The organism is Rhizobium sp. 862_C5_N1_2, from assembly GCF_051811205.1.
Taxonomy (GTDB): Bacteria; Pseudomonadota; Alphaproteobacteria; order Rhizobiales; family Rhizobiaceae; genus Rhizobium; species Rhizobium leguminosarum.
This window is the reverse complement of the sequence record NZ_JBPWPT010000001.1, coordinates 624938-682608: the sequence shown is the minus strand read 5'-3', so window position 1 is coordinate 682608 and position 57671 is coordinate 624938. Positions and strand designations below refer to the sequence as shown.

Sequence of the window (57671 nt, the reverse complement as noted above, 5' to 3'; positions counted from 1 at the left end):
CGTTGTTGCGGCCCTGCTTCTTCGGTGTACCGGCGTTTTCGCTCATCCAGCCATTCCCCCGCCGATCTTCACGATGGTGATCGCGTAGAAGAGAATAACGAGGCCGGCGAGCACCAGCCCGAGGGCGACGTTGCGGTTGCGGCGCGACTTGCGCTGCGCTTCCGTGAGCTTGATCAATTCCATCAGAACCAACCTCCCGCATGCGAGACCAGCAGCGAGGCCAGCCGGTCGATCATCAAGGCGGAGAACACGGCGAAGAGATAGAAGATCGAGAAGCCGAAGAGCTTCTTCGCCGGGATCATCTTCAGATCGCCGTCGGGCATGCGCCAGACGGCGATGGAACAGTATATGAAGATCGCGCCGAGAGCGGCGGCGACGAGGCCATAACCGAGGCTCGCGAAACCGAGGAAGGACGGCAACACCGCGCAGACGGCGGTCAGCACCGCATAGGCAACGATCTGATGCTTGGTCACCCGCTCGCCGGCGACGTTCGGAAGCATCGGCACGCCGACGGCCTCGTAGTCGCGCATCTTGAACAGGGCAAGCGCCCAGAAATGCGCCGGCGTCCACAGGAAGATGATGAGGAAGAGAACCGTGCTCTCGACCGTCACGCTGTTGGTCACGCAAGCCCAACCGATCATCGGCGGGAAGGCGCCGGCAGCGCCGCCGATGACGATGTTCTGAGGCGTCGAGCGCTTCAGCCACATGGTGTAGACGACGGCATAGAAGAAGATGGTGAAAGCGAGGATGCCGGCCGAGAGCCAGTTGACGGCCAGGCCGAGAATCACCACCGAGAAGCCTGACAGCACCAGGCCGAAGGCGAGCGCCTCCGACGGCGCGATGCGGCCGGCCGGGATCGGACGGTTGGCCGTGCGGCTCATGATCGCATCGATATCGGCGTCATACCACATGTTCAGCGCGCCGGAGGCGCCGGCGCCAACGGCGATACAGAGGATGGCGATCAGGCCGAGAACGGGATGGATGTGGCCCGGCGCCAGCACGAGACCGGCAAAGGCAGTGAAGACCACGAGCGACATGACCCGTGGCTTCAACAATTCGAAATAATCGCGCGCACTCGCTTCCGACAATTCGCCGTCCTTTGCAAGCACCTCGTGATTGTCGATGACCGTCATCATTCCGTCCTGAATGTCTTACCATCAGGACGCCGTATCGAAGGCGGCGTCCTGATGTCCGCGCAAATTACTTGATGCGCGGAAGCTGTTCCCACTGGTGATAGGGCGGCGGCGAAGGCAGCTGCCATTCGAGCGTCGTTGCACCCTCACCCCACGGATTGTCGCCGGCGACACGCTTCTTGGCGAAGGCTTCGAAGACGCCATAGAGGAAGATCAGCACACCGAAGGCCGAGATGTAGGAGCCGATCGAGGAAACATAGTTCCAGCCGGCAAAGGCATCCGGATAATCGATGTAGCGGCGCGGCATGCCGGCGAGACCGAGGAAGTGCTGCGGGAAGAACACCAGGTTGACGCCGATGAACATGATCCAGAAATGCAGCTTGCCGACCAGCTCGTTGTACATGTAGCCGGTCATCTTCGGGAACCAGTAGTACCAGCCGGCGAAGATCGCGAAGACGGCGCCGAGCGACAGAACGTAGTGGAAGTGGGCCACGACGTAATAGGTGTCATGCAGCGAACGGTCGAGACCGGCATTGGCAAGCTGGACGCCGGTGACGCCGCCGACCGTGAACAGGAAGATGAAGCCGATCGCCCAGAGCATCGGCGTGCGGAACGAGATCGAGCCGCCCCACATCGTCGCAATCCAGGAGAAGATCTTCACGCCCGTCGGAACGGCGATGACCATCGTCGCGAAGACGAAGTAGCGCTGCGCGTCGAGCGACAGGCCGACCGTGTACATGTGGTGGGCCCAGACGACGAAGCCGACAGCGCCGATCGCGACCATGGCGTAGGCCATGCCGAGATAGCCGAAGATCGGCTTCTTCGAGAAGGTCGAAATGATGTGGCTGACCATGCCGAAGCCTGGCAGGATGAGGATGTAGACCTCGGGGTGACCGAAGAACCAGAACAGGTGCTGGTAAAGGATCGGGTCGCCGCCGCCTTCCGGAGAGAAGAAGGAGGTGCCGAAGTTGCGGTCGGTGAGCAGCATGGTGATGCCGCCTGCCAGAACCGGCAGCGACAGCAGCAGCAGGAAGGCGGTGATCAGCACGGACCAGGCAAACAGCGGCATCTTGTGCAGCGTCATGCCGGGAGCGCGCATGTTGAGGATCGTGGTGATGAAGTTGATCGCACCAAGGATCGACGAGGCGCCGGCAATGTGGAGCGCGAAGATCGCAAGATCGACCGCCGGTCCCGGCGTGCCGCTCGTTGCCAGCGGCGGATACATCGTCCAGCCGCCGCCCGTGCCATAGGCGCCTGCCGGGCCTTCGACGAACATCGACAGCAGCAGCAGCGCGAAGGCCGGAACGATCAGCCAGAAGGAGATGTTGTTCAGGCGCGGGAAAGCCATATCCGGCGCGCCGATCATGATCGGCACCATCCAGTTGGCGAAACCGCCGATCATCGCCGGCATGACCATGAAGAAGATCATGATCAGCGCGTGCGCTGTCGTGAACATGTTGAACATCTGCTTGGCGCCGTCGATTGCGGCATCGCCCTCATAGCCGTAGACCATCGAGGCCAGGCCGTGGAAGATCTGGATGCCCGGCTCCTGCAGCTCCATGCGCATGGCAACCGACAGCGCGCCGCCGATGATGCCGGCAATGATCGCGAAGATCAGGTAGAGCGTGCCGATGTCCTTGTGGTTGGTCGAGAACAGCCAGCGATTGGCAAAGCTCGGCTTGTGCCCGTGATCGTGGTGATCGTGATCATCATGCGCGTGGTCATGATGGGCGTGATCATGAGAATGATCGTCGTGAGCGGAAGGTCCAGCCATTGTCCCGATCCCCTTTATTACTGTGCTTCGGCGACGTTGACGGTCTTTGCGGGACCATCGGTTGCAGCCATGAGTGTCTTGTAGGCGCCGGGCAGGTCGCTGGCGGCTGCGGTCAGCCACTGCTTATACTTGTCCTCGGAGACGACGCGGATGGCGATCGGCATGAACGCATGGTCCTTGCCGCAGAGCTCGGAACACTGGCCGTAGAACAGGCCTTCGCGCTCGGCCCTGAACCAGGTCTCGTTCAGGCGGCCCGGCACGGCATCGATCTTGACGCCGAAGGAAGGCATGGCGAAGGCGTGGATGACGTCGGTCGGCGCAGAGGTCACGAGAACGCGGACCGTCTTGTTGACCGGCAGGACCAGCTCGTTATCGACGGCGAGAAGTCTGGGATAGATCGACTTGTCTTCCTTGCCGGCGGCTGCGCGGTCCTGATCCTTCAGGAGGTAGGAATCGAAAGCCAGCGGGCTTTCGCCCGAACCTTCATATTCGTAGTTCCACTGCCACTGGGTGGCGGTCGCCTTGATCGTGACGTCGGGGTTTTCAGGCAGCGTCAGCTGCGCCGTCAGCAGGTTGAACGAAGGAATGGCGAGAAGAAGAAGCACCAGGACCGGCCCCACGGTCCAGGCAATCTCGATCAGCGTGTTGTGGCTCGTCTTCGAGGGAACCGGGTTCGCGCTGGCGCGGAACTTGAAACAGACGACGATGAGCAGGACCAGAACGAAAAGCGTGATCGGAACGATAAACCACAGGGTATATTGTTCGAACCAATGGATTTCCCGCATGATCGGCGTTGCCGCCGGCTGCAGCGTTGCCTGCCACGGCATGGGCTGGTCGGCATATGTGCCGGAAGCAAAAAGCAGACAGACCAGCGTGGTCAGGGCTGCATAAGCCTTCTTCATCACCTTATTATCTCCCTCGAGCGCTTGACCTGCAAAATAGAACGCAGAATCCTTGCCATCTTCAGCGCTTCAAACCACAGTTTGGCATTTGCCGCAACAGGTCAGAGCAATTGTCTATGCGGCATTTTTGCTCAAAGCATAGGCAGGTCAGAACGGCAAAACATCCCAAGTTTTTCATCAGCATATGAAAAATCGGCTTTCCGGCCAATCCGAGCGCGACACATTATTTCGCAAAGGTCCAATTTCCGCCGCAGTCCCCCGGTTTTCACGGGGTGGGGCTTTTCATTTTTGGTGGGCAGCTTCAACAATAGCCGCAATGATTCGATATCCAGAGGTTTCCATGGGTTTCCGTTCCCTCGCGCAGTCGCTTCTCCTGACTGCCAGCATCGCGGCCGCAGCGACGACGCCCGTTTTCGCACAGCAGCAACCCACGCCGTCACAGGCCAAGCCCCCCGCTGCCGCGCCGGCGCCGACCCCTGCTCCGGCGCCGCAGCAGCCGAGCGCCGCCAAACCGAATGTCGAACAGGTGACGCCCGGCCAGACGCAGCCGCCGGCGCCCGGCACGGTAAAGTCCAATCATGGCGCATGGTCTGTCGTCTGCGACAAGCCGGCCGGGGCTGCGACCGAACAATGCGCGCTGATGCAGAACGTCATCGCCGAGGATCGGCCGGAAGTCGGGCTTTCCGTCGTCGTGCTGAAAACGGCCGACCGCAAGTCGAAGATCCTGCGCGTGCTGGCGCCGCTCGGCGTGCTGCTGCCGAACGGCCTCGGGCTCAATGTCGACGGCAAGGATATCGGCCGCGCCTATTTCGTCCGCTGCTTTGCCGATGGCTGCTACGCCGAGGTCGTGCTCGAGGACGAGCTACTCAAGACCTTCCGCAGCGGCGCCCAGGCAACCTTCATCGTCTTCCAGACGCCGGAAGAAGGCATCGGCATCCCCGTCGACCTCAAGGGCTTCGCCGAAGGCTTCGACGCCCTGCCGTGATGGCGGTCTGCCGTGGGTCCGCCCCTCATCCGGCTGCCGCCACCTTCTCCCCGTAAACGGGGCGAAGGGGATTTGCCCCAACCTCTCCGTCCCCCGCCCACCTCTTGCAGGGCACGTCCCCTCGCCCCGTTTTTACGGGGAGAGGGTTAGGGTGAGGGGCAATTGTTTGCTCGCCATCTCAATCAAATCGGCTCCCAAGCTGACTATGTAAAAGAGCTGCGTCGCCACGCAGCGCAAAGGGATGGAAACGCTCCCATCCCTTTAAAAAAGAATAATTCGACGGCGGGGCTTCACTCCTTATTATGTGGAGCCCTATCTAGGGAGTCAGTGCACTCCTGAACGCATGCTTGGAGCCATACCATGACCACCGATCTCCTGACGCTTTTCGATGCCGATGAAGCCACGATGCGCAAGCACGTGGCCGAGGCTCTGTCCGGCGCCGATGATGGCGAACTGTTCATCGAGCATGCGCAGGCGGAAGCGCTGACCTTCGACAATGGCCGGCTGAAGGGCGGCAGCTTCAACACCGAACAGGGTTTCGGCCTGCGCGCCGTTGCCGGCGAAGCGGTCGGCTATGCCCATGCCGGCGATCTCTCGGTGGCGGCGTTGAAGCGGGCGGCCGATGCCGTCGGCGCGGTGACGCGCGGCTATTCCGGCTCCTATGCGGCAGCGCCGCAAGGCACCAACAAGAAATTCTACAGCGACGAGAACCCGATCGGGCAGCCGAGCTTCGAGGAGAAGGTCAAGGTCCTGCAGGACATCGACGCCTATCTCCGGGGCAAGGATGACAAGGTGCGGCAGGTGACGGCCTCGGTCGCCGCAAGCTGGCAGGTCGTCGATATCCTGCGCGCCGACGGACACCGTGTTCGCGACATCAGGCCGATGACGCGCATCAACATCTCGGTCATGGTCGGCGAAGGCGATCGGCAGGAGAGCGGCTCCTATGGCAGCGGTGGGCGCATCGGCTTCGGCGATTTCATTGCCGAAGGCAGCTGGCAATACGGCGCCGACGAGGCGCTGCGCCAGGCGCTCGTCAATCTCGAGGCGATCGATGCGCCGGCGGGCACGATGGACGTGGTGCTCGGCTCCGGCTGGCCGGGCGTGATGCTGCACGAGGCTGTTGGTCACGGGCTGGAAGGCGATTTCAACCGCAAGAAGACGTCGGCCTTTGCCGGCCTTCTCGGCCAGATGGTCGCCGCTCCCGGCGTCACCGTCGTCGATGACGGCACGATCGACAATCGCCGCGGCTCGATCACCATCGACGACGAGGGCACGCCGTCCGCCTATAACGTGCTGATCGAAAACGGCAAGCTCGTCGGCTATATGCAGGATCGGCAGAATGCCCGGCTGATGGGCATGGCGCCCACCGGCAACGGCCGCCGCCAGGGCTATTCCCATGTGCCGATGCCGCGCATGACCAACACCTATATGCTCGGCGGCGATAAGACACCTGAAGAAATCATCGCCTCGGTGAAGAAGGGCATCTATGCCGTCTCCTTCGGCGGCGGCCAGGTGGATATCACCTCCGGCAAGTTCGTCTTCGGCTGCACCGAGGCCTATCTGATCGAGAACGGCAAGGTCGGCGCGCCGATCAAGGGCGCGATGCTGATCGGCAACGGTCCGGATGCGATGAAGCGGGTGTCGATGATCGGCAATGACATGAAGCTCGATACCGGCATCGGCAATTGCGGCAAGGCCGGCCAATGGGTTCCCGTCGGTGTCGGCCAGCCGCATCTGCGCATGGATCAGGTGACGGTCGGCGGCACGCAGACCTGAGGCGAAAGGACCCGTCATGGCGGACGTCGAAATCAGAACCTTCACCGCCGATGACGCCGATGCCGTGCTTTCGGTGATCCTGCCGATCCAGCGCGAAGAATTCGGCATCGATATCACCGTGGATGCACAGCCGGATCTCAGGGTCATCCCGGATTTCTATCAGTCCGGCAAGGGGCAGTTCTGGGTCGCCGTCAAGGATGGGGCCATCGTCGGCACGGTCGGGCTCAAGGATATCGGCAACAACCAGGCGGCGCTGCGCAAGATGTTCGTCGCCGCCACGGTTCGCGGCCGCGAGCATGGCGTGGCGGCGCGGCTCCTCGATCGGCTGTTTGCCCATGCCAGAGATGCCGGCCTCACCGATATCTTCCTCGGCACGACCGACAAGTTCGTCGCCGCGCATCGCTTCTACGAGAAGAACGGCTTTACCGAGATTGCCAAGAGCGCTCTGCCCCGCTCCTTCCCGCTGATGGCGGTGGACAGCAAATTCTACCGCTATAAGGTCGGGTGAAGGCTTAAGTCACAGGTTCTATTGACAAATTGGCGACTGCGGGAACGAGTTACTGGAGCAGGATACCGTTCACGTTGTGTCAAAATCGATGCCGGAAGCATGCCCATAAATCGTGAAAAGGCCGTCACTTTCAACAAAAGGGATGCGCAGCCGTCTGAGCAATGAGCGCAGTTGATCCGAGCAATCTTCGATAATCGGCGGGAGCAAACGTGCTACATGGCGCTTATATCTTGGAGTGACCCTGATCCACTCAACGTGAACTCCCAATGCGGCCTCAGGCGTTGAAGCCCAATCACCCCAGTATGGGGGAGCACGTTCGATGGTGGAAGGACTCGGTTCGTTCTCGTCGAGCACCTTGACTTGATATGCAGGCGGAAACGGAAGTTCCCTTATTCCTGCACAGAGTTCCCGCCATTTCGTGTCGTTCATATGCGAAGCGAGTCCTCGCTCGGTGAGGAGCTTACGTCTTTTCTGATCCAAAGTAGCTCCTCGCATTTGCTGCCAAGCTCAACGGGCTCGATCCCGAAGCCTACTTTAGTTGCAGCGATCTCAGTCGGACAATTTACGGTTTGATCGATATCTGTGTTCCCACAACCGCGTCGGCTCGAAATGACTCGACGTCCAAGTAGTAATAATCCTTCTCTGAGCGCGGAAAGCCGAAGCTCATCGTGTGACTAGGAAACTCCACATCGGGTTCGTGTACGTCGGTAGAATACCAAAGCAGCAGCGGCTTCGTAACTCCCCGTTCTAGAAGATACCTAGCGAAATAGTCGCAAACGGCGAAATATACGAGAATGCAATCGTCCGGTTGAGATTCGGCGTTTAGCTCATCTTCCAGATGAATCTTATTTAAGGTCATCTCAACGGAGAAGTCGTCCAATCTATCTGCCGCTTCGACGATTTGCTCCATTAGCGAATCCCTTGGATCCCGTGGACCGAGAAAGTAGCCATTGTAGAAATCGGCTTGAGTTATCCAATCGCTCAGGCCTTTCGGAACGGGCGAACCAATACGCCTAGCGCTATCTTGTATCAGGCGGCCTGCCTTCTCGTTGAAGAAATGCTCGATCTTTGAATGCAAGGGATGCACCTCAACGTTTGGGGTCCGCCTCCAGATGTACGCCTATGACCTGTCCGGAGCTGATTGGTGGTGAGATTTCGGACCCATCAGCTCTTCGACGTCAGCGCCGGCTGGAACCGCCACTTCCGCTCGATGGCGGCGGCAAGATCGATGTCGTTGCGGCGGGCAAAGAGCAGGATGTGGCCGAGCAAGTCGGCGGTTTCGTCGGCGAGATCGCGGTCGAGTTCTTCCGGCGTCCGGTCCCTGCGGCGCCCACGGCCGGTCAGGCGGTTCCAGGCCTGGGTGAGCTCACCCACCTCCTCCTGCAGCTTCAAGAGAAACCAGTCGGGGTCACGCTCGATGCCATTGGCTGCGGCATAGGCCGCGGATGAGGTTTCGAATTGATCGGCGAGACGGCGTAGCATGGACGTTCTCCTTTTGTTTATGGAGGAGACGCTGATTCCCAACAATTGTCCAGAACGGGATTGCCCAGTGCTGGGCGGCGATCAGCCGCGATCCGGCAGCAGCATGCAGTCATAGGAGCGCTGCTTCAGCGCATCGCAGGCCGAGACGGCGGCATCCTTGCTGGCGAAGCCGACGAAGCGGGCGCGATAGATCTTGTTGGCCCCCTGCCCGACCGCCTCGGTATAGGGCGAGGCAGAAACGAGCGGCGCGCCGGCTTCCGACTTCGCCTGGGCGAGAAGCGCGCGCGCCGCATCGGCGCTAGGGGCGGCCGAGATCTGGATCTGCCAGTCGCCATTGGCCTTCTCTGCTGTTGTCTTTGGCGTCTTGCCGGCGTTCAGGATCTCGTCCATCGCGACGGGACGATCCAGGGGCACGACGGCGTCATCGGCATAGGCCAGGCTCTTCGCCGCGAGATCGTCGGCCGGGCGCGGTGCATTGAGCGGCACCGGAACATCGGACGCGTCAGCGGCGGACGCGACTTCGACAGTTTCTTTCGCGCCGACGCTCGCCACCAGCTTTGCGCCGCCGGAAGACAAGGCACGGCCGAGATAGCGGTCGAGCAAACCAGCCATCTTGTCGTCGCGGCTGCGGGCAGTGCGGCCGCCGAGCACGACGCCGACCACGCGGCGGTTGCCGTCCCTGACGGCGCTGACGAGGTTGAAGCCGGACGCGTTGGTATAACCGGTCTTGATGCCGTCCATGCCCTGATAGCGGTACATGAGATTGTTGTGGCCACGCACGGTCCGGCCGCGGAAATTGAAGCTTGCCGTCGAAAACAGCCGGTATTCGTTCGGATAATTCTTCATCAATGCGACAGCGAGTGTCGACATGTCACGCGCCGTCGTGACCTGGCGGCCGTCCGGCAGGCCGGATGCGTTGACGAAGACGGTGCGGCTCATGCCGAGCTGGCGGGCTTTGGCCGTCATCACCCGGGCAAAACCGCTTTCCGAGCCGGCGAGCTTTTCGCCCATGGCGGAGGCGGCATCATTGGCCGACTTGACGATCATGCCATAGACCGCCTCGCGCACGGTGATCGTGCCGCCCGCCTTGACACCAAGCTTGGTCGGCGGCCGTGCGGCGGCGTATTTCGAAATCCTGATCGGAGTGTCCCAGGTGATCTTGCCGCGCTTCAACGCCTCGAAGGTGAGATAGAGCGTCATCATCTTCGTCAGCGAGGCCGGATGGTTCAGCGTATCGGCGTTTTCGGCGGCGAGAACCTTGCCTGTGCGGGCATCGAGGATCAGCGAAGCATTGCCGGCAAGGGCCGCAAGAGGCGCCGAAACGGCAAGCGTTACGGTCAAAACAGCCGCCAAAAGCTTTCTCATGCACTTTCCCCTCATACGCTGGCCCCTCATACGCTGGCCGCTGATGCGCAGCCCTTGATGCGGGCTCTCGGTCAGACCGGCATTTGTGCCGTAATGTGACAGAAGCCGCAAGTTTGGCGCGACTTTGAGGCAACGCCTATCATTTTTCTAGTCTTTTCATTGCCTTGGTTAACAGGAAATCAAAGACCTGTTCCGAACAGGGATTCAGCAAGGCTTAAGTCGCACTTGCTAGTTTCCAGCAAAGGCAAGGGACGGGCGCCGCATGACGGGACAATTCAAGCGACTGGCAAAACGCGCAGCGATCGGCGCCGGGCTCGAGGTTTCCTGGCTGCTCGCCTCGGCCGGGCTGATGCGCGAAGCGCGCGGGCGCGGCGTCGTCTTCACGCTGCATCATGTCCGCCCGCACGTGCCAGAGGCCTTCGAGCCGAATGCGCATCTCGAAATCACCCCGCGCTTTCTCGACGCGGCGCTGCGGCGGTTGAGGCGGGAGGGTTATCGTTTCGTGCCGCTCGGCGAGGTGCCGGTGCTGCTGGCGGAGCCCGAGGGCGGAGCGCCGTTTGCTGCCTTCACGCTCGACGACGGATACAGCAATAATCTGGAACATGCGCTGCCGGTATTCGAGCGACATCAAGCGCCGTTCACGGTATTCGTCGCCAAGGGTTTTGCCGAGGGCTCCCACAGCATCTGGTGGGAGACGCTGGCGATCCTCTTACGCCAGGTGCCGGAAATCCGCTTCGATTTCGGCCGCGGCATGGAGCGCTTGGTGCTCGACAGCCCGCAGCAGCAATGGCATGCCTTCGACCGCTTCGCCGCCTATATCCATCGCTCCGACGAGGCGCGCGCCGTCGCCGCCATCGATCTGCTGGCGCGGGAAAACGGCATCGAGCCGACGGATATCGTCCGCGAACTGGTGATGGGACCCGGCGAATTGCAATGGCTGGCGGCACATCCGCTCGCAACGCTCGGCGCCCATACGATCAGCCATCGCGCGCTGTCCCGGCTGCCGGAAGCCGAAGCACGAATAGAAATGCAGGCTTCGGCCGATTACGTCGAAGCGGTGACCGGTATCCGTCCCGAGACGATCGCCTATCCCTATGGCACGCCGGACGCTGCGACGGCCCGCGAGGCGCGCATCGCTCGCAATCTCGGGTTTACCCTCGCGGTCACCACGCAACCCGGGCTGCCGGCAGCGAAGCTGACCGGTTATCTCCCACGCATTTCGCTCAACGGCTTCTACCAGAAGCGACGCTATGTCTCGGCGCTTGCCTCCGGCATACCGCTGAAGCTGATGGGCCGATAAGCCCGTTACGGATACATCCGCACCTTGTCCCATTCGCCTTCCGGTGATGGCCGGCGGAATTCGACCCGGTCGTGCAGGCGGAATTTCTGGTCCTTCCAGAATTCGATCGAGGTCGGCCGGATGCGGAACCCCGACCAGTGGGCGGGGCGCGGAATCTCGCCGATAGCATAGCGGGCGGTATATTCGGCCACCGCCTTTTCCAGCGCGAATCGGCTTTCGAGCGGACGGGATTGTTTGGAGGCCCAGGCGCCGATGCGGCTGCCGCGCGCACGCGTCTTGAAATAGTCGTCCGCTTCGGCATCGGTGACGATCTCGACGGGGCCGCGCAGCCTCACCTGGCGGCGCAGGCTTTTCCAGTGAAAGCACATGGCAGCCTTTTTCTGTCCAAGAATTTCGCGGCCTTTCTGGCTCTCGAAATTGGTGTAGAAGACGAAACCGTTGTCGTCGAATCCCTTCAGGAGAACCATGCGGACATTGGGAAGACCATCCTCATCGACCGTTGCCAGCGCCACCGCATTCGGGTCGTTGGGCTCGGACGCCTCGGCTTCTTTCAGCCATTCGGCAAAGAGCTTGAAGGGTTCGCCACTTTCGGTAAAGTCACCGCTTGTTAACTCGTTTGCCGACATATTGGTTCAAATGCCCCGGATTATTCAAAACTCGCCCAGCTTTTGATAACTGGACAGGATGCAGGGTGGAAGTCATAACAAAGTCATCTCGCCATACAAAGGGCCTGCGGCGACGCAGCCGCGCGTTCTTCGTCATCAGCACCGCGATGTTATCGCTTTCCGGCTGCGTCGGCGGCGGTATGGATTTCCTGAGTGACGCCAAGGTCGACCGGTCGGTGGCAACCGGCACCGTGCCGCAGACGCCGCCGAGCACCGACACGCTTTCCGACGAAATGACCGTGCGCAATGCCGTGACCTCGGCCGATGTGCAAAGGCTCGAGGGCCAGCCGCTTCCCTGGGCAAATGCATCGACCGGCAGCGCCGGTGTCATCGATACGATCGTCGAGAACAATGAGTCCGGCCAGGTCTGCCGCCAGTTCCGCACGACCCGGCATTCCTATGTCGGCATCGCCAAATTCTACGGCAAGACCTGCCTCGTCGGCGGCGGCAACTGGCAGCTTCTGAGTTTCCAGCCGGAGAGCTGATCTTCCCAAGGTAGTTCAAAATGTTACAGCGTCCCTTTGCGCGTTCGAAAAGACGCGGGGCGCCGTCGCCAACAGGTTAACGCGCGGCCGCTTTCTGCCCAATGCTTAGCAAAGAGCTAACCATTCGCCGCGAAACACCCCACATGTCTCCACAGAAATAACAAGTGATTAGCAACTCCGCCGCAGGATCGGCGTTGAGAGTGGTTCTTCCTGCCTTTGTGGCGGGTGGCGCCACACACGTTTTATTGGACGGGGATGCCGGGCAAGGACGAGGCTTGCCGCATCGCAACACCGGCGGTTTTGACATGCGCGATCCTTATAAAATTCTGGGCGTCAAGCGCGACGCGGCAGTAGACGAGATCAAGGCGGCTTGGCGCAACATGGCCAAATCAGCCCATCCCGATCACAATCAGGACGATCCGACAGCGACGGCCCGGTTCGCCGAGATCGGCCGCGCCTATGAAACGCTGAAGGATCCGCGCAAGCGCAGCCTGTTCGACAATGCCCTGCGGATGGCCGAAGCCAAGAAACACGAACAGACGATCATGCAGCAGCGCCAGGCCGCCCGCGAGGCGGCCGTGCGCGCCAAGGCGGCGCAGGCCAATGCCGAACGCGTGATGGAAGAATTGGCGCGCGCCGCCCAGAAGGCTGCCGCCGAAGGCTCCAGGCAACAGGCAGGTTCCGCCGAGGCCGCCGACGAGATGGTGGATCGCATTTTCGGCGCCCAGGCCCGCGCAGCCGCCGGTAGCCAAGCGCAGGGTCGCGCCCAGCAGACGCAATACCAGCAGGCCCAAAATCAGCAGACACAAAACGCCCAGGGCGACGCCGGCAAGCGTATGGACGGCGATGCCGCCGAGGCCGACAGCAAGGGCGACGAGGAAGCCGGCGAAGCTGCGGCAAATGCCGCCGCCAACCTGTCGCTGCCGCTCAGCATCCTGACAAATCTGGTGCGCCGTTTCACCGGCGCCAAGGATACGGGCCTCGAAAAGGCACCGGATGAGGTGACGACGGCGACGGTGACGATCGACGACGTGTTGAAGAGCGGCTGGATCACTGCATCGTTGCCGGAGGGCCGCGAAATCGGCTTCGCATTGCCGGCCGGCACGACCGACGGTCACGAGATCAGGCTCAAGGGACAGGGCTTCAAACTGCCGGGCCTGCAGCGCGGCGACGCCGTCATCAACATTCGCATTGCGCCAGATCCGCGCTTCACGGTCGACGGTTTCGATCTGCACGCCGTGCTGCCGCTCAGCATCGAAAATGCCGTGCTCGGCACCGAAGCCCGCATCGAGGGACCGAGCGGGCCGCTGAACGTGACGATCCCGGCATGGTCCGGCTCGGACAAGGCGATTAGAATTCCCGGTCAGGGATTGCCCCGCGAAGAGGGCGGCAGAGGCGATCTCGTCGTCGAATTGCGCATTATCTTGTGGGAAAAACCCGACGATAAAATCACCGATCTCATGCGGAGCATGCGCGAAGGCCTGTTCCTATGAAATTTTTATGACATTCGCACCCTTTATTACGATCCCTAACAGTTGATGATCCCGGCCAAGCTTGAACCGATTAACGGCCTATGCCATAGGCAGGATCGATCAGAATCCTAGGGAGCGAAATATGGCTCAAGCATCCGGCCTCATGGCAGGCAAACGCGGCGTCATCATGGGTGTCGCCAACAATCGTTCGATTGCGTGGGGTATTGCCAAGGCCATTCATGCGCAGGGTGGGGAAGTCGCGTTCACCTATCAGGGCGATGCGCTGAAGAAGCGTGTCGAGCCGCTCGCTGCCGAAATCGGCGCGACGCTGGTCGGCCACTGTGACGTCGCCGACGAAGCCACCATCGATGAGGTTTTCGGGAACGTCGAAAAGCTGTGGGGCAAGATCGATTTCCTCGTGCATGCGATCGGCTTTTCCGACAAGGACGAGCTGACCGGCCGCTACGTCGACACCTCGGCCGACAACTTCGCCAAGACGATGCAGATCTCCGTCTATTCCTTCACTTCGGTCGCACGCCGCGCCGAGAAGCTGATGACGGATGGCGGCGCCATGCTGACGCTGACCTATTACGGCGCCGAAAAGGTGATGCCGAACTATAACGTCATGGGTGTGGCCAAGGCCGCGCTCGAAGCGAGCGTCAAGTATCTCGCCGTTGACCTCGGGCCGCAAAACATCCGCGTCAACGCCGTCTCGGCCGGACCGATCAAGACGCTTGCCGCCTCAGGCATCGGCGATTTCCGCTATATTCTGAAGTGGAACGAATATAACGCACCGCTGCGCCGCACCGTCACCATCGAGGAAGTCGGCGATGTCGGCCTCTATCTCCTGTCGGACCTGTCGCGCTCCGTCACCGGCGAAGTGCACCATGCCGACAGCGGCTATCATGTCATCGGCATGAAGGCGGTCGACGCGCCCGACATTTCCGTCATCAAGGACTAGAGCATTTCGAGCGGAGCTGAGACCGTGCTTATCTACGTGATCAGACACGGCCAGACCGCCTGGAATGCCGAGCGCCGCCTGCAGGGTCAGAAGGATATCCCGATGAATGCCACGGGCCTGGAACAGGCCCGGCAGAACGGCATCGCGCTTGCCGGGATTCTCGGCGACACGATCGACCAATTCGATTTCGTCGCCAGCCCGCTCGGGCGCACACGCGCGACCATGGAGATCATGCGCACCGCCATGGGCCTGCCACCGCTGGCCTATCGTACCGATCCGAGGCTGGTGGAAATTTCCTTCGGCGACTGGGAGGGCTCGACGATCAAGGAGCTGAAGGCGACGCAGCGTGAGCGGGTGGCGGAACGCAATGCCTCGAAATGGGATTTCATCCCGCCCGGCGATGATGCGGAAAGCTATGAAATTCTCTCCTGGCGGACCGGCTCATGGCTGAACTCCGTCGACCGTCCGACGGTTTGCGTAACACATGGCGGCGTCATCCGCACGCTTTTCCAGACAATCGCCGACCTGCCGAAAAGCACTGCTGCGGAAGGCGCGATCCCGCAGGACCGGATCATCAGGATCGAAACCTCGGAGCGAACGATCGTCTGGCTGTAGGCATTGCCAGCCAGCGATGCGCTCAACAGGTCGGATTGGGATGCGAACGAGCTGTTTGGCCTGTGCGGTCCAGGGAGGTTGCAGCGATCGGCGCTTACCTCACCCGATCAGTCTCCAGAGAACTGCCTATTTGACGATGTCGAGATCGTTGATGACGCGTTTGCCGTCGACCTCGGTATAGAAGACGATCACCTTCACGCCGGCTTCGAGGCCGTCGAAATTGAATTCCTCAGGCGCCTGATAAGTCTTGCCGTCATCGAGCGTCAGCACGAGGTTTGTTGTGTCGACCTTCTTGATCGTCGCCTCGACATCGGCGCTCTCGGCAAAACCGCTCATCGGTGACAGGAAGCTTGCTGTTGCCAAAAGCGTGGCGACGACGAAACGCATGGCGACAATCCTTTTAAGACGCTGCACGAGAACATGACTGGCCACAGATAAGCTCCTGAATATGGCGAAAATTGCCCGTAAGAATGGCTTTTCCCGCCCAATTGATGAATAGGATTTTAAATATAATCAAGATGCCGCGTTAACCCGCGGTTTTTCCCTTCACACGATTTTTCGGCATCGCCGGCGGGCAATCGTAAATTAACCCGCGCGTCCTACAGTTGCTCGCCAACAGGGGAGTTTCATTTTGCTATCCAGGCTCAGCGACAGCAAGCAGTTGCGGCGCGTGTTGAAGAATACTCGCGTTTCGTTTCTGGTTTCGTCGCTTGTCGCCCTCGTCGTCATCATGGTCGGCTTCGGCCTCGACCGGGCCAATACTGCGTCTTATGTGCGCGAACTTCATATCCGCACCGAAAACGAGACGAATCTGATCCGCGCCCGGGTGATGGCCGAGATCAATTTGGACCTCAGCGTCGTCCGCGACCTTACGAACCTGATCTCCCTCAGCGCGGCCAACGGAGAGGAGATGGAGCGCCAGATCAACTGGCTGCTGATCCAGAACCCGTCCTTCATTCATATCGCCGTCGCCCCTGATTTCATCGTCCGCGACATCCACCCGCCGCAATCCGGCAATGAGCGGATCGGCCGCGACGTGCGCGAAACTCTCTTCTTCCGCCAGGTGATGACCAGCGCGGCCGGCGACCAGTCGGCGCGCTTCTACGGCCCGATCAGCATTGATAGCCGCGACGCCTTTGCCATCTTCTTCCCGGTTTTCGTCAGGGAGAACGGCGAGCGGCGGCTCTGGGGGGCAGTCGAGGTCGCGATCGACCAGACGATGTTCTACCAGGCGACCGGGCTGATGCCGGCACGCGACCGCGAGAACCGGGAACGCTATCCGCATCTCGACCATCTTTCGATCGCCATCCGCGATATCGGCGCGGCGGCCGCGACCAATGCGGCTCTGCCGCCGCCGTTCTTCGGTTCGTCCGATATCGATGACAAGCATCCGATGCGCCAGAAGATCGGCTTTGCCGGCGGCAAGTGGGAGCTTTCCGCGGTCCCGAACAGCGGCTGGAACGCGATACCCGAAAACCGCACCGAGTTGCGTCTGATCATCCTTGTCGCCGGCTTCATCATCATCGTGCCGATCTTCTTCGCGACCCTTCTGCTCGGCGAGCGCAATCGCAATATTACCGCGCTGGAGAGGCGCGAGGCAAAATTGCTGGAACTGTCGCAGCGGCTCAATCTGGCGCTGGAATCCTCCAATATCGGCATCTGGGAGCTGGAGGATCATTCGAGCAGCCTGCTCTGGGACGCCCGCGCAGCGGCTCTGCACGGCAAAGCGGCGGCAGAAGGAAGCCGGCCGCTCGACGAATGGCTGGCGGCGATCCTGCCCGAGGATCGTGAAACCGCCGAAGTGCATTTCTTCAGCTGCAGCATTGCCGGCGCTGCCTGCACGGCGCAGTACCGCATCCTGCTTGGCGACGGTGGCATCCGCCACCTGCGCTCGGTCGGCGCCTTCTATACGGATGCCGGCGGCGTCAGCAAGACGATCGGCATCGTCTGGGACGTGACCGCCGATGCGGTGACCACCGACACGCTGCGCAAGGCCAAGGATATGAGCGAGGTCAAGAATGCCGAGCTGGAGCTGGCGCTTGAAGAGCTCTCAAGCCGCGAGGGGCAGCTCGCCGAGCTTTCCAGCCGGCTCGACCTGGCGCTCAACTCCTATCAGTGCGGCATATGGGAGGCGCGGCCCGGCCTCGGCGGCTCGATCTGGAACGAGCGGATGCACGAGCTCTACGGGCTTGCGCCGCGCAACGGCTTCATGACCGAGGAGATCTGGCTTAGCCGCATCCACCCCGAGGACCGGAGCCTGGCGCTCGAAAGCGCGCGTCACTTCAAGCGCAACGGCGATACGCACACCCTCGTCTGCCGGGTGATCGTCGACGACGGCTCGGTGCGCTATGTGCGCTCGGTCGGCAAGGTCCACCAGACGGGGACCGGCGAGATGAAGATCATGGGCATCGCCTTCGATGCCACCGAAGACGTGCTGATGACGATCCGGCTGAAGGCCGCCAAGGACGAGGCGGTCGCCAAGAATATCGAGCTCGAACTTGTCAAGAACAGGATCGAGCACAATTCGCTGCACGACCCGCTGACCGCACTCGCCAACCGCCGCAAGCTCGACATCGCACTCGAAAATCTCACCCATGACGGCCGGCAGCAGCGGCAGAAATTCTCGATCCTGCACATCGATCTCGACCGCTTCAAGGACATCAACGACACGCTTGGCCATGCCGCCGGCGATGCGATGCTGGTGCACGCCTCGAAGGTGCTCGCCAAGAATGTCCGCGGCAGCGATATCGTCGCGCGCATCGGCGGCGACGAGTTCGTCATCCTCGCCCTCGACGTCGGCGACAAGGAGATGGCGCAGCTTTCGACGCGGATCATCGAGGAGATGCGCCAGCCGATCGATTTCCAGGGCTTTTCCTGCCGCTGCGGCGTGTCGATCGGCATTGCACTCGCCAACGGCATCCATGTCGATGCGCGCAAGGTGCTGATCAATGCCGACATCGCGCTCTACCGCGCCAAGAGCATGGGCCGCAACCGCTTCGAATTCTTCAATCACAATCTCCAGGCCGATATCATCAACACCAAGCGCACCGCCGACGAGATCCTCGCCGGCATCGACAATTGCGAATTCACCGCCTGGTATCAGCCGCAATTCTGCGCCCGGACGATGGAACTGACCGGCGTCGAGGCGCTGGTGCGCTGGCAGCACCCGTCCAAGGGACTGCTGACGCCCGACAAGTTCCTGCGCATCGCCGACGAGATCAATGTCGTGCAGATGCTCGACCGGATCGTGCTCGAAACGGCGCTGCGCGACAAGATGCGCTGGACGGCGCGCGGCATTGCCGTGCCCAAGGTCTCGGTCAATGTTTCGGCCCGGCGGCTGCACGACGGCAGCCTGTTGGAATCGCTCGCCGACCTGCATATCCGTCCAGGCGAAATCTCCTTCGAACTGGTGGAATCGATCTTCCTCGACGAGAGCGAGGACGTCGTCTCGCAGAATCTCGAGCGCATCAAGGCGCTCGGCATCGATATCGAGATCGACGATTTCGGCACCGGTCATACCTCGATCGTCAGCCTGTTGAAGCTGAAGCCCAAACGGCTGAAGATCGACCGGCAGCTGGTGCAGCCGATCGTCAATGCCTCGCAGGAGCGCGCACTCGTCAGCTCGATCATCGAGATCGCCCGCTCGCTCGGCGTCGAGACGGTGGCCGAAGGAGTGGAGACGGCAGCACATGCCGCACTGCTGCGCGATCTCGGCTGCGACATCCTGCAGGGCTATGCCTTTTCGCGGCCGCTCTCCTTCGACGATTTCACCAACGAAGCCACAGGAACGGGGTGGCGGCTGGCCTCGTGATCGCCGCCTGCCGATCGGCCTCGTCCTGACCCCTCCCCGCCCGCGCAGAGAGAGTGGCGGCAGGATGCGCCGTCCATCCCCGACAACGAACGGAAACAGCATTTCCTGAGCTGGCGGTTTGGCGCAAAGAAAGGCTTTTGCCTCGGCGGGTTTTTGGCCTATGAGTGTCGCGCCTTTTCAAGCAATGGCGCGGCCGGCAGCGACCGGCTTTGGCGCGCCACCGTGGGAACACATGTCGCACAATACATTCGGTCACCTTTTCCGCGTAACCACCTGGGGCGAAAGCCATGGTCCGGCGCTCGGCTGCGTCGTCGACGGCTGCCCTCCGGGGCTGCGCTTCAAGCTCGAAGACCTGCAGGTCTGGCTCGACAAGCGCAAGCCCGGACAATCCCGCTTCGTGACGCAGCGGCGCGAGGACGATCTGGTGAAGGTTCTGTCCGGCGTCATGCTGGACGCCGATGGCGAGACGATGACGACCACCGGCACGCCGATCTCCATGCTGATCGAAAACACCGACCAGCGCTCCAAGGATTACGGCGAGATCGCCAAGCAATATCGCCCCGGCCATGCCGATTATACCTATGACCTCAAATATGGCATTCGCGACTATCGCGGCGGCGGCCGCTCCTCGGCGCGCGAAACCGCTGCGCGGGTTGCCGCCGGCGGCATCGCCCGCCTTGTCGTGCCAGGCGTTACCGTGCGCGGCGCGCTGGTGCAGATCGGCAAACACAAGATCAATCGCCGCAACTGGGATTGGGACCAGGTCGATCAGAACCCGTTCTTCTCGCCCGATGCCGCGATCGTGCCGGTCTGGGAGGAATATCTCGACGGCATCCGCAAGAACGGCTCCTCGATCGGCGCAGTCATCGAGGTGATCGCCGAAGGTGTGCCGGCCGGCCTCGGCGCGCCGATCTATGCCAAGCTCGACCAGGATATCGCCTCGCTGCTGATGTCGATCAACGCCGTCAAGGGCGTCGAAATCGGCAATGGTTTTGCCGCCGCCGAAACGTCAGGCGAAGACAATGCCGACGAGATGCGCATGGGCAATGACGGCACGCCGATCTTCCTTTCCAACAATGCCGGCGGTATTCTCGGCGGCATCTCCACCGGGCAGCCGGTGGTGGCGCGTTTCGCCGTCAAGCCGACCTCCTCGATCCTGACCGAACGCCAGTCGATCGATGCGGAGGGCAAGAATGTCGATATCCGCACCAAGGGCCGACACGACCCTTGCGTCGGCATCCGCGCCGTGCCGATCGGCGAGGCGATGGTCGCCTGCGCCGTCGCCGATCATTATCTTCGCGACCGCGGCCAGACCGGCCGTCTGAAATAGGAGCGCTCGTCCCATGTCTTATGACCAGAAGCGTGTCGTCGACGCCATCCGGGCCTTCGAGGCCGGCGAGATCGTCGTCGTCATGGACGACAATGACCGCGAGAACGAAGGCGACCTGATCGTCGCTGCCGTGCATTGCACACCTGAGAAGATGGCCTTCATCGTGCGCCACACCTCCGGCATCGTCTGCGCGCCGATGCCGAAGGAAGAGGCCAAACGCCTCAACCTCAACGCCATGGTGGCGGAAAACGATTCGGCCCATACGACGGCCTTCACCGTCTCGGTCGATTTCAAGCACGGCACGACGACCGGCATCTCCGCCGACGACCGGACGCTGACGGTGCGCAACCTCGCCAATCCGAATGTCGGCGCTTCCGATTTCGTCCGTCCCGGCCACATCTTCCCGCTGGTTTCCCGCGAAGGCGGCGTGCTGATGCGCTCCGGCCATACGGAAGCTGCCGTCGACCTCTGCAAGCTCGCCGGCCTGCCGCTGATCGGCGTTATCTCAGAACTCGTCAACGACGACGGCACCGTCACCCGCGGCCCTGAGGTGGTGGACTTTGCCGAACAGCACGGGCTGAAGCTTGTTTCCGTCGCCGATCTGATCGCCTATCGCCAGCGCAAGGAAACGCTGATCGAGCTCGGCACCAGCTTCGACATCGAGACGCCGTTCGGCAAAGCCAAGGCCCATACCTATTCCCTGCCCTGGGACCCGATGCAGCATCTCGCCGTCGTCTTCGGCGACATCCGCGACGGTGTCGACATCCCGGTGCGCCTGCATCCGGAGAATGTCGCCGATGATCTCTTCGGCAAGAACAGCCCGGTCGATTTCTACATGCAGAAGATTGCCGAGCAAGGCCGCGGCGTCATCGTCTATCTGCGCGAAGGCTCGGTCGGCGTCGGCCACCACGACAACGGCCGCAAGGCCCGCAACCAGGGCCGCGAAGCCCATGCCGAAGCCCAGACGCGCGACAGCGAGTGGCTGGAAATCGGCCTCGGCGCCCAGATCCTCAGGGATCTCGGCGTCAGCTCGATCAAACTGCTCACCAGCCGCGAGCGCCACTATGTCGGCCTCGAAGGTTTCGGCATCAAGATCAGCACGACGGAGATCTGCTGACTACGCTCATGCTGCCGCCGCTCCGTTTCTAGATGTTTAGTCCCGGAACCAACCATAATTTAAATATCTTCCGTCTATTGATCCGATGTGGGATTGGAGCGGAATCATGCAGGTCGATCTGTCAATCAATGCGTCGCAGACACAGGAAAATTGCGCCAAGAATAAACCTCTGGCGACATGGCGGATTTTCTCGGTCATATACTTCGCTGCTTTGTCTATCGCCCTTCTCGATTTTGCCGATGCGCGCAGCTTTCTCGGCGATATCGATGACCGCATGCGTGAATTGCAGATTCGCCAATTTTTCTCGGCAAATGGGCGTTGGTATGATCTGACGCTGCCGATGATCGCGATGCCGGAGACCTATGCGTCGCCATGGTCGCGGTTGATCGATCTTCCATATATGACCATAGCGGCCATATTGGCGCCGTTGCTCGGTCTCGAAAAATCAATCCCAATTTCTTTCGACATCTGGCCGCCGGTGATGCTCTCGATATTCTGTCTTTTGGTCGCGGCGATTTTTCGCCCGCAACTGAGAGTATCACGCGCATTGAATTACACAATCGTGGTTACCAGCGTTTTCCTGATGGCCCTTGCCGTGTGGGAATTCGTTCCGGGTCGCATCGACCACCACAATATGCAGATCATCGGGCTCTTGATTATGATGGCGGGCCTTCAAAGATGGGACAGGGCGGGCGGAATCCTTGTCGGAGCCGGTACGCTCATCTGCTTCGTCGTCAGTCTCGAGGGGCTGCCGTTTGTAACGCTCGGTTTTCTCGGCCTTGTTCTTTGCTTTGTCTTCGATGTCCGCGGCACGCGCCAGGTGCTTTTTGCCGCGGCAGTAACAATTCTGGTTCTGACGTTGCCTGCCGCATTCGCTTTCATTGGGCCATCGGGAATTCTCTCGATGCAGTGCGACGCCGTTTCTGCTCCCTATATTCTGCTCGCGATCGGCTGCTCCCTTTCTCTGGCTACAGGAACAGCCTTGCTGGCAAAGCAAACCTTTAATGTGAAGCTGATTGGGCTTGCCCTTCCGACAGCATTCGTCGCAGCAGCAACTGCCATCTTGTTCCCCCGTTGCTTGTCCGGTCCCTATTGGATGATCGACCCTCTCTCCAAGGCGGATTGGCTGGACAGGGTCGGGCAGGAGCACAGCTTCGTCTATTTTCTCCAGCAAGGCCAGTTCTTCGTCGTCTTCATGCTCGCGGTCCTTGCCTGCATCGCAATCATGGCGCTGCCGGCCGTGATTGGTGGGGCGCGCAAGCAGCATGCGGGTATTGCGATCATGTTTGCCATCGCCGTCGCAAGCCTCGTGCTGACGCTGCTTCAGACGCGAAACATACGCTTCGCGTTCGCATTTATTCCACTGTTCTTGCCGCTTGCGCTTGAACTCGTCACAATGTCGGCCGCAGACGCGTCCGGCAGGCTCAAACAGGTTCGCACCCTTGTTGCGGCAGCCGTCGTTCTTGTCCTTGGAACGACTGCCGCATTGCGATTCATAATACCGCAGCAGGAATCCCATTACGATGCCATCGACTATATGGCTTACAGTGACTGCGCTGATCAGGACTTTTCCGTTCTTTCGAGCCAGCAACCCGGGCGCATAGCGGTGCCGCAGGGGTTGGCGTTGCCGGTTGTATTTGCGGCGCCCGACGGATTTTCTGTCGCTGCCGTTCCATTCCACCGCGCCTCGCCAGGAATGAAACGGATGTTTGAGGCCTTTACGTCGCACGCCAGCGAGGTTCGCCGCTCGGCACTCGCGCCTTTCGACTATGTCGCCGTCTGCAGATTTCCGTTGTCCGTTGATCCACGTGAGGCGCCACTTTACGCGGAGCTGGCGAGAGGCGGCTCTTGGCCGGGACTTCAGCGTATTCCATCTCCGTCAAAGACAGATTTTCAACTCTTTCGCATTGACCATTCATCGCTTCGCTGATGTTGCTGGACGATGGAAGCCACAACTCGGGGATTAGTGCGTGGACACATTGCGACCTAATTCAGACGCTGTTGACTGCGATTTGACGATCGCGCGAGGACTTGTCGCGGCGAGTGGCGATGCCTCATGTTGCTTGAGTTTGCCGCAGAACCTGCGATGAGATTGCGCCACCGCTAGACCCAATAGGGTCAAGAGCTTCCTTGTGATTGCTTTGCAAGGATCTATGCACAGGAGGTGTCTTGTTGATGCGCAGTAGTGGCAATGTGTCGACGGGAACAAGCTTGGTTTGCGCGATCGCGTGACTAATGTAGCCTCGCAAGGCTTTGCACCGGTCTAGCGGAATCATGCCCTCCAGCCGTCCAAAAACACGACCTTCTCCACACCCGCAAACCGCGCAACCCGATCAAGCTCCGCCTCCAGCCGCTCCAGCCGCCCAGCCGACGGCTTGACGCCGGGCTCCAGCCACAGCCGCTTGACGTCGAGCGTCGACTTTTTCCGATCCGCCTTCATGTCGATGCGGCCGATCAGCCTGTCGCCTTCGAGCAGCGGGAAGACGTAATAGCCATATTCGCGCTTCGGCTCGGGCACGAAGATCTCGATGCGGTAGAAGAAGCCGAACAGGCGTTCGGTGCGGTTGCGGTCGCGGATCATCGGGTCGAAGGGGCTGAGCACGCGGACGCGCGGCGGAGCGCCGGGGTAAGTGTCGAGTGTCGACAGGAAATCGGTAAAAGCCCAGGATGGGCGCGCCTTGCCGCCAAGCGCCGGTTCGATCAGCACTTCGATCAGTTCGTCGCGATGGGCTGATACCCAGGCCTTGGCCTCATCGGGCGAGACCAGGTTCCAGAAGGCTGATATCTCGCCATGGGTGGCGAAGCCGAGCCGGGTAAGCGCACTGCGGCAGGCCCAGTCGACGAACTCCTCGCGACTCACCTCCGGCTCGCGGAACTCGGCCGGGATGACGCGTTCCGCCAGGTCATAGATCTTCTGGAAATTCGAGCGGCCGGCGATGGCGAACTTGCCGGTGTGCCAGAAATATTCGAGCGCCGTCTTGTTCGGATGCCAGTTCCACCAGCCGCCGGAAACGTGGCCGTCGGCCTTGATGTCGCGCGCCAGGATCGCGCCGTCGCGCTCAACGCGCTCATAGGTCTCCGCGAACGCCGCCTCGAAGCCCTCGCCGCGCCATTTGCGCCAGCGCTCGACGATCACCTTTTCCTGATGGCGGAACTTGTGCTTCCAATAGACGAAGAAGGCGCTCGGCAGGATGGAGGCGTCATGTGTCCAGTGCTCGAACAGCGCGCCGTCCTTTTCGAGCAGCGCGGTCAGATGCTCGCGCCTGTAGGTCTGGTTGCGGGAAAACAGGATCTGATGATGCGCCCGCTCCACCGTCTGGATGCTGTCGACCTGGACGAAACCCAGTTCATGGATGAGCTGCAACAGGCCGGCCTTGGTCAAGGCGCGGTTCGGCGGGGCGCTGAGGCCCTGCTTGGCAAGAAAGACACGGCGGGCGTCGGAATTGGAAAGCAGATTCGTCATGACTGCATCATAATCCGGAAAATCTTCCTAGCCACCCGATATCGACAAGGAGATTTACTCTTTCATCACCGGAGATTCCCCGTATAGAAGCGGGATCGCGAGGATGCGAGGGATGGGTTTGGATATTCGTTTCGAAGGCGCCGGGGTCAGTTTCGGGGCACGGGTGGCGCTGCAGCCGCTGACGCTTGGCATCAGTGGAAAACGCATCGGCGTCATCGGGCTGAACGGTTCGGGCAAGACCACTTTCGCGCGGCTGATCAACGGATTGACCAAGCCATCGGTCGGCCGCGTCACCGTCAACGGCCGCGACACGAGCGATGAGAAGGCTGCTGTGGCCGATGTCGGTTTCATCTTCCAGTCGCCGCAGAACCAGATCATCCTGCCGATCGTCAAAGACGACATCGCCTTCGGGCTGAAGCGGCGCGGCTTCACCAAGGCGGAAATCGAGGCGAAGGTCGAGGGCGTGCTGGCCCGCTTCGGCGCTGAGGCGCTGGCCGATCGCCGCGCGCATGAGCTTTCCGGCGGCGAGCTGCAGGTGGCGGCCCTCTGCTCGGTGCTGGCGACGGGACCTGGCATTCTCATCCTCGATGAACCGACCAACCAGCTCGACCTCAAGAACCGGGCGTTGGTCGAAGGGATTATCGCCGGGCTCCCGGAAAGCGCCATCATCATCACGCATGATCTGGAGCTGATCGCCGGTTTCGAGCGGGTGCTGCTGTTTCATGAAGGGCGGCTTGCCGCCGATGCGCCGGCTGCCGAGGCGATCGCCCGCTACAAGGAGATCGCCGCCTGATGCAATCGCTCTATGTCGAAGGCAACAGCGTGATGCACCGGCTTTCGCCGCGGGTAAAGCTGTTGTCGCTGACGGTCTTCGGCGTCGTGCTGTTCATCAGCGGCAACATCCTGCTGCTTTCGATCGCCGTGCTGCTGACGGCGGTTCTCTACCGGATGATCGGCCTGCCGTTTGCCGATGGGCTCAGGCGGCTGCGGCCGGTCTTCCTGACGATCGTGGTCGTGGCGCTTTTCAACCTCATCTTCAATCCCTGGCAGCAGGCGCTCGTGCCGCTGCTGCGGCTGACGGCATTGATGCTGCTTGCCGCCACCGTGACGGCGACGACGTCGATCACCGAGTTCATCGACGAGGTGACGGCGCTTGCCCGCCCGCTCGAACGCACCGGCTGGGTGCAGGCCGACGATATCGGCCTGGCGCTGGGGCTGGTGCTGCGTTTCGTGCCGGAGATCGTCGGCCGTTATCAGGCGATCCGCGAGGCGCATAAGGCACGCGGGCTGAAGGTCCGGCCGACGACGCTGCTTGCGCCGCTGATCATCCTGACCCTTAAGGATGCGGATAATATCGCCGCGGCGATTGACGCGCGCGGAATTCGGCGGCATGTGAGTTAACGATTGATAAACACGGAATTCATGATGAGCACTCGCGACCTCGTTCTTACCGCCCTCTTTGCCGCGATCATCGTGGCGCTTGGCCTGCTGCCGCCGATCTCGCTCGGCTTCATTCCGGTGCCGATCACCGCCCAATCCCTCGGCGTCATGATGGCCGGTGTCGTGCTCGGCGCCCGGCGCGGCGCGATTGCCGTGCTGATCGTGCTGGTTCTGGTCGCGATCGGCCTGCCGGTGCTTTCCGGTGGCCGCGGCGGGCTTGCGATCTTCGCGTCGCCAACGGCCGGCTTCCTGATCGGCTGGATCTTTGCCGCCTTCGTCACCGGCTATCTCAGCGAACGGCTGGTCAACGAACAGCAATCCGGCCTGGTGCAGACGGTGAGCTTCTTCCTCACCGCCATGGCCGGCGGCATCGTCGTGCTCTACGCTTTCGGCATCACCTATCTCGCCACCGTCGCCGGCTTCGGCTTCACGAAAGCCTTCGTCGGCTCGATGGCCTTCATTCCCGGCGACGTGATCAAGGCCTTCGTCGCAGCCCTGCTTGGCCGCGCCGTCATGGTCGGCTATCCCCTGCTGCCGTCGCGCGCCTGACGCATAGACCGGTCTTGTCTGGTGAATACCCCAACGGCCCCTTCGGGGGCCGTTGCGCTTAAAGACATGGAGCCTTTCACCAGAAGTCGCTTCCGGTCCGGATGAATGCGGGAACTTCCAAACCTTCTTTTCATTTGTCGCAACGAACATCCGTGAAGGAGAAATCATGCGAGGCGACCAGCAGGAGGAGATGGCTGCCTGGTTCCGGTCGCTGGATCCTGTCCCGCCGAAGGACATGGTCGGCCTCTGGAGCGGCGTCGGCATTCCGTCGGATCATCCACTGGACGGCGTGCTCGAGAATCTCAACTGGTTTGGCAAGCGCTTCCATTCCGACATGAGGGCGGACGCCCTGCTCTTCACGTGGAGACCGGGCCGACTGGTGGCGCTCGAGCCAAGCTTCTTACCCATCAGGCTGGCGATCAAGATAGCGCCCTTTGGCCGGACATTCGTCGCGCGCAGCTGGTTCTCATACCTGCAGAAGATGCTTCGAGCGAGAGGCACGACCGCTTCGTTACGGCTTCAGGCCTTCGACGGCATCGAAACGGCTGCGATGATCTACGACAAACAGCCGATCGTGGACTACTTCCGGAGGATTGACGATGACGAGATTGCCGGAATGATGTGCGTTCGCGACGACCCTCGGCGGTTCTTCTTCAAGCTCCGGAAAGTGATGGACTGAGGTATGCAGCAAACGGCTGGCGCCTGGATAATCTTTCCTCAATCCAAAACAGGCTGAACATGCTATGAAAGCAGGGAAGAGGACGAGATGACCGTCATCGATCGAAATCATGTTCAAGTCCGGGGCGATGGCCAGCGTGCGATGATCTTTTCGCATGGATTCGGGTGCGACCAGAATATGTGGCGCTTCGTGGCTCCGGCTTTTGAAGGCGACTTCAAGACAGTGCTGTTCGATCATGTTGGCGCGGGTCGATCCGATCTCACGGCCTATGATGCCGGAAAGTATTCTTCATTGTCTGGTTATGCCGATGACCTCGTGGAAATTTGCCGCGCGCTTGGCCTGACGCAAACAGTCTTCGTCGGGCACTCCGTCAGCGCGATGATTGGCGTCATCGCGTCGCTTAAGGCACCGGACCTGTTTGAAAGCCTGATCCTTGTCGGGCCGTCGCCGCGCTATACCAACGACGATGACTATATCGGCGGCTTCAGCGCGACCGAGATAGACGAACTCCTGACATCGTTGGACGACAATCACTTGGGGTGGTCTGCCGCCATGGCGCCCGCCATCATGGGCAATCCGGATCGACCGGAACTTAGCGAAGAGCTGACAAACAGTTTCTGCCGCACCGATCCTGAGATCGCCAAGGCATTCGCACGGGTGACCTTCACGTCAGACAATCGCCGCGACCTTCCGCGCGTCACCGCCAGAACGCTGATCCTTCAATGCCGCGATGATATTATCGCCTCCGAAGAGGTCGGCGAATACGTCCATCAGCAGGTCCCGAATAGCCAATTGGTCGTGCTGAACGCAAGTGGCCACTGCCCTAACCTCAGCGCTCCCGACGAGGTCATCTCTGCAATCCGGCGGTTCGTCTGATGAGCGGTCCCGACACGCAGATCTCCATGCCGGCGGAAGACCTTGAGGACTTATACGAAAACGCGCCATGCGGCTATCTTTCGCTGCAGCCGGACGGGCGCATCGCCAAGGTGAACAAAACGCTGTCGACCTGGATCGGCATCCCTGCCGAGCAACTCCTCGGCAAACGACTTCACGATCTGCTCAACACCTCGGGCCGTATATTCTACGAAACCCATTTTGCGCCTTTGCTGCGCATGCAAGGGTTTTTCAACGAGGTTGCCCTCGATCTTATGGCGGCGGACGGTAGAAAACTGCCTGTGCTCGCCAATGCCATGGAAAGACGTGCAGAAGACGGTGCCCTGCTTTTCACCCGTGTGACGATGTTCCAGGCTGCCGAGCGTCGCCGTTATGAACGGGAGTTGGTCGAAGCGCGCGCGGCGGCGGACACGGCCGGTGCCATCGTCAAATCCCAGCTCGACTTCGAACAGCAAACCGCCGAGTTGCGGGAGCAGTTCATCGCCATCCTTGGCCACGACCTGCGCAACCCGCTTGCCTCGATTGCTGCTGCGGGGCGTATGTTGCGAAAGGAAGAGCAGACCGATCGCTCGACTAAAGTTCTCGATTTGATGCAGGGCAGCGTCGTTCGCATGTCTGGCCTGATCGACAACGTCCTCGACTTCGCGCGTGCACGATTGGGTGGCGGCATCGTGCTCGACAGGCGAGCGGAGGAGGTCGAGCCGATCCTGCGGCAGGTCATCGAAGAACTCCGCTATAGTCACCTCGACCGCAGGATTGAAGTGAGCATCGAATTAGACGGCCCTATAAGTTGCGACAGCAGCCGGATTGGCCAGCTGGTGTCCAATCTCTTGGGAAATGCCCTGACCCATGGGACGCCGGACGAACCGGTGCGGCTATCTGCGGCAACTCTCGACGGAAGACTGGAGCTTTGGATCGCCAACGGCGGCGCTCCTATTTCCAGCGATGCGATGACACGGCTTTTCCAGCCTTTCTTCAAAGGCGAAGCCGGCACAAGTCAAAGAGGATTGGGGCTGGGTTTGTATATCGCTTCGGAAATCGCCCGCGCCCATGGCGGGGCGATCACGGTCAGTTCCGGTGACAACGAGACACGCTTCACCTTTGTGATGCCCTTGGATTGAACCGGACCGCACAGCTGCGCCGACGTGGGCGGAAAGACACATTCACATCGCAGACGCTATGAAGGGCTCGGGCACCTAGACCCGAGACTCTTTCGTCTGAAGACCAGCAACGCGTTGCCCAAGCCTGTCGAAGACCAATCGCAAAACGCTGCGGATGGGAGGCTCTCCCCATTTGCACACCGCCAGCGACATTACACAGACGATCGCAACGGCCAAGGCCAGCGCCAACAGCGGTGTCATCTCCAGATCAGTCAGCCAGTCGAGAAGTTGGACGCCGATCGCGAAATGCAGCAGATAGAGCGGGTAGGTCATCGAGCCGAGGGTTTTGACCGATTGAAGGAGGGCGGTCGGCAGACGACTGATCTGCTTGGCATAGGTCACGCTTGCAACGATTGATATCAGCCCCGCCACCCAGATTGCGACTGCGGGAAGCGGCGAGAAGGAATGACCGGCTGCGGCAAGAGTGCGCTCGCTGGTATTTTCGCCTGCCATGTATATCTGAGCCGCCCCCGTCACCAAGGCGCAGATCAAACCCACCCAGGAAATTCGGCTCATCCGAGCTTGAGACAAAAGCCAGATGTAGATGCCAATGGCAAATTGGCAGCCATAGTAAAAAGGGATGGCCCGCCAGGCGGTCTCCGTGAATGTGGCCAGGATGTCTGAATCGGGAAGGGCGTATAACAGAGCGATAAACACCGTGCTGGCCAGTGACAAGCCGAGCGCCAGAGCAGGCATCCTTGCCTTCTGACCCATCGCACACATGATGAAGACAAGGGCGTAGAAACAGATCTCACATGCCAGGGTCCAATATTGGCCATCGATCCATGGCCCGCCAGGGTAGAGGGTGATCGACCGCAGATAGTTCTTGATGATGCGGCGATTAACGTCTTGAGTTGCAATGACGATCAGCGTCAGTGACGCACATATCCATACTGCTGGATAGAGCCGCAGAATTCGCCCCCTGAGAAACGACATCGCAGTGGCTGCAGCGGCAGAGTTGACGATGACGAGCCCTGATATGACGAAAAACAATTCGACACCAACCCATCCAGGTTGGGCGATATTCTCTATCAGGGGCATTTTGTAAGGTCTTAGATATAAGGGCGAAGCCCAGGAAGCAAATCCAAGATGAAACATCGTTACCATGAGTGCACATACAAATCGTAGTGCGTCGACGCCGTAAATATACGGGCTGCCGGCTTCAGATTTTACCATAGCGATTTCCCCCAAAATCAAATCCAGTACTACCTGGACTTGGATTTTGGCGCAAGATACTCGCAGTTGGCGTAGGAATAATGATTGTGGGTCAGTTGGTCCACTTGCCCGTCAAATAGCCTTCGACAGCTCCGTCTGATGGTCCCGCGGTATGGCCGTCTCGATACGGCCTGGAATCCGGGCAACAAAAAACCGCCTTGAGGCGGTCGGGCATTCTATCGATTTCAGTTTGATTTAGTCTCCTCCTCCGCCATCTCCGCCACCGCCATCACAGCCGCCGTCACCTGAGGCATCGAACCAGCCTCCACCTCCATCGCCGGAGCCTTCCGAATTGCCCCACCTGCGCTTGGTGTTTGCGGTGGTCTGGGTGGTGGCGCCTCTTTCTGCCCTTACGATCAGCGCAAAGATCAGTGCGAAGCCTCCAACGAGCACGGTAACCACAAGAAATATCTCCAATCAGTATCCTTTCGTTGTTTCAGGAAATCTCGTTTCCTGACTAAAATAGTAGATTATTTTCCCGCTTCCGGAAATAGCCTGAATATGAAACTTTCATGACATTCTGGATCACGTCAAAACCCTGCGCTGGCTAGTTGCAGCGCAGAGCATCTCGGGCTGTTTCCCCTTCAAGCCGCCGCTCTTTGCGGAAAGAGCACGGCTTGCGGGGCGGCTTTGACTCCAGCCACCATCAAGGGGTCCCGATAGAGGCGAGGAGACGGTATTCCGAGCCTGGAATGCAGCTTTGCGGCCGAGCTTGGCAGGAACGGCAGGAGGCAGCGGGCGATGATCGCAAGGCCGTGGACCTGCTCGGCCAGGGAAGTGCCAAGACGGGTCGCGGTCGCCTTCCGATCGTCCGGCGTAAGATCGGCAAGCAGGGCTTTCGCATCGGCCCATGGCGCGCGTTGTGCAAACCGCCTGTTCGCCGCACCGATGAACTCGAAAATATCCGCGAGGCCGACATGGAGCTCGTAGGCAGCGAAGGCTCGAGCCACCTTCTCCGGAAGGCGGGCAGCCTCCTCCACAAGCTCGCTGTCTGGCACCGACGGAACGATGCCGTTGAACGAGGTCGACAGAAGGGCAAGGACCCGGTTGGCGAGATTTCCGAGCTGCCCTGCCAACTCTCCCGACCAGGCGGCTTCCAGACGCTCGTCTGAGAAATCGCCATCGTCACCCGAGCGTATATGCCGGAGCAGGTAATATCGCAGTGCGTCGGGCGTTTCGTAGGATTGGATGATGCGTTCCGGATCGATGCCGTTGCCGGCCGACTTGCCGATCTTCCGGCCGTCGACCGTGACGTAGCCGTGAACCAGGATCGACGAAGGTGGCGGCAGGCCTGCGGAAAGCAGGATGGCCGGCCAGTAGATGGCGTGGAACTTGGAGATGCCCTTGCCGACGACGTGGATGCGTTGGCCGCCGTTCCAATAGTGCTGCAGCAGGGTTGGATCGGACCCGTGGCTGAGACCTGTGAGGTAGTTCGCCAATGCATCGAACCAGACGTAGACGACCTCATCCCCATCGGGGACGGGCACACCCCAGCCGCGCGCCCGTTCGGCGCTGCGCGACACGCTGATGTCGCTCAAGCCGCGCCGCAAAAGGGCAAGGACCTCGTTGCGACGATGGGCTGGAACGATCCGAAGCTCGCCGGTCTCGACGAGCTCAAGCAGCCGGTCGCCGTATCGCGAGAGGCGGAAGAACCAGTTCTCCTCACGGATGGTCTCAAGGGCAATGTCGTGTTCCGGGCAGCGCCCGTCATCGAGTTCCGACGGCTCGTAGAATTGCTCGCACCCGACGCAATAGAGGCCCTCATAGGCCTTGCGATAGAGGTCGCCATTTTCAGCGCATGCCCTCCACAAGGCGTGGACGCAGGCAATATGCCTCGGATCGCGCGACGTGCGGACGAATTCCTCGTTGGAGATATCGAGCAGGCCGCCAAGGTGCTCGAACCTGTCAGCGTTGGCATTGACGAAGTCCCTCACCTCTAGTCCCGCTGCTTCCGCCGACCGGACATTCTTCAGGCTGTTGTCGTCGGTTCCGCACTGGAAGCGCACGTCGTGGCCGAGAAGCCGGAAATGGCGGGCATAGGCATCGGCCTGGACGAGCTCGAGAGCGAAGCCCACATGCGGCGCGGCATTCACATAGGGGATGGAGGTGGTGATATAGATCTTGTTCATCGGCGTTTCCTTTCGAAGGCTGTTAATGCCCGCGAGACGGATCGCCCCATGAAAAGACCGCCTCGAGGGCGGTCGCTGGTGCATTCTGGACGCACAAAACCCGCCACGCTATGAGCGCGGCATCATCATCACGAAAGTGCTGATCACGGTGTTGTCCATGCGATTTTCCTATCATCAAGAGCGGTTTCGGACAAGCGTGCACTTCGACCGGGAATGGTGCTTCTGCCTTGTCACGGAGCCGTTGCAGACCAAACGGCATGCCGATATGCTGCCGGTGTCGGAAAAGGCAGACTTGGTTTGGTAAGCCCAAGTCCTTCTGGAAACGGAAGCTCTGTCCCCTGCCCCAGGCATGAGACCGCGACGAACGTCGGACGCTGAGAGCGCCCACCGTTCGTCCGTGTGGTTGTCAGAACGACGAACTGCTCCGGTCGAACGACCAAAAGGAGAATAATCGCCACCCAACGTCTTTTCTCTTCGATGTCGTGATTGCAGGCGCCGGGCCGGTCGGCTTGTTGCTGGCCTGCGAGCTCAGGCTTGCGAGGGTCTCCGTGCTGGTGCTGGAGCAGGCGGAAAGCCCGCACTCGCCGTTGAAAAAGCTGCCCTTCGGCATGCGCGGCCTGACGCTGCCGACGATTGAAGCGTTCTACAGGCGCGGCCTGCTCGATTCCCTTGAAGCGCCCGGGCGTAAGGCAAAGCCAGAGGGAAAACCGCGCAAGCAGGCCGGACACTTCGCCGGCATCCCCTTCGATTATGACAGGATCAATCCCTCGAACTGGGCCTATCGACTGCCGAGCCCCGCCGACAGCAATATGGCGGCAGAAATGGAACGGGTCGAGACCGTCCTTGCCGACCGCGCGCAGTCCATCGGCGTCGAGATCAGACGGGGTGTGCGCGTCGAAGGTTTGGCACAATCAGCCGACGGGGTCATGATCCAAGCTGGAGATCAGAGTTTTGAGGGCCGTTGGCTGGTCGGCTGCGACGGTGGCCGCAGCATGGTGCGCAAGGGGGGCGGCTTTTCCTTCGTCGGAACCGATCCCGAGTTTACCGGCTATTCCGTGCAGGTCGATCTGGCTGACCCGGAAAAGCTGAAGCTCGGCCGACAGCTGACGCCGACCGGCATGTATTTCCAGACGCAGCCCGGCCATTTCGGCATGGTGGAGTTTGACAGCGGCGCATCTCACCGCACCGGACCGATCACGCTTGCGCATGTGCAAGCGGTGCTGCGGCGGATATCGCAGACCGATGTCACGCTGACCGCGCTGCGCGTCGCCACCAGTTGGACCGACCGCGCCCAGCAGGCGACAGAATACCGCAAGGGCCGGGTGCTGCTTGCCGGTGACGCGGCCCATATTCATTCGCCGCTCGGCGGGCAAGGGCTCAATCTCGGACTTGGTGACGCCATGAACCTTGGATGGAAACTGGCCGCCACCGTCCGCGGTGAAGCGCCGGACGGACTGCTCGACAGCTATTTCAGCGAACGGCATCCGATCGGTGAACAGATTCTCGCCTGGTCGCGGGCGCAGGTCTCGATCATGCGGCCAAGCCCGCATGCCCGGGCGATGGAATCCATCATCCGCGATCTCATCGCCACCCGCGACGGGGCCACCTATTTCGCCGACCGGGTCTGGAATGCGTCGATGCGCTACGATCTCGGCGACGGCCACGCACTGGTCGGCCGCAGCGTCCCGGACTTCGAATGGACCGACGGTACCAGGCTCGCCGCCCTGCTCGCCGACGGAACCGGTCTGCTGATCGACTTCGGCGACCGCGCACCGCTCCGGTCGATCGCACGCCGTTGGGATGACCGGGTCAAATATGTCGAGGGTGAGGTGAAGGACCGGCTGGGACTGACCGCCCTGCTTGTCCGTCCGGATGGAATTGTCGCCTGGGCCTGTGAGGGCGAGTCGAATCCTGAAGACGCTGTCGAAGCCGGATCGCGTTGGTTTGCTGTCCATGATGGCGGATAAGGTGCCGCCATCTTAACGAATGTCTCCAAGACTTCCATCACCATCGCGGATGCCTAGCAGGCGCCTGCCATCATTGGCGAGCGGTTTCGTGATGTGATAGCAAGACATGGGAATTGCACGCTCACGGCGCGGCGTGCCCGTGTTGGATAGAAGGACCTGCTGCTGTGATCCGCACGAAGGTCGATACGCTGTGGTTTAAGCAGTGCTGCGCGTTTCACCTGCAGTTTTTTCCCGATGGCGAAGCTCTGTCAAAGCTCTGCAACTTGCAGGACAGGATCGAGCGAGACAGCGATGCGCCGCTCTCACGCGTCCCGGCCAAGAGCCTGCACTTGACGGTCGTCACCCTGGTCAACGCCGCGGCCCAATTCAGTATTCCAAACGACGAGGTCTGGAAGCTGAATGGGGAAAGATGGAAGGAAATCGTGGAGAGATTGGTCGAAGAGACCCCGCCATTTGAGCTCCATTTTCATGAGGTGGCTGCTTCGGAAGCCGCTATCTTCGTAAAGGCAGAGGAGCCGGCGGAATTGCGCAGGCTTCGTTCGGCCATTTCACATGCCATCTGCTTCGAACAGTGGCGTGCAACCCCGCCCCGAATAGCGCACATAACACTGTTCAGATTTTTTGCAGAAGACAGGCTACCAGCAGTCAACTTCGACGCAGGCTTATTGCCCAAGGCAATGAAGGTTGGATCCCTTAAATTGCTGGAAGAGCGCGTTTATCCAAGCGTCGAGATCAATATACTCAGCGAGCCACTCCTCCGAGGCAAAAGCACCTAGTGGCAATTCTGGCTGGTCGATCGGCTCTGCTTTGCCCCTAATCCAAAAACCGATAAAGCCAGTCGCGCGTTTCCTCCGGCAGCGAGGCCGGCGACTGGTCCTCGCGGGTGCGGGCCTGCCAGATGATCTCGACCTCGGCGGCACGCTCCTCCCCGGTGTCGATCGCAACGAGGAGGCCGATGGAATGCATGCCGATCTTGTCGACGGTGGCGGTGAAGGTTGCCAGCTCATCGTAGTGCAGCGGACGGTGCAGCATGCAGGAAACCTTGCTGGGGCTATAGACCGGTTCGTCATCGACATCGGGCCGTGAGGACCAGAAGCTCGCAAGGACGGACTCTGCATAGGAAATATAGGAGGCCAGAAACATCTGGCCGGTCATATCGACATCGCGAAACGGCACACGTATTTCCGCCACATCAGGACGTTTCGACTGACTCATCAACAGATCTGCCTTACAGAGTTCCCATGGCAACACTACTTCATAATAGCTTATATCGGAACTGGCTTAAGGATAAAATTACGCAATAGTTCAAAGTGTTACAGTGTCCTTCACGCACCGGAAAGGCGCGGCTCCGTTGCAATGGAGCTGTTCGACAGAAACGGCGTAACTGAGACAGTTGTGACAGGCGAACGGTTGGACGGCGGCAGAGCGCTTGTTGAAATCGACCGATGATGCCCCATCTGCTGTGGCACATGACATAAGCGACCGATAGAGTGTCTTCATGAGCACCCGTCTTTATGAACACCCGATCTTCCTGGAACATGTGACGCCCGCCGGCCATCCGGAGCGATCGGACAGGATCCGCGCCATCAATGTCGCGCTGGAACATCCGAATTTCGAGCGGCTGGAGCGCCGGCAGGCGCCGCAGGCGAATGAGGATGCGGTGCTGCTTGCCCATCCCGAAGAACATCTCATCGCCGTCATGCGGGAGATCCCCGAGGAAGAGGGTGAGATCAACCAGATCGAAGCCGATACCTATGCCAGCAGCAAGAGCCTGCAGGCGGCGCTGACCGGCATCGGCGGGGCGATGGCGGCGGTCGACGACGTCTTTACCGGCCGGGCCGACAATGTCTTCGTCGCCGCCCGCCCGCCGGGGCACCATGCCGAGAAGATGACGGCGATGGGCTTCTGCTTCTTCAACAATGCGGCAATCGCCGCCCGGCATGCGCAGAAGACGCATGGCGCCGAGCGCATCGCCATCGTCGATTGGGACGTGCATCACGGCAACGGCACGCAGGATATCTTCTGGGACGATGCCTCGGTGCTGTTCTGCTCGACGCATCAGATGCCGCTTTATCCCGGCACCGGCGCCAAGGACGAGAAGGGTACGCATAACACCATCGTCAACGCGCCGCTTTCGCCGAATGTCGGCAGCGACCACTTCCGCGAGGCGTTCAAATCACGCGTGCTGCCCGCGCTTGACGATTTCCGGCCGGATCTCATCATCATCTCCGCCGGCTTCGACGCACATCACCGCGATCCGCTGGCGCAGATCAACCTGACCGGTGAGGATTTCGACTGGGCGACCGGGCGTGTGCTCGAACTGGCGGACCGGTACGCGAAGAACCGGGTCGTCAGCCTGCTCGAAGGCGGTTATGATCTCGAGGGACTCGCCGAATCGGCGGGCATGCATATTCTGAGAATGATGAAGGGTTGAGAATGACTGACAGCGCCAAGCCGGAGGTGTCCGGCCTTTCCTTCGAAAAGGCGGTCGCCGAACTCGAAAGCATCGTCGCCCGGCTGGAACGTGGCGATGTGGCGCTGGATGAATCAATCGAGATCTACGAGCGCGGCGAAGCGCTGAAGAAACATTGCGAGACGCTGCTTTCGGCCGCCGAGAACCGCATCGAGAAGATTAGGCTCGACCGCGCCGGCAAGCCGCAGGGCGTCGAGCCGCTGGACGGCGCCTGAGGCGCAGCAAACTCCCTTTTTAAGGCGCTTGGCTATCGGCTTCAGACCGATCTATGATCCCCATCCAAAACGATGAGGGGACAAGGAAATGACGGACAGGTTGAAGGGCAAGGTCGCCATTATCTCAGGCGGCGCGACCGGCATGGGCGGTGCCGCCTCGAAGCTTTTTGCGGCGGAAGGCGCGCGCGTTGCGATCATCGACCGCAATGGTGATGCAGCAGCCGAGACCGTCCAAGCCATCCGTGATGCCGGCGGCGAGGCCGAATACTGGACGGCCGACGTCTCGGACGAAGCAGCCGTCATTGCCGCCGTCGCCGGTGTCGAAGAACGCTACGGCTCAGTGACCGTGCTTTTCAACCATGCCGGCACCATCGTCATCAAACCTTTCCTGGAAACGACGCTTCAGGAATGGGACTGGCTGCATGCCGTCAATGTGCGCTCGATGTTTCTGATGACCAAGGCCGTGCTGCCGAAGATGATTGAGAGCGGCGGCGGATCGATCGTCTGCACCTCGTCAATCTCGGCGGTCGCCGCCACGCCGATGGAAGTGCTTTACGACACGACCAAGGGTGCCGTGCATATGTTTGCCCGCGCCATCGCGGTGGAATTCCGTGACCGCAACATCCGCTGCAATGCCGTTTGCCCGGGCTTCATCCGCACGCCGCATGGCCTGCGCGAGGTGGCCGATCTGCAGGCGCTCGGCGTCGACGTTTCGGATGCCGCCATTGCCGCGCAGCAGGGGCGGATCGGCGAGCCCGAAGACGTCGCGCGGGCTGCCCTTTATCTCGCCAGCGACGAATCGAGTTTCGTCAACGGCGCCCATCTCTTCGTCGATAATGGCTTCACCGCAATCTGAGCCATCCGTGCGGCGCGCTTCAAAGTTAGGGCGTCCTTGGCACGTCCCGTTGGACGTGCGGCGCGCTAATTGCTATCCCTGGTCGATGCGCGACTGCCTCATTCCTTAAATCGACATCGATTTAAGGACAAATTATGCAGCAATTCAAAACTATAGCATCCTTTGTGCGTCTGAAAGACGCGCGGCACTGTAGTGATCGGAGATCCCTGATGTCCTTCTTTCCCGGTAAAGATCCCCTGCCCGGCGATACCTTCGCCTGCGACGCGATCGAGAACCTGATCATCCCGCGCACCAGCGATATCGGCGGTTTTCAGGTGCGCCGCGCGCTTCCCAGTCGGCAGCGACGGCTGGTCGGGCCGTTCATCTTCTTCGACCGCATGGGGCCTGCGATCCTGAAGCCGGACGAGGCGCTCGACGTCAAGCCGCATCCGCATATCGGGCTGTCGACGGTCACCTATCTGTTCGACGGCGAGATCCGCCATCGCGACAGCCTCGGCACCGAAAAGGTCATCCATCCCGGCGATATCAACCTGATGACGGCCGGCCGCGGCATCGTGCATTCCGAGCGCACCCCGGACAATCTGCGCGGCCATCCGCTGCTGATGTCGGGGCTGCAGACCTGGCTGGCGCTGCCCGACGACAAGGAGGAGATCGATCCTTCCTTCGCCCACACGGAAAAGTCCGCCATGCCGCTGATCGAAACGGCAGGCGTACGCGGGCGCGTGGTCATCGGCTCGTTCGAAGGCATGACATCACCCGTCGGCGTTTTCTCCGACACGCTCTATGTCGATCTCGACCTGCAGCCGGGCGCCAAATTTCCCTTCGGCGCGGGCCACGAGGAGCGCGCCGTCTATGTGCTGTCGGGCGAGGTCGTCATATCAGGCGACCGTTTCGCTGCCGACCAGCTGCTGGTCTTCCGGCCAGGTGATGCGATCACGCTGGAAGCCGGCCGCGATGGCTGTCACCTGATGCTCTTCGGAGGGGCAGCGCTCAATTCGAAACGTTATATCTGGTGGAATTTCGTGTCCTCCTCGAAGGAGCGGATCGAACAGGCCAAGGAGGAATGGCGCACCGGCCGCTTCGATATCGTTCCCGGTGACGAAGAGGAATTCGTGCCTTTGCCGGAAGGCTGAACGACACGAAATGAACGAAATAGACCAGGATATCCGCCTAAAACCGCTCACACTTTCCGGCACCATGCTCTAAGGTGAAAAGCTTCGGTTCCTGAAATGCACTTGTTTTGCCGCAATCTAATCGAATAAAGCGGAACAAGGAAAAGCAAGAAAGAGCGCCCGCCCGTGACACAACTGCCGAAGACCCCCCTGCTCGACCAGGTCATCTATCCCGCCGACCTGCGCAAGCTCGAGGATCGCGACCTACCGCAGCTTGCCCGCGAAGTCCGGGACGAAATGATCGATGCAGTGTCGCGCACCGGCGGCCATCTGGGCGCCGGTCTCGGCGTCGTCGAATTGACGATCGCCATCCACAGCGTCTTCGACACACCTGATGATCGGCTGATCTTCGATGTCGGCCATCAATGTTATCCGCACAAGATTCTCACCGGCCGGCGTGACCGCATCCGGACGCTGCGCCAGGAAGACGGGCTGTCCGGCTTCACCCGTCGGGCGGAGAGCGAATATGATCCGTTCGGCGCCGCGCATTCCTCGACATCGATCTCGGCCGGCCTCGGCATGGCGATTGCCGCCGACCTCGACAAATCAGACCGCCGCGTCATCGCCGTCATCGGCGACGGAGCGATGTCGGCCGGCATGGCCTATGAAGCGCTGAACAATGCCGGCGCCCTCGACGCCCGCCTCATCGTCATCCTCAACGACAACGATATGTCGATCGCGCCGCCGACGGGCGCAATGAGCGCCTATCTTGCCCGTCTCGCTTCGGGGCGCACCTATATGGGCTTCCGTGACTTCGGCAAGAAGCTGACGGCCTATCTCGGCAAGAACATCGACCGGGCGATCACCCGCGCCGTCGAGCATGCGCGCGGCTACGTCACCGGCGGCACGATGTTCGAGGAGATGGGCTTCTACCATATCGGCCCGATCGACGGGCATTCCTTCGACCACCTGCTGCCTGTGTTGCGCAATGTGCGCGACAATGGTCGCGGACCGGTGCTGATCCATGTCGTCACGCAGAAGGGCAAGGGCTATCCGCCGGCGGAAGCCGCGGCCGACAAATATCACGGTGTCAACAAGTTCGACGTCATCACCGGCGCCCAGGCAAGGGTCAAGCCGAATGCGCCGAGCTATACCAGCGTCTTTGCCGAAGCGCTGGTGCAGGAAGCCGCCCTTGACGACAAGATCGTCGGCATCACCGCCGCCATGCCTAATGGTACCGGCCTCGACAAGCTCGCCGAGGCCTTTCCGTCGCGCTGCTTCGACGTCGGTATTGCCGAACAGCATGCCGTCACTTTCGCTGCCGGCCTCGCGGCGGAAGGCTACAAGCCGTTCGCCGCCCTCTATTCCACGTTCCTGCAGCGCGCTTACGACCAGGTCGTGCATGACGTGGCGATCCAGGGACTGCCGGTGCGTTTCCCGATCGACCGCGCCGGCTTCGTCGGCGCCGACGGACCGACCCATGCTGGCTCCTTCGACACCGCCTTCCTCACCACCCTGCCTGGCTTCGTGGTGATGGCGGCGGCCGACGAGGCCGAACTCAAGCATATGGTGCGCACGGCTGTCGCCTATGATGGCGGGCCGATCTCGTTCCGCTATCCGCGCGGCGAAGGTGTCGGCGTCGACATGCCGGCGCGCGGCGAAATCCTGCAGATCGGCAAGGGCCGCATCGTCAAGGAAGGCACCAAGGTGGCGCTGCTCTCCTTCGGCACCCGGCTTGCCGATTGTCTGCTGGCCGCCGAGGATCTCGATGCTGCGGGGCTTTCGACGACGGTCGCCGATGCACGTTTCGCCAAGCCGCTCGACCACGACCTGATCCGCCAGCTTGCCCGCCACCACGAGATGGTGATCACCGTCGAGGAAGGCTCGATCGGCGGTTTCGGCAGCCATGTGATGCATTTCCTTGCCACCGAAGGCCTGCTCGACAACGGCCTGAAGCTGCGCTCGCTCGTCATGCCCGACATCTGGATGGAACAGGCCAAGCCCGAAGCCATGAACGCCCACGCCGGCCTCGACCGCGCCGGCATCGTCTCGACGGTGTTCAGGGCGCTGGGACGTGGCGTTGCGGTTGGGGTTGCGGGATAAGATTATGTGAGGGCGTGCCGTGTGGCACTCACCCGCCGCCAAGCAGGGCCCTCTCAATAAAAAAGGGCGGCGCATCACTGCACCGCCCTCTTCATTTAACGTCCCTGCGAAGGGCCCTCTCAGAACTCCGTCCATTCCTCCTGAACGGTAGCCGTAGCAGCTGCCTGTCTTCCGCCGAAAGCCTTGGCGACGGTGCGGGTCAGGGCGTGGGCTGGTGAGGCGACCGGACGGGCGTTGGTGCCAGCGACGGCAGCGCGCGGCGCCGGGGCCGCCTGGCCGAGCTTGAACTGGCGCAGCAGCTCGTCGAGGGCGTTTGCCTCCTGGGCGAGCGCATGGCTGGCCGCGGTCTGTTCCTCGACCATGGCCGCGTTCTGCTGCGTACCCTGGTCCATGTTGTTGACGGCGGTGTTGATCTCCTGCAGGCCGATCGACTGTTCGCGGGTGGCGGTGACGATGGCGTTGACGTGGTGGTTGATCTCCTGCACCTCGGAGACGATGACCTCCAGCGCCTTGCCGGTCTCGCCGACGAGGCCGACGCCGGCAACGACCTGTTCGCCCGATGTGGTGATCAGCGCCTTGATCTCCTTGGCCGCCTTGGCCGAGCGCTGGGCGAGCTCGCGCACTTCCTGGGCGACGACGGCAAAGCCCTTGCCGGCATCGCCGGCACGCGCCGCTTCGACGCCTGCGTTCAGCGCCAGCAGGTTGGTCTGGAAGGCGATGTCATCGATGACGCCGATAATGTTGGAGATTTCGCCCGAGGACTTCTCGATCTGCTGCATGGCAGAGACCGCCTTGCGGACGACCTCGCCTGATTTCTCGGCGCCGAGGCGGGTGCGCTCGACGAGATTGCCGACATCCTCGGCGCGCTTGGCGCTGTCGCGGACGGTCGTCGTCACTTCTTCGAGCGCTGCGGCGGTCTGTTCGACGGCGGCAGCCTGCTGCTCGGTGCGGTGGGCAAGATCGTCGGCGGCCGAGCGGATTTCGCCGGCGCCGGCATTGATCGCCGAAGCGTTGCGGCCGACCGATTGCAGCGCCGCCTGCAGCTTTTCGACGGCATGGTTGAAGTCATTGCGCAGGCTGTCATATTGCGAGGCGAACGGCGTCTGGATACGACCGGCCATATCGCCATTGGCAAGCTCGGCAAGGCCGCCCGCCAAGGCGTCGATGGCATAGCGGATCTCGCCTTCCTCGCGCGCCTTCTGCTCGTCGCCTGCCCGGCGCTGGCGCTCGGCGTCGTCGCGCATGCGGTCGGTCTCGCCGGCAAGGCGCAGCTTCTCGATCGCCGCCTGCTTGAAGACCAGGACCGACTGGGCCATGCGGCCAATTTCGTCGCCGCGCTCGACAGCCGGAACCTCGATGTCGTTCTGACCGCCGGCAAGGCGATCCATGGCCGCAGTCATGCCGACCACCGGCCGGACGATGGTGCGCGACATCAGCCAGGCGAGAACGGCAGCCGCAAGCGAGGCGAGGATGCCGCCGGCAAGCAGCGTCGTCTTCAGATCGCTGTTGGCATCGGCCCGGATGGCGGCAAGCGCGTTCGACTTTTCACGCGCGGTGGCCTTGATCTTGGCAGAGGCCTGGCGGAACCCGTCGAGCTGGCCCTTGGTGGCGTTGACGCCGATCTTGACGACCTCTTCGATCGGCATGTCGGTTTCCTTGCGCGCCTTGGTCTGCGGCTCGGCAAGTTCATGGAAATAGAGGTCGGCGGCCTTCTGCATGCCGTCGATCATCTCGACCAGCTGCGGCTCGCCCGTCGCCGTCTGCTTGGCGGCGGCAATCGCCTTCAGCATGCGCTCGCGGTTGGCGAAGACATCGCCATAGGTGCTGTCACTGCGGAAGAGGATGAAGCCACGCAGGTTGACCGCCTGCTCGAGCATTGCCTGCAGCGCATCGTCGATCTGGTTGACGAGCAGCTCGGACTTTTCCTGCTCGGCAGAAGCGGCCGCGGACGCCGTCGCCTTGGAATAAACGAAAGCTGATATGGCGACGAAAATAAGAATGAGGGCTGCGAACGTGGCCGCAAGTTTACCGTTCAAGGATATGTTTTTGGCGGACATCGGTGATTTCTCCTGACGACAGTCGACGCGGCGAGAGGCAGGTCGCGGGAGACGCAACCGCCGGGATGTTTGAACCTGAGAACATGATCGGCGTGGAAACGCTTGCGCCTTCATGGCGCCGAGCAGTTCATATGAACCGCTGCAATCACGCCGAACCTATATGGGCAGGCTTTAAATTTGTTTAAATTTGTGCACCGCAACAGCGGCAGAGACTGCGGATTATTGTGCCGTTTCGGGAGGATTGAGGATCAGGATGTCGAAATCCCTAGTGGGATCGAAATCCTCTGATGTCATCCGGAAGGTCGTCGGGCCGATCTTCTGAACGTTGCTGCCGCAGAAGCTGATGAGGCTGCCGGGCTTGCCCTTGTCGATCGTCAGCTGAAAGCGCTTGATCGGCCCCGCCCAGTTGGCGCCGGTCGACAGCACATAGGAGATCCTGCTTTCGGTATAGTTGGCGCCTCCCGCCTCGGCTTCCCGAGCACGCTGCTGGGCAACCCGGACGAAATCTCCGTCGAGGCAATATTTGCGCGAATATTCCTCGAAACGATCACCCTTCGGCTCGCCACCTTCGAGAAAGCTGATGGCGACGGTGCCGCCGACGGCCGGCTTGTAGCGATGCTCGACGCTGACCTTTTTCTTTGCCGGGAAGGTGGTGCGCCACCAATAGGTCGAGCGCAGCGTCCAGAGCGGCACGAGGTCGACCCCGGCGGCGGCATCGCCTGCGCCCATGGGATAGACGACGCCGCGGGAGATCCAGTCCTTGCGGACGGTTTCGGGAAGCTTGGCAAGTGCCTCGGTCGTCTTCTGGCTATAGGGCAGGACGGGAATGCCCAACTTGGCGAATTCGTCGGTCACGTCGATGCCGAGCGAAGCGACGCGTTGCTGCAGCTTGGCGGTAATCGGCCTGCCATCCTGCACGGTGGAGAAATGCAGGAAATTGTCGCTGTCGTAATCGGAGATGGCGGAATTGTTGTCGACCTGGCCTGATATGTCAGGCATCGGAAAGGCGACCAGGCTTTCGACATCCTTGTCGGAGCTATTCTCGAAGATATAGTCGACACGCACTTCCGAAGCGGAGATGAAGAGATCCTCTTCCGCCATGCTGACATCATCGGATTGGGCAAAGATCAGCCCGCCGGTCTTGACCTCGGCCATGGTGTCGTTCGCGAGCGCGGGCGATGCGATGACTGCCGCGACAATCAGAGTGAAGAGCTTCAGCATGGAACACCCCCGTGTCTGCGGCCCGCCCCGCGATCGCCGCGGCAGGATTATCGCCGAAAGCTTTTGAGGGTCAATGACGGTCTTGGGAACAAAATGCTTGCAACCGGCGGCTTTGCCGGTCATGCACAGCCGATGTCAGATCAAAACACCCAACGCCTCGACCAGCTTCTCGTCTCCCTCGGCCTCTTTGCCAGCCGTTCACGCGCCCGCGACGCCGTGCAGCGCGGCACCGTCAGGATCGGCGGCCAGGTGGTCACCAAGGCCGGCGCGCTGTTTGGCGCAGACGCGGCAATCGAGATCGACGATCCGGCGCAGGATTATGTCTCGCGCGCCGCACTGAAGCTTGCCGCAGCACTTGACCATTTCCGGCTCGATCCTGCCGGCCATCAATGTCTCGATGTCGGTGCCTCCACCGGCGGCTTTACCGAGGTGCTGCTGCTGCGCGGTGCCCAGCATGTCACCGCGATCGATGTCGGCCATGGGCAGATGCATCCGCGCATATCAGGCGATCCGCGGGTGACGAACAGGGAAGGCCTCAATGCCCGCAACCTGACGGCAGAGGATATCGGCCATCCCGCGACCTTCATCGTTTCCGACGTCTCCTTCATCACCCTGAAACTGGCGCTCGCGCCGGCTCTTGAGATCGCCGAACCGGGCGCTGTCGCCATCTTGCTGGTCAAGCCGCAGTTCGAGGCCGGGCGCGAGGCGATCGGCAAGGGCGGGATGCTGAAGGACCCCTCGTCTGCTCCCGCCGTCGCTGCGGAACTGGAGCGCTGGTTCATCGAGGACATGGGCTGGAAAAGCCTCGGCCTCATCCCCTCTCCGATTTCCGGCGGCGACGGCAATCAGGAATTCCTTCTGGCAGGATTGAAACCGTGAGCACCGAAACCGTTACGATCGAGAAGCTCGGCGCCCAGGGCGACGGCATCGCCAGCAGCGCCGGCGGACCTGTTTATGTGCCCTTTTCGCTGCCTGGGGAAACGGTGGCGATTGCCCGGGTCAAGAGCCAGGGCACGATCATGTCGATCACAGCGCCCTCGCCCGACCGGCAGGAGCCGCCCTGTCGGCATTTCGGCCCGGATGGAGTCAACGGCACCTGCGGCGGCTGCACGCTGCAGCATATGGCAGACGCGCCCTACCGCGCCTTCAAGCGCCAGCTGGTCATCGACGCGCTGAAATCGAAGGGGCTGACACCCGAGGTTGGCGAGGTCGTTCCGGCCCGGCCGGGCGAGCGGCGGCGCGTGGTGTTTGCGGCGCGCAAGACCGAGAAGGATATGCTTGTTGGATTCAACCAGGCCGAAAGCCACCATATCGTCGCCATCGAGGAATGTCCGATCTCGTCGGCAGGGATCATCGCCCGACTGCCGGCGATCAGGGCGATTGCGGCTTCGCTGGCGACCAGCGCCGAACCCTTCCGCGTCGCGGTGCTCGAAACGCTTTCCGGCCTCGACATCTCCGTCGACGAGGTGAAGAAACTCTCCGACCCGCAGCGGCGCAAGGCGATCGAGACCGCGCTTGGCCTGCGCGGCATCGCCCGTGTTTCGCTGAACGGCGAAATCCTCGTCGAGCCGTCGAAGCCGATGGTCGAATTCGGCGGCGTCCAGGTTTCGCCGCCGCCGGGCAGTTTCACCCAGGCGACCAAGCCGGCGGAAGAGGCGATGGCGGAGCTGGTCATTGCCCATGCCGGTAAGGCGAAGCGGATCGCCGATCTCTTTGCCGGCTCCGGCACGTTTTCACTGCGGCTGGCGCGGATCGGCCGCGTGCACGCCGTCGAAGCCGAAGCAAAGGCGCTCGCCGCACTCGATCATGCCGCCCGCAACACGCAAGGACTGAAGCCGGTCACCGTCGAAAAGCGCGATCTCTTTCGCCGTCCTTTGATGACGCAGGAGTTCAAGCCCTATGACGCCGTCGTCTTCGATCCGCCGCGCGCCGGTGCCGAGTTTCAGTGCCAGGAGCTTGCCCGTTCGGCGGTGAAGAAGATCGTGGCCGTCAGCTGCAATCCGCTGACGCTGGCGCGGGATCTCGCGATCCTCGTCGAGGGCGGCTACCGGATCACGCAAGTGACGCCGATCGACCAGTTCCTCTGGACCTCGCATGTCGAGGTGGTGGCGACGCTGGAGAAATAGGCGTGCCTGTCGGAAAGACCAAAAGACGCAACCCCTATTATCACGGCCCGGTGTCCGATCACTTCGACGGCACACATTTCTTCAATCCCGACGGTATTGAGCCCCTTGGTTTCCGCGATCTGCTGCGGTGGCAATTCGGCGGTGGCCGTGAGCGCTGGCCGCAGTCGGTCCCAAGTCCATACCCGGCGGCCAAGCCGGATCCATGCGTCGACGGCGAGGAGCTAAGGGTGACCATGGTTGGTCATGCAACAATGCTCGTGCAGGTCGCTGGGCTCAATATCCTCACCGACCCGGTGTGGTCGGAGCGCGTAAGTCCCTTCGCTTTTGCTGGACCCAAGCGCGTCGTTCAACCGGGTATCGCGTTCGATGATTTGCCACCAATTGATCTCGTGCTGGTGTCGCACAATCATTATGATCATCTCGATATCGCAACGCTCCGGCGGTTGGCTGCGAAGCATCGGCCGCGTGTCGTGACGCCACTCGGCAATGACACGATCATTCGCGGTGCCGTGCCCGATATACGGACGACATCGATGGACTGGGGGGAGCGGATTTCGCACGCCGGAATAAGCATTGATGCGGAGCCTGCACACCATTGGTCCGCGCGCGGAACCGCCGATCGCCGGATGGCCCTCTGGGCCTCGTTCGTTTTGTCGACTCCAGCCGGAAAAATTTATCACGTCGGAGATACGGGCTTTCACCACGGCATCAATTACCAAGCGGCACAGCAGAAGCACGGCGGCTTTCGTTTGGCCATTTTACCCTTCGGCGCATATGAGCCGCGCTGGTTCATGAAAGGGCAGCACCAGAATCCGCAGGAGGCGGTGATCGGGATGAAGTTGGCAAATGCGGCCTATGTGGCCGGGCATCACTTCGCCACGTTCCAACTGACGAATGAAGCGGTCGACGCGCCGGCAAGAGCGTTGCAAGACGCAATGAGCGAGCATGATATTCCCCCGGAGCGGTTCCGGCCGCTGAGGGCCGGCGAGGTATTCAATGTGCCGGCGGTCTAATCGGTATCCGTTTGCTCCCGGACTGGTGTTGGTATCGGCCTGCTTGCCATCGATACATCGGAAACGACCGAGATCGCCGCTCAGCGGCGCATGAAAGCTTCGAAGGCCGCCCGGGCCTCGGCGCTTTTCAGCCGCGCGGAGAAATGGCGGGCCTCCTCGTCGATGCGGGCGATGATCCCGCCGCGGTCGCCGCGAATGAGGTCACGGGCGATGCGCAACGCCTCCGGCGGCTTGGCGGCGAGCTTTGCGGCGAGGCCAAGCGTCAGTGAATCCACCTCGCCACTTTCAACGACCTTCCAGACCAGGCCGGCTTCCTTCGCCTCAGCGGCCGAAAATGCTTCGCCGGCGGCAAGCATGGCGAAGGCGCGCTGATGTCCCATCAGGCGCGGCGCGACGAGGCTGGAACCTGCCTCGGGCACCAGCGCCAGATCGACGAAGGGTGTGCGGAACTGGCTGCGGCTGGAGGCGATGGTCAGGTCGCAATGGAGATGGATCGTCGTGCCGATGCCGACCGCCAGACCGTCGACGCCGGAGACGACGGGTTTTTCGGCATTCACCAGCGCATAGAGGAAATCGAGGATCTCCTGCTCCAGGCCGCGGCCGCCCATTGCGGCAGCCAGAAAATCGTTCAGGTCGTTGCCGGCCGAGAAGCAGCCTTCGGTGCCGAGGAAAGCGGTGGCGCGGATGTCGGTATTCGTGTTGGCCGCATTCAGCGCATCGGCCATCGTCCGATACATGGCGCGGGTGATGGCGTTCTTCTTTTCCGGCCGATTGAAGCGGATGGACTGGACGCCGGGATAGGCGGAAGGCTGCTCGACGATGATGTAATCGGTCATGAGGTCTCCTCAGGCTAGCAGGATGCGGGCGGCGGCAAGGCTTGCCGCGCCATTGACCACCCGGTCGCGAAGGGCTGCGGTTTCGGCGAGCAGGTTTTCGGCGGCGAAGCGGCAGAGCGCGATACGGTTTTCGGCCGCGCCATCGGCACTTTCGGCAAGTCCGCCCTTGGCGAGGTAACAGCCGGTGAGCACGAGGCCGAACAGCCGCTGATAGGGCGTGGCACCCGAGAGCGCCTCGGCGGTGCTGTTCTCGGCAAGCGTCTTCATCAGCCAGGCGGTCGCCTGCTCGAGATCGGCGATCGCAGCGTCGAGCCTCGCAGCGGTTTCGCCGAAACCGTCGAGATTGGAGCGGCGGACGCCATCGGCGATCTCGCTGAGCTCGGCGATGAAACCCTTCACCTGATCGCCGCCGGAGAGCGGCAGCTTGCGGGTGACGAGGTCGATCGCCTGGATACCATTGGTGCCCTCATAGATCGGGGCGATGCGGGCATCGCGGAGATAACGCGCCGCACCCGTCTCCTCGATGAAGCCCATGCCACCATGCACCTGAATACCGAGCGAGGCGACGTCGACGCCGGCATCGGTCGAAAAGGATTTGGCGATCGGCGTCAGCAAAGCGGCGCGCTCCTGCCATTGGCGGCTGGCGTCACCTGCCCGATGCGACATGTCGATCGCATGGGCGCACGCATATGAGATGGCGCGCGCCCCTTGAGTCAGCGCCTTCATGGTGAGGAGCATGCGGGCGACATCGGGATGTTCGACGATCGGGCTCATGCCGGCGCCGCTTGCGCCCGGCGCCCTGCCCTGGGTGCGTTCCCTGGCATAGGCGAGCGCCTTCTGGGTGGCGGCCTCCGCGATCGCCACGCCCTGCATGCCGACGGCAAGGCGGGCATTGTTCATCATCGTGAACATGCAGGCCAGCCCCTTGTTCTCCTCGCCGACCAGCCAGCCGACAGCGCCTTTTTCACCGCCGAATTTTCCGTCACCGTAGATCATCGTGCAGGTCGGCGAACCATGGATGCCGAGCTTGTGCTCCAGCGAGTGGCAGAACAGATCGTTGCGGGGCCCAAGCGAACCGTCGTCATTCACCAGGAATTTCGGCACCAGGAAGAGCGAGATGCCGCGGGTGCCGGCCGGCGCATCCGGCAGGCGGGCCAGCACCAGATGGATGATATTGTCGGCCGCGTCATGCTCGCCCCAGGTGATGAAGATCTTCTGGCCGAAGAGGCGGTAGCTGCCGTCGTCGCTCCGCTCGGCGCGGGCCTTCAGAGCGCCGAGATCGGAGCCGGCATGCGGTTCGGTCAGGTTCATGGTGCCGGTCCATTCGCCGGAGACCATTTTTTCCAGATATTTGTGCTTCAGCGCGGCACTGCCATGGGCGCTGACGGCCTCGATGGCGCCCATCGTCAGCGTTGGGGCGAGCGCGAAGGCCATGGAGCCGGAATTCCACATTTCAAGCGCCGCGACATTCAGCATATGCGGCAGGGCCTGGCCGCCGAAGGCCTCCGGCGCCGTCAGGCCGTTCCAGCCGCCGGCGATCCAATGGCGATAGAGATCGCGCCAGCCATCCGGCAGCCTGACCTCGCCATCGATCAGGCGGGCGCCCTGGCGGTCGCCGATTTCGGCGAGAGGCGCCACTTCCTCTGTGGCAAAACGTCCCGCCTCGGCCAGGATCGCATCGACCAGATCTTCGCCGAGATCGCCGAGCAGCCCTTTTGACATCGCCTCGCCCATGCCCGCTACGTGCTTCAACGTGAACGTGATTTCCTCGACGGGCGCCTTGTACATGGTTTTTCCTCCGCAGACCGGCCTGCACCTGGGCAAGCCCCTCCGAGGCAAGGGCTAATTGATTTTTACGTAAACGTCAATTTCGATTTCCTCGGCCGCCATGCGATAAATTGCCTGACAGGGCGCTTTGCTCTTGCACCTTTGGACAAATGGACGTCATGAACAACCTCTAAGGGAAGACATCACCTTCGCAAAGGACCGGCAAGCAATGGATACATTGCCCGTCAACATACCCGGTTTCGTCTGGGCCTATCGCTTTTCGCCCGAAGAAAAGACCGCGGTGCGACTGAACAATAGTGCGACGGTGGCGGAACTGACCGCCGACAACTGTTTCTACTGGCTGCACCTCAACCTTGTCGACGCCCGCGTGCCGGCCTTGCTCGATACGCTGGACGGACTGACAGAGGACGCGAAATCGGCGCTGACGACGCGCGATACGCATGCGGCCATCACCGTCGACGAGCAGATGCTCTATGGGACGCTCGTCGATTGCCAGCGCGATTTCGCCCAGGATACCAACAATCTCGGCTGGCTGCATTTCGCCATGTCCGACCGCTTCCTCATCACCACGCGGCTGCAGCCGCTGCGCAGTGTCGAACGGGCGCGGGCGCTGATCGGGAAAAACCCGGGCAAATTCTCCCGGCCGGTCGATCTCTTCGAACTGCTGGTGATCGAGTTCCAGCGCACGCTGATCGCAATCGTCATCGAACTCACCGAAGAGCTGAACCAGATCGAGGATATCGTCTACGACAGTGCGCAGCGCGACGAGCGCCGACGTCTGGCGCCGGTCCGGCGCACCGTGGTCAGGCTACATCGGCACCTGCGCACCGTACTGGCGCTGATGCGCCGGGCGGCGGCGGCCGACGACGACGAGATGCCCTTCGGCTTCGACGATGTGGCGCGGCGGCTGACGAGCCGGCTGGAAACGGTCGACCACGATATCTATGCGCTGCAGGATAGGGCACGCCTGCTGCACGAAGAAATCGATTCGAAACAATCCTCCGAAACCAACCGCCACCTCTATCTGCTGTCGATCATGACGGCCTTCCTGCTGCCGCCGACGCTGGTGACGGGTTTCTTCGGCATGAACACGGCAAACCTGCCCTTCGCCGTCGGCGACTACGGCACCGAATACGCCGTCGCCCTCATCGTCGCCTCCATCGCCTTTGCCTGGTGGCTGCTGAGACGTGTGGATATTCTTTGAACGCGAAACGCCCGGCATGACTGCCGGGCGCCTGGTTCTCATCTCAGCTCGATATCACGACATGCCAAAACCGCTACGCGGTTTGGGGTGACGTCAGTAGGGCGAATAGCACTGCTGACGCGGGCCGTTATAGGGCTGGAAGGTGTTGTCGTAGGCGCGATAAGACCGGTAGCGGTTTGCGCACCAGGCGACGTGGCTCGAACCCATGCGGGGGGCCGGGTCGACGTAACGCGGCTGCGCGACAATCGCGCCGCCGATCACTGCGCCGGCGCCGAAGGCGGCAAGCGGATACCAGTAGCCGTTATAATGGCGATAGCCCGGGCGGTAATAGGAATATCCGCGATAGCCGCCATAATAGCCGGGCCGGTAGTAGGCGCCGGGACGATAGCCAGGCCGGTAATAGGCGCCCGGACGATAGCCGGGGCGATAATAGCGGCGGTACTGGACATTCTCGACTGCGGAGGATTTTTCCACCTGCGGGGCGGTGGGCATCTGGATTGCCTGCGACGGCGCAAAGCCCGTCAGGACCACGGCGGCAGCCAGCACTGCGGTCGCGATCTTGTTTCTCAGCCCGATCATTGCTTCAACTCCCATACAACAGCGATCACCGCCTGCCTAGCAACGCCTTTTCGCCTGAATGGTTCCAAAAGCAGCCGGGGCCGGCTACTCTCCCTTTTAGATCAGCTGAACTGAACCGGACATTAACCGGTGCGGCAAAGCGCTATCAGGCAACGACGGAGAACTTCGCCTGGTCACCCTGCAGGCGGTTCACCATGAAGTTCGAATACCATTCGAGGAACTGCATGACGCCGCCCTCGTGCAAGGCGGAATAGGGGCCGGGCTCATAGGCGGGTGAGTGAATGCCGAAGGCGTTTTCCTCGACGATGCGGCGATCCTGATCGTTGGTCTCGGTCCAGACGTGGGTCAGTTCCTCGAGATTGTAATCCACGCCTTCGACGGCATCCTTGTGGACGAGCCACTTGGTCGTCACCGCCGTCTCGTTGGCGCTGAGCGGCAGCACGCGGAAGGAGATGGCGTGGTCACCAAGCAGATGGTTCCACGTCGTCGGGTAGTGGAAGAGCAACATGGTGCCGATATGGCTGATCGAGATATCGTCGGAGAGCTGGCGTTGGACAGCGCGCTTGCCCGACATGGTGTAGCTCTCGGCATCTTCGATCAGCGGCATGCGGGCGGTGCGGAACTGACCGTCCGGCGAAATCTGGAACTTGCTCGGCAGGCCGGCAGCCTCGCAGCGCGCCCAATGGCCGGCGATCTCGGGATCGTCGGCGCCGCCATCCGTGCCGGTGACACTCGGGGCTTCGGGATAGGTGCGGCAGAGTTCGGGGTGATTGGCGGCGCAGTGATAACACTCGCGGTTGTTTTCCCAGACAAGCTTCCAGTTGCCCTTCTCGATGATCGTGCTCTGGAAGGCGACCTTGCTCTCACTGATCCGGTGCGGCGCGACATAGGGTTCGATCTTGTCGCGCACCGGCTGGAAATCCGGGGCGGTATTGGCAAGGCAGATGAAGACATAGCCTGCGACGGTTTCGCAATGGACGGGTTTCAGGTTGAAGCCGGTCTTGTCGAAATCATCGCCCATGTGGCGGGCAAAGGCGAGCTTGCCTTCGAGATCATAGGTCCACTGATGGTAGGGGCAGACAAGACGCACGGAGGAGCCGTGCTCCTTGGTGCAGACGCGTGAGCCGCGATGGCGACAGCTGTTGTGGAAGGCGCGGATGATATTGTCGCGGCCGCGGACGACGACGACGGGATAGTTGCCGATCTGGACGGTGAAATAGGCGCCCGGCTTCGGCAGCTCGCAATCATGGCCGATGAACAGCCAGTCGCGATAATAGATCATCTCCATGTCGAGCTGGAAATAATCCTCGTCGATATAGAACGGCTGTTCGAGGCTGAAGCCCTCACGGCGGCTCTTGAGCTGACGCAAAACGTTGCTGCGAATATCCATCTTCATGTCCTCGTGCACCCGGTTGCCACCCTCACGTGGGAAGGCCGGCGGAAGCGCGCCCGCTTCCTTCTCCTTCGGGAGAATTGTTCATGGCGCCATTTAATCACCGAGCATGGCTGCCGCTTGGTTGTAATGCGACATCGGCTTCGAAATTGACGACAGGATGCAGCAAGCCACAGGCTGCCCATCCCGGTCGATGACATCGCCCGACTCTCCCGGCAATTATCGTCAATTGCGACATGGCGTAAAGACCCGTTGCGCAAAGAGGTCGGCTGCCTGGTATCGAGGTCAGTCGCGTTTGCGACATCTCCCGGCATTTGCCTTTCAGCCGGCCGGCTGCCATGGCGATTTTTTAACATCGCCTTAAGCATACCGCCCTATCCTGCTGCTGATTCAGACCGACCGAAGAACGCGAACCATGGCCAAACTCCGTTATTTCGACGCGAAAGAAGCAAGTAAACTGCAAGAGCCGCAGCTGATTGCCGCGCATTCCGAATTTTTGCGCACTGGTCGCATCCCCCGCGAGCGGCGGCACTGGCTGGCCGAGGAAAAACGGTATTTCACCCATGATGAGGTCGCGGCAAAGACCGGCCGCAAGCTGCAAGTTGCCGGCGAAAAGACCCATCAGCACATCAACGGCTTTCACCACTCGATCCAGTTTCCGAAGATGATCTTCCACCGGACGCTGGAGGACAGCCCACATCTCGGTTACTGCCACGTCACCGCCGCGCGGACGAAATTCGCCCATTACGAAGAGGTAAGCTGGGCCTTCTACATCTCCAATTTCTATTCCGACATCGGCGAGAACGATAATTTCTTCGAGCGCATCGATGTCGGTTATTCCCGCATGTATTTCGCCGTCGCGATCAAACCCGGCGAGAACTCCGCGGAAAAGATGACCATCGACCGCTCGGTGCGCGGCAACGGCCTGCTCTTCCGCACCCATGATCCGCAGGCTGCGATCCGCAACATCCTCTTGCTCGGCGCCCGCAACGAACAGCTGCGCGAAATCATCCGGCAGCTCTAAAGCGATTGATCGCCGGCGGCGGAAAGCCTAATGACTGCCGACCTACAGCGCCGTGCGTCTTTCCAGACGCGCAAAGGACGCTGTGGCACTTTGGATTGCTGGGCAGAACATGGCACGCACGATCGACATAAGGACCGACAGGCAAGCAGCGCTCGAGGCGGCCTCAGCCGCTCTTGCCGACGGCTTTGCCATCGCCATCCCGACTGAGACCGTCTACGGCCTTGCGGCCGACGCCACCAATCCCGCAGCCATCACCCGCATCTACGAGACAAAGGGACGGCCGCGCTTCAATCCGCTGATCTGCCATATGGCCGACCTCGCCATGGCCGAAGTGCATGCCGAATTCGACCCGGTCTCGCGGGCGCTCGCCAGAGCCTTCTGGCCCGGCCCGCTGACCCTCGTGCTGCCGCTGAAGCCTCAGAGTACGATCCATTCGCTGGCGACCGCCGGACTCGACAGCGTCGGCATCCGTGTGCCGAAGGGTTTCGCGGGCGCGTTGATCGGCGCCTTCGGACGGCCGCTCGCAGCCCCCAGCGCCAACACCTCGGGCGGGGTAAGCGCCACGAGTGCCGCCCATGTCGAAGCCGATCTCGGGGCCAGGATCCCATTGATCCTCGATGCGGGTCCAAGCGCTGTCGGCGTCGAATCGACGATCGTCAAGGCAGAGGGCGGCCGCCTGAGGCTGCTTCGGCCGGGTGGACTGGCGGCGCGCGAGATCGAGCGCATCGCAGGCCAACCGCTGCTGCGGGCGAAAACGGCATCGGCGGCAATCGAGGCGCCAGGCATGCTCGCCTCGCATTACGCGCCGGGCGCTTCCGTGCGACTCAATGCGACGGCGGTGGAACCCGGCGAGGCACTGATTGCCTTCGGCAGCGCTGCGGTCTCCGGCGCAAACAGTGCACGGATCGTGCTTGATCTCAGCCCGCGCGGCGACCTGGCAGAGGCGGCGGCCAATCTTTTCGACTACATGAAGCGGGCCGATGCCAGCGGCGCTCAGAGCATCGCCTTTTCGCCGATTCCCGAGGAGGGGCTGGGCGAAGCGATCAACGACCGGCTGCAGCGGGCGGCCGCACCCCGCGACTGAACAGACCACGCATGATGATGGAGGACCGAGCCCGAATGAGCAATTCCAGCATTTCCACCGAACTCCTCAACCGCTTTACCGCAATCGTCGGCGACAGGTACGCGCTGCGCAGCGAGGCCGATCTTGCGCCGCATCTGATCGAAAACCGCGGTCTCTATCACGGCTCCTCCCCTCTCCTCTTGAAACCCGGCTCGGTCGAGGAAGTCTCTGATATCATGAAGCTTGCGACGGAGACCGGAACGGCGATCGTGCCGCAGACCGGCAATACCGGTCTCGTCGGCGGCCAGACGCCGCGTCAGGGCAAGTCCGATATCATCCTGTCGCTCGAGCGGATGAACAAGATCCGTGATGTCGATCCGGTGGCGAACGTGCTGGTGGCCGATGGCGGCGCCATCCTGGCCGAGGTGCAGAAGGCGGCCGAGGCGCATGGGCGGCTGTTTCCGCTGTCGCTCGGCTCGGAGGGTTCCTGCCGCATCGGCGGCAACCTTTCCACCAATGCCGGCGGCACCGCCGTGCTTGCCTATGGCAATATGCGCCAGCTCTGCCTCGGCCTCGAAGTGGTGCTGCCGACCGGCGAGATCTGGGACGGCTTACGCCGCCTGAAGAAGGACAATACCGGCTATGATCTGCGCGATCTCTTCATCGGCGCCGAGGGCACGCTCGGCATCATCACCGGCGCGGTGCTGAAGCTCTTTCCTCAGCCGCTCGGCCATCAGGTGGCCTTCGCCGGCCTGAATTCGGTGGCGGATGCGCTTGCTCTGTTCAACCTGGCCTCCAGCCTCTGCGGCGCCTCGCTCACCGGTTTCGAGCTGATGCCGCGTTTCGGTGTCGAGATCACCACCCGCCACATCGACGGCGTGCGCGATCCGCTGGACGCGGCCTATCCCTGGTACGTGCTGATCGACATTTCGACCTCGGATTCGGCCGAGACGGCGGAGCGGATGATGAATGGCGTGCTGGAACAGGGCTTCGAGGCCGGGCTGGTGCTGGATGCCGCGATCGCCGCATCCGTGGCCCAGCAAAAGGCGATCTGGCACATGCGCGAGAGCATGTCGGATGCTCAGAAGCCGGAAGGCGGGTCGATCAAGCACGACGTTTCCGTGCCGGTGTCGAAGATCCCGCATTTCATGGCCGCGGCTGAAGAAGCTGTGATGGCGGCGATGCCGGGCGCCCGCATCTGCGCCTTCGGCCATATGGGCGACGGCAATATTCATTATAATATTTCCCAGCCGCTCGGCGCCGACAAGACCGCCTTCATCGCCCGCTGGCGCGAAATGAACCACATCGTGCATGGGCTGGTGCTGGCGCATGGCGGTTCGATCTCAGCCGAGCACGGCATCGGCCAGCTGAAGCGCGACGAGTTGGCGGCGATCCGGCCGGCGATCGAAATCGAGCTGATGCGCCGCATCA

Annotated in this window: 54 protein-coding genes (2 of these 54 running past the window's edge); 32 read left to right on the top strand and 22 right to left on the bottom strand. The window is 61.5% G+C overall.

Annotation, left to right across the window (positions count from 1 at the left end; translation table 11 throughout):
- The 5 genes from ACD590_RS03285 to coxB form a co-directional block, all read right to left on the bottom strand.
- Nucleotides 1-46 carry the 5' end (the start) of a cytochrome c oxidase assembly protein gene (locus ACD590_RS03285; protein WP_018245094.1) on the bottom strand. It extends 563 nt beyond the left edge of the window, so only the first 46 of its 609 coding nucleotides appear in the window; the start codon lies at nt 44-46; the stop codon falls past the left edge of the window.
- On the bottom strand, nt 43-183 hold the full coding sequence (locus ACD590_RS03280) for a hypothetical protein (protein WP_018245093.1): 141 nt from the start codon (nt 181-183) through the stop codon (nt 43-45). Before ACD590_RS03280 ends, ACD590_RS03285 begins: the two co-directional genes overlap by 4 nt.
- Nucleotides 183-1133 carry a heme o synthase gene (locus tag ACD590_RS03275; RefSeq protein ID WP_028734865.1) on the bottom strand — a complete coding sequence of 317 codons (951 nt, stop codon included), beginning with the start codon at nt 1131-1133 and terminating at the stop codon, nt 183-185. Before ACD590_RS03275 ends, ACD590_RS03280 begins: the two co-directional genes overlap by 1 nt.
- A 67-nt stretch (nt 1134-1200) precedes the next feature.
- The gene (ctaD, locus tag ACD590_RS03270; protein WP_018449293.1) at nt 1201-2907 is read right to left on the bottom strand and encodes a cytochrome c oxidase subunit I; all 1707 of its coding nucleotides are present in this window, start codon (nt 2905-2907) and stop codon (nt 1201-1203) included.
- Between the two features lie 17 nt (nt 2908-2924).
- Nucleotides 2925-3809 (bottom strand): cytochrome c oxidase subunit II, encoded by an 885-nt coding sequence (gene coxB, locus ACD590_RS03265; protein WP_018449294.1) that lies wholly within the window; start codon nt 3807-3809, stop codon nt 2925-2927.
- Nucleotides 3810-4125: 316 nt separating this feature from the next.
- Between coxB and ACD590_RS03260 the strand changes: the two genes are divergently transcribed.
- The 3 genes from ACD590_RS03260 (at nt 4126) to ACD590_RS03250 (ending at nt 7078) form a co-directional block, all read left to right on the top strand.
- Nucleotides 4126-4794, top strand: a complete 669-nt coding sequence (locus tag ACD590_RS03260; protein ID WP_018245089.1) for an invasion associated locus B family protein — start codon at nt 4126-4128, stop codon at nt 4792-4794.
- Nucleotides 4795-5154: 360 nt separating this feature from the next.
- Entirely contained in the window at nt 5155-6570 is a 1416-nt protein-coding gene (tldD, locus tag ACD590_RS03255; RefSeq protein WP_018245088.1) for a metalloprotease TldD, read from the top strand.
- Nucleotides 6571-6586: 16 nt separating this feature from the next.
- The gene (locus ACD590_RS03250; RefSeq protein ID WP_065277967.1) at nt 6587-7078 is read left to right on the top strand and encodes a GNAT family N-acetyltransferase; all 492 of its coding nucleotides are present in this window, start codon (nt 6587-6589) and stop codon (nt 7076-7078) included.
- Nucleotides 7079-7147: 69 nt separating this feature from the next.
- Here ACD590_RS03250 and ACD590_RS03245 read toward each other — a convergent pair whose 3' ends face one another.
- The 4 genes from ACD590_RS03245 to ACD590_RS03230 form a co-directional block, all read right to left on the bottom strand.
- The gene (locus tag ACD590_RS03245) at nt 7148-7573 is read right to left on the bottom strand and encodes a DUF6678 family protein (RefSeq protein WP_309232538.1); all 426 of its coding nucleotides are present in this window, start codon (nt 7571-7573) and stop codon (nt 7148-7150) included.
- 67 nt (nt 7574-7640) lie between these two features.
- Nucleotides 7641-8156, bottom strand: coding sequence for a hypothetical protein (locus ACD590_RS03240; RefSeq protein ID WP_439002132.1), 516 nt, complete (start codon nt 8154-8156; stop codon nt 7641-7643).
- Between the two features lie 86 nt (nt 8157-8242).
- Nucleotides 8243-8560, bottom strand: a complete 318-nt coding sequence (locus ACD590_RS03235; RefSeq protein WP_018245086.1) for a MazG nucleotide pyrophosphohydrolase domain-containing protein — start codon at nt 8558-8560, stop codon at nt 8243-8245.
- An 81-nt stretch (nt 8561-8641) separates the two neighbouring features.
- Complete coding sequence (locus ACD590_RS03230) at nt 8642-9925, bottom strand: serine hydrolase (RefSeq protein ID WP_439002131.1); 1284 nt, start codon at nt 9923-9925, stop codon at nt 8642-8644.
- Nucleotides 9926-10187: 262 nt separating this feature from the next.
- On the opposite strand from ACD590_RS03230, the gene ACD590_RS03225 reads away from it, so the two are divergent.
- On the top strand, nt 10188-11225 hold the full coding sequence (locus tag ACD590_RS03225; RefSeq protein ID WP_028734871.1) for a polysaccharide deacetylase family protein: 1038 nt from the start codon (nt 10188-10190) through the stop codon (nt 11223-11225).
- A gap of 5 nt (nt 11226-11230) precedes the next feature.
- On the opposite strand, the gene pdxH is transcribed toward ACD590_RS03225, so the two are convergent.
- Complete coding sequence (gene pdxH / locus ACD590_RS03220) at nt 11231-11851, bottom strand: pyridoxamine 5'-phosphate oxidase (protein ID WP_018245083.1); 621 nt, start codon at nt 11849-11851, stop codon at nt 11231-11233.
- A gap of 65 nt (nt 11852-11916) precedes the next feature.
- Between pdxH and ACD590_RS03215 the strand changes: the two genes are divergently transcribed.
- The 4 genes from ACD590_RS03215 to ACD590_RS03200 all read left to right on the top strand — a co-directional run bounded on the left by ACD590_RS03215 (nt 11917) and on the right by ACD590_RS03200 (nt 15423).
- Nucleotides 11917-12375 (top strand): RT0821/Lpp0805 family surface protein, encoded by a 459-nt coding sequence (locus tag ACD590_RS03215; protein WP_018245082.1) that lies wholly within the window; start codon nt 11917-11919, stop codon nt 12373-12375.
- Nucleotides 12376-12650: 275 nt separating this feature from the next.
- Nucleotides 12651-13868, top strand: a complete 1218-nt coding sequence (locus tag ACD590_RS03210; protein WP_439002130.1) for a DnaJ C-terminal domain-containing protein — start codon at nt 12651-12653, stop codon at nt 13866-13868.
- Nucleotides 13869-13989: 121 nt separating this feature from the next.
- Entirely contained in the window at nt 13990-14808 is an 819-nt protein-coding gene (gene fabI, locus ACD590_RS03205) for an enoyl-ACP reductase FabI (RefSeq protein ID WP_018245080.1), read from the top strand.
- A 24-nt stretch (nt 14809-14832) separates the two neighbouring features.
- Entirely contained in the window at nt 14833-15423 is a 591-nt protein-coding gene (locus ACD590_RS03200; protein ID WP_018245079.1) for a histidine phosphatase family protein, read from the top strand.
- A gap of 126 nt (nt 15424-15549) precedes the next feature.
- Here ACD590_RS03200 and ACD590_RS03195 read toward each other — a convergent pair whose 3' ends face one another.
- On the bottom strand, nt 15550-15810 hold the full coding sequence (locus tag ACD590_RS03195; RefSeq protein ID WP_018449305.1) for a DUF1344 domain-containing protein: 261 nt from the start codon (nt 15808-15810) through the stop codon (nt 15550-15552).
- A 244-nt stretch (nt 15811-16054) separates the two neighbouring features.
- Here ACD590_RS03195 and ACD590_RS03190 point away from each other — a divergent pair, with 244 nt between their 5' ends.
- The 4 genes from ACD590_RS03190 to ACD590_RS03175 all read left to right on the top strand — a co-directional run bounded on the left by ACD590_RS03190 (nt 16055) and on the right by ACD590_RS03175 (nt 23611).
- Nucleotides 16055-19234, top strand: a complete 3180-nt coding sequence (locus ACD590_RS03190) for a bifunctional diguanylate cyclase/phosphodiesterase (RefSeq protein ID WP_439002129.1) — start codon at nt 16055-16057, stop codon at nt 19232-19234.
- 232 nt (nt 19235-19466) lie between these two features.
- Entirely contained in the window at nt 19467-20564 is a 1098-nt protein-coding gene (aroC, locus tag ACD590_RS03185) for a chorismate synthase (protein ID WP_018516574.1), read from the top strand.
- Between the two features lie 13 nt (nt 20565-20577).
- On the top strand, nt 20578-21681 hold the full coding sequence (ribB, locus tag ACD590_RS03180) for a 3,4-dihydroxy-2-butanone-4-phosphate synthase (RefSeq protein ID WP_018245075.1): 1104 nt from the start codon (nt 20578-20580) through the stop codon (nt 21679-21681).
- Nucleotides 21682-21787: 106 nt separating this feature from the next.
- The gene (locus ACD590_RS03175) at nt 21788-23611 is read left to right on the top strand and encodes a hypothetical protein (protein WP_439002128.1); all 1824 of its coding nucleotides are present in this window, start codon (nt 21788-21790) and stop codon (nt 23609-23611) included.
- Between the two features lie 342 nt (nt 23612-23953).
- On the opposite strand, the gene ACD590_RS03170 is transcribed toward ACD590_RS03175, so the two are convergent.
- Nucleotides 23954-25144 (bottom strand): winged helix-turn-helix domain-containing protein, encoded by a 1191-nt coding sequence (locus tag ACD590_RS03170; protein WP_028734875.1) that lies wholly within the window; start codon nt 25142-25144, stop codon nt 23954-23956.
- Between the two features lie 118 nt (nt 25145-25262).
- Between ACD590_RS03170 and ACD590_RS03165 the strand changes: the two genes are divergently transcribed.
- From ACD590_RS03165 to ACD590_RS03140, 6 genes are all read left to right on the top strand, one after another.
- Nucleotides 25263-25937, top strand: coding sequence for an energy-coupling factor ABC transporter ATP-binding protein (locus ACD590_RS03165; RefSeq protein WP_064650557.1), 675 nt, complete (start codon nt 25263-25265; stop codon nt 25935-25937).
- Nucleotides 25937-26545 (top strand): energy-coupling factor transporter transmembrane component T family protein, encoded by a 609-nt coding sequence (locus ACD590_RS03160; RefSeq protein WP_439002127.1) that lies wholly within the window; start codon nt 25937-25939, stop codon nt 26543-26545. Before ACD590_RS03165 ends, ACD590_RS03160 begins: the two co-directional genes overlap by 1 nt.
- Nucleotides 26546-26569: 24 nt before the next feature.
- Nucleotides 26570-27133: a biotin transporter BioY gene (locus ACD590_RS03155; protein ID WP_018245071.1), complete on the top strand. Its 564-nt coding sequence runs from the start codon at nt 26570-26572 to the stop codon at nt 27131-27133.
- A 166-nt stretch (nt 27134-27299) separates the two neighbouring features.
- Complete coding sequence (locus tag ACD590_RS03150; RefSeq protein WP_439002126.1) at nt 27300-27812, top strand: GXWXG domain-containing protein; 513 nt, start codon at nt 27300-27302, stop codon at nt 27810-27812.
- A gap of 87 nt (nt 27813-27899) precedes the next feature.
- Nucleotides 27900-28688, top strand: a complete 789-nt coding sequence (locus ACD590_RS03145) for an alpha/beta fold hydrolase (RefSeq protein WP_047622012.1) — start codon at nt 27900-27902, stop codon at nt 28686-28688.
- Nucleotides 28688-29827, top strand: coding sequence for a PAS domain-containing sensor histidine kinase (locus tag ACD590_RS03140; protein ID WP_439002125.1), 1140 nt, complete (start codon nt 28688-28690; stop codon nt 29825-29827). The genes ACD590_RS03145 and ACD590_RS03140 overlap by 1 nt, the downstream gene beginning before the upstream one ends.
- A 75-nt stretch (nt 29828-29902) precedes the next feature.
- On the opposite strand, the gene ACD590_RS03135 is transcribed toward ACD590_RS03140, so the two are convergent.
- From ACD590_RS03135 to ACD590_RS03125, 3 genes are all read right to left on the bottom strand, one after another.
- Nucleotides 29903-31042, bottom strand: coding sequence for an acyltransferase family protein (locus ACD590_RS03135; protein ID WP_439002124.1), 1140 nt, complete (start codon nt 31040-31042; stop codon nt 29903-29905).
- Nucleotides 31043-31276: 234 nt separating this feature from the next.
- On the bottom strand, nt 31277-31498 hold the full coding sequence (locus ACD590_RS03130) for a hypothetical protein (RefSeq protein WP_439002123.1): 222 nt from the start codon (nt 31496-31498) through the stop codon (nt 31277-31279).
- A gap of 167 nt (nt 31499-31665) precedes the next feature.
- Complete coding sequence (locus ACD590_RS03125) at nt 31666-33210, bottom strand: methionine--tRNA ligase (RefSeq protein ID WP_439002122.1); 1545 nt, start codon at nt 33208-33210, stop codon at nt 31666-31668.
- Between the two features lie 419 nt (nt 33211-33629).
- Between ACD590_RS03125 and ACD590_RS03120 the strand changes: the two genes are divergently transcribed.
- Both ACD590_RS03120 and ACD590_RS03115 read left to right on the top strand, forming a co-directional pair.
- Nucleotides 33630-35177, top strand: a complete 1548-nt coding sequence (locus ACD590_RS03120) for an FAD-dependent monooxygenase (RefSeq protein ID WP_439003506.1) — start codon at nt 33630-33632, stop codon at nt 35175-35177.
- Between the two features lie 164 nt (nt 35178-35341).
- Nucleotides 35342-35953, top strand: coding sequence for a 2'-5' RNA ligase family protein (locus ACD590_RS03115; RefSeq protein ID WP_439002121.1), 612 nt, complete (start codon nt 35342-35344; stop codon nt 35951-35953).
- Between the two features lie 37 nt (nt 35954-35990).
- Here the strand turns inward: ACD590_RS03115 and ACD590_RS03110 are convergent, their stop codons facing one another.
- Entirely contained in the window at nt 35991-36392 is a 402-nt protein-coding gene (locus ACD590_RS03110; protein ID WP_018245058.1) for an acyl-CoA thioesterase, read from the bottom strand.
- Between the two features lie 283 nt (nt 36393-36675).
- On the opposite strand from ACD590_RS03110, the gene ACD590_RS03105 reads away from it, so the two are divergent.
- From ACD590_RS03105 to dxs, 5 genes are all read left to right on the top strand, one after another.
- Entirely contained in the window at nt 36676-37611 is a 936-nt protein-coding gene (locus ACD590_RS03105) for a histone deacetylase family protein (RefSeq protein ID WP_033181432.1), read from the top strand.
- Nucleotides 37612-37613: 2 nt separating this feature from the next.
- Nucleotides 37614-37865: an exodeoxyribonuclease VII small subunit gene (locus tag ACD590_RS03100; RefSeq protein WP_003545921.1), complete on the top strand. Its 252-nt coding sequence runs from the start codon at nt 37614-37616 to the stop codon at nt 37863-37865.
- Nucleotides 37866-37953: 88 nt separating this feature from the next.
- A complete protein-coding gene (locus tag ACD590_RS03095; protein ID WP_439002120.1) occupies nt 37954-38721 on the top strand; it encodes an SDR family NAD(P)-dependent oxidoreductase in 768 nt (255 codons plus the stop codon).
- 209 nt (nt 38722-38930) lie between these two features.
- Complete coding sequence (locus ACD590_RS03090; RefSeq protein ID WP_439002119.1) at nt 38931-39854, top strand: pirin family protein; 924 nt, start codon at nt 38931-38933, stop codon at nt 39852-39854.
- A gap of 165 nt (nt 39855-40019) precedes the next feature.
- Nucleotides 40020-41936 carry a 1-deoxy-D-xylulose-5-phosphate synthase gene (gene dxs, locus ACD590_RS03085; protein WP_018449327.1) on the top strand — a complete coding sequence of 639 codons (1917 nt, stop codon included), beginning with the start codon at nt 40020-40022 and terminating at the stop codon, nt 41934-41936.
- A 119-nt stretch (nt 41937-42055) separates the two neighbouring features.
- Here dxs and ACD590_RS03080 read toward each other — a convergent pair whose 3' ends face one another.
- Together ACD590_RS03080 and ACD590_RS03075 are read right to left on the bottom strand one after the other, a co-directional pair.
- Nucleotides 42056-43993 carry a methyl-accepting chemotaxis protein gene (locus tag ACD590_RS03080; protein WP_130715730.1) on the bottom strand — a complete coding sequence of 646 codons (1938 nt, stop codon included), beginning with the start codon at nt 43991-43993 and terminating at the stop codon, nt 42056-42058.
- A gap of 219 nt (nt 43994-44212) precedes the next feature.
- Nucleotides 44213-45214 (bottom strand): DUF4424 domain-containing protein, encoded by a 1002-nt coding sequence (locus ACD590_RS03075; RefSeq protein WP_439002118.1) that lies wholly within the window; start codon nt 45212-45214, stop codon nt 44213-44215.
- A 93-nt stretch (nt 45215-45307) separates the two neighbouring features.
- On the opposite strand from ACD590_RS03075, the gene ACD590_RS03070 reads away from it, so the two are divergent.
- Genes ACD590_RS03070 through ACD590_RS03060 form a run of 3 tightly spaced genes read left to right on the top strand, consistent with a single transcriptional unit; the run spans nt 45308 to nt 48353 of the window.
- A complete protein-coding gene (locus tag ACD590_RS03070) occupies nt 45308-46093 on the top strand; it encodes a TlyA family RNA methyltransferase (RefSeq protein WP_439002117.1) in 786 nt (261 codons plus the stop codon).
- Nucleotides 46090-47340, top strand: a complete 1251-nt coding sequence (locus tag ACD590_RS03065) for a class I SAM-dependent RNA methyltransferase (RefSeq protein WP_439002116.1) — start codon at nt 46090-46092, stop codon at nt 47338-47340. Before ACD590_RS03070 ends, ACD590_RS03065 begins: the two co-directional genes overlap by 4 nt.
- A gap of 2 nt (nt 47341-47342) precedes the next feature.
- Nucleotides 47343-48353 (top strand): MBL fold metallo-hydrolase, encoded by a 1011-nt coding sequence (locus tag ACD590_RS03060; protein WP_439002115.1) that lies wholly within the window; start codon nt 47343-47345, stop codon nt 48351-48353.
- Between the two features lie 80 nt (nt 48354-48433).
- Here the strand turns inward: ACD590_RS03060 and ACD590_RS03055 are convergent, their stop codons facing one another.
- Nucleotides 48434-49189, bottom strand: a complete 756-nt coding sequence (locus ACD590_RS03055) for a crotonase/enoyl-CoA hydratase family protein (RefSeq protein ID WP_439002114.1) — start codon at nt 49187-49189, stop codon at nt 48434-48436.
- Nucleotides 49190-49198: 9 nt separating this feature from the next.
- On the bottom strand, nt 49199-50977 hold the full coding sequence (locus ACD590_RS03050; RefSeq protein WP_439002113.1) for an acyl-CoA dehydrogenase: 1779 nt from the start codon (nt 50975-50977) through the stop codon (nt 49199-49201).
- A gap of 208 nt (nt 50978-51185) precedes the next feature.
- Between ACD590_RS03050 and ACD590_RS03045 the strand changes: the two genes are divergently transcribed.
- Nucleotides 51186-52181 (top strand): transporter, encoded by a 996-nt coding sequence (locus ACD590_RS03045; RefSeq protein ID WP_439002112.1) that lies wholly within the window; start codon nt 51186-51188, stop codon nt 52179-52181.
- 93 nt (nt 52182-52274) lie between these two features.
- On the opposite strand, the gene ACD590_RS03040 is transcribed toward ACD590_RS03045, so the two are convergent.
- Nucleotides 52275-52760: a BA14K family protein gene (locus ACD590_RS03040; RefSeq protein WP_018245044.1), complete on the bottom strand. Its 486-nt coding sequence runs from the start codon at nt 52758-52760 to the stop codon at nt 52275-52277.
- Nucleotides 52761-52905: 145 nt separating this feature from the next.
- A complete protein-coding gene (locus tag ACD590_RS03035) occupies nt 52906-54150 on the bottom strand; it encodes an aromatic ring-hydroxylating oxygenase subunit alpha (protein WP_026188639.1) in 1245 nt (414 codons plus the stop codon).
- A gap of 418 nt (nt 54151-54568) precedes the next feature.
- Here ACD590_RS03035 and ACD590_RS03030 point away from each other — a divergent pair, with 418 nt between their 5' ends.
- The 3 genes from ACD590_RS03030 to ACD590_RS03020 form a co-directional block, all read left to right on the top strand.
- Nucleotides 54569-55177, top strand: a complete 609-nt coding sequence (locus tag ACD590_RS03030; RefSeq protein ID WP_018245042.1) for a DUF6656 family protein — start codon at nt 54569-54571, stop codon at nt 55175-55177.
- A 109-nt stretch (nt 55178-55286) separates the two neighbouring features.
- Complete coding sequence (locus ACD590_RS03025; RefSeq protein ID WP_439002111.1) at nt 55287-56261, top strand: L-threonylcarbamoyladenylate synthase; 975 nt, start codon at nt 55287-55289, stop codon at nt 56259-56261.
- Between the two features lie 35 nt (nt 56262-56296).
- Nucleotides 56297-57671, top strand: partial view of an FAD-binding oxidoreductase gene (locus tag ACD590_RS03020; protein ID WP_047621995.1) — the 5' portion only. The gene runs 62 nt beyond the window's last position; the window shows 1375 of its 1437 coding nt (coding positions 1-1375); its start codon is at nt 56297-56299; its stop codon lies beyond the right edge, outside the window.

Excerpts from the sequence above, each read along its gene's own strand:
- ACD590_RS03250 (WP_065277967.1), top strand. The coding sequence starts at position 6,587 with ATGGCGGACGTCGAAATCAGAACCTTCACCGCCGATGACGCCGATGCC.
- ribB (WP_018245075.1), top strand. The coding sequence starts at position 20,578 with ATGTCTTATGACCAGAAGCGTGTCGTCGACGCCATCCGGGCCTTCGAG.
- ACD590_RS03035 (WP_026188639.1), bottom strand. The coding sequence starts at position 54,150 with ATGGATATTCGCAGCAACGTTTTGCGTCAGCTCAAGAGCCGCCGTGAG.
- ACD590_RS03160 (WP_439002127.1), top strand. The coding sequence starts at position 25,937 with ATGCAATCGCTCTATGTCGAAGGCAACAGCGTGATGCACCGGCTTTCG.
- ACD590_RS03135 (WP_439002124.1), bottom strand. The coding sequence starts at position 31,042 with ATGGTAAAATCTGAAGCCGGCAGCCCGTATATTTACGGCGTCGACGCA.
- ACD590_RS03195 (WP_018449305.1), bottom strand. The coding sequence starts at position 15,810 with ATGCGTTTCGTCGTCGCCACGCTTTTGGCAACAGCAAGCTTCCTGTCA.
- ACD590_RS03100 (WP_003545921.1), top strand. The coding sequence starts at position 37,614 with ATGACTGACAGCGCCAAGCCGGAGGTGTCCGGCCTTTCCTTCGAAAAG.
- ctaD (WP_018449293.1), bottom strand. The coding sequence starts at position 2,907 with ATGGCTGGACCTTCCGCTCACGACGATCATTCTCATGATCACGCCCAT.
- ACD590_RS03055 (WP_439002114.1), bottom strand. The coding sequence starts at position 49,189 with ATGACCGATTACATCATCGTCGAGCAGCCTTCCGCCTATCCCGGCGTC.
- ACD590_RS03125 (WP_439002122.1), bottom strand. The coding sequence starts at position 33,210 with ATGAACAAGATCTATATCACCACCTCCATCCCCTATGTGAATGCCGCG.
- ACD590_RS03145 (WP_047622012.1), top strand. The coding sequence starts at position 27,900 with ATGACCGTCATCGATCGAAATCATGTTCAAGTCCGGGGCGATGGCCAG.
- ACD590_RS03095 (WP_439002120.1), top strand. The coding sequence starts at position 37,954 with ATGACGGACAGGTTGAAGGGCAAGGTCGCCATTATCTCAGGCGGCGCG.
- coxB (WP_018449294.1), bottom strand. The coding sequence starts at position 3,809 with ATGAAGAAGGCTTATGCAGCCCTGACCACGCTGGTCTGTCTGCTTTTT.
- ACD590_RS03280 (WP_018245093.1), bottom strand. The coding sequence starts at position 183 with ATGGAATTGATCAAGCTCACGGAAGCGCAGCGCAAGTCGCGCCGCAAC.
- ACD590_RS03050 (WP_439002113.1), bottom strand. The coding sequence starts at position 50,977 with ATGTACAAGGCGCCCGTCGAGGAAATCACGTTCACGTTGAAGCACGTA.
- ACD590_RS03150 (WP_439002126.1), top strand. The coding sequence starts at position 27,300 with ATGCGAGGCGACCAGCAGGAGGAGATGGCTGCCTGGTTCCGGTCGCTG.
- ACD590_RS03030 (WP_018245042.1), top strand. The coding sequence starts at position 54,569 with ATGGCCAAACTCCGTTATTTCGACGCGAAAGAAGCAAGTAAACTGCAA.
- ACD590_RS03140 (WP_439002125.1), top strand. The coding sequence starts at position 28,688 with ATGAGCGGTCCCGACACGCAGATCTCCATGCCGGCGGAAGACCTTGAG.
- ACD590_RS03110 (WP_018245058.1), bottom strand. The coding sequence starts at position 36,392 with ATGAGTCAGTCGAAACGTCCTGATGTGGCGGAAATACGTGTGCCGTTT.
- ACD590_RS03105 (WP_033181432.1), top strand. The coding sequence starts at position 36,676 with ATGAGCACCCGTCTTTATGAACACCCGATCTTCCTGGAACATGTGACG.
- ACD590_RS03090 (WP_439002119.1), top strand. The coding sequence starts at position 38,931 with ATGTCCTTCTTTCCCGGTAAAGATCCCCTGCCCGGCGATACCTTCGCC.
- ACD590_RS03025 (WP_439002111.1), top strand. The coding sequence starts at position 55,287 with ATGGCACGCACGATCGACATAAGGACCGACAGGCAAGCAGCGCTCGAG.
- ACD590_RS03070 (WP_439002117.1), top strand. The coding sequence starts at position 45,308 with ATGCTTGCAACCGGCGGCTTTGCCGGTCATGCACAGCCGATGTCAGAT.
- ACD590_RS03040 (WP_018245044.1), bottom strand. The coding sequence starts at position 52,760 with ATGATCGGGCTGAGAAACAAGATCGCGACCGCAGTGCTGGCTGCCGCC.
- pdxH (WP_018245083.1), bottom strand. The coding sequence starts at position 11,851 with ATGTCGGCAAACGAGTTAACAAGCGGTGACTTTACCGAAAGTGGCGAA.
- ACD590_RS03155 (WP_018245071.1), top strand. The coding sequence starts at position 26,570 with ATGAGCACTCGCGACCTCGTTCTTACCGCCCTCTTTGCCGCGATCATC.
- ACD590_RS03275 (WP_028734865.1), bottom strand. The coding sequence starts at position 1,133 with ATGACGGTCATCGACAATCACGAGGTGCTTGCAAAGGACGGCGAATTG.
- ACD590_RS03230 (WP_439002131.1), bottom strand. The coding sequence starts at position 9,925 with ATGAGAAAGCTTTTGGCGGCTGTTTTGACCGTAACGCTTGCCGTTTCG.
- ACD590_RS03175 (WP_439002128.1), top strand. The coding sequence starts at position 21,788 with ATGCAGGTCGATCTGTCAATCAATGCGTCGCAGACACAGGAAAATTGC.
- ACD590_RS03245 (WP_309232538.1), bottom strand. The coding sequence starts at position 7,573 with ATGCGAGGAGCTACTTTGGATCAGAAAAGACGTAAGCTCCTCACCGAG.
- fabI (WP_018245080.1), top strand. The coding sequence starts at position 13,990 with ATGGCTCAAGCATCCGGCCTCATGGCAGGCAAACGCGGCGTCATCATG.
- ACD590_RS03080 (WP_130715730.1), bottom strand. The coding sequence starts at position 43,993 with ATGTCCGCCAAAAACATATCCTTGAACGGTAAACTTGCGGCCACGTTC.
- ACD590_RS03225 (WP_028734871.1), top strand. The coding sequence starts at position 10,188 with ATGACGGGACAATTCAAGCGACTGGCAAAACGCGCAGCGATCGGCGCC.
- ACD590_RS03045 (WP_439002112.1), top strand. The coding sequence starts at position 51,186 with ATGGATACATTGCCCGTCAACATACCCGGTTTCGTCTGGGCCTATCGC.
- ACD590_RS03170 (WP_028734875.1), bottom strand. The coding sequence starts at position 25,144 with ATGACGAATCTGCTTTCCAATTCCGACGCCCGCCGTGTCTTTCTTGCC.
- ACD590_RS03260 (WP_018245089.1), top strand. The coding sequence starts at position 4,126 with ATGATTCGATATCCAGAGGTTTCCATGGGTTTCCGTTCCCTCGCGCAG.
- aroC (WP_018516574.1), top strand. The coding sequence starts at position 19,467 with ATGTCGCACAATACATTCGGTCACCTTTTCCGCGTAACCACCTGGGGC.
- tldD (WP_018245088.1), top strand. The coding sequence starts at position 5,155 with ATGACCACCGATCTCCTGACGCTTTTCGATGCCGATGAAGCCACGATG.
- ACD590_RS03075 (WP_439002118.1), bottom strand. The coding sequence starts at position 45,214 with ATGCTGAAGCTCTTCACTCTGATTGTCGCGGCAGTCATCGCATCGCCC.
- ACD590_RS03235 (WP_018245086.1), bottom strand. The coding sequence starts at position 8,560 with ATGCTACGCCGTCTCGCCGATCAATTCGAAACCTCATCCGCGGCCTAT.